The 57,671-nt window shown below is 39.9% G+C and carries 43 protein-coding genes (1 of these 43 running past the window's edge); 9 read left to right on the top strand and 34 right to left on the bottom strand.

Annotated elements, in window-relative coordinates; genetic code table 11:
- The 7 genes from BM107_RS18235 to BM107_RS18265 form a co-directional block, all read right to left on the bottom strand.
- Nucleotides 1–2,936 (bottom strand): beta strand repeat-containing protein (locus BM107_RS18235; protein ID WP_244278853.1); only part of this gene is annotated, 2,936 nt, incomplete at its 3' end.
- A gap of 113 nt (nucleotides 2,937–3,049) precedes the next feature.
- Nucleotides 3,050–3,670 carry a phage tail protein gene (locus tag BM107_RS18240; protein ID WP_090985942.1) on the bottom strand — a complete coding sequence of 207 codons (621 nt, stop codon included), beginning with the start codon at nucleotides 3,668–3,670 and terminating at the stop codon, nucleotides 3,050–3,052.
- Between the two features lie 33 nt (nucleotides 3,671–3,703).
- On the bottom strand, nucleotides 3,704–4,321 hold the full coding sequence (locus tag BM107_RS18245) for a phage tail protein (protein WP_090985944.1): 618 nt from the start codon (nucleotides 4,319–4,321) through the stop codon (nucleotides 3,704–3,706).
- A 24-nt stretch (nucleotides 4,322–4,345) separates the two neighbouring features.
- Nucleotides 4,346–4,951 carry a phage tail protein gene (locus BM107_RS18250; RefSeq protein ID WP_090985946.1) on the bottom strand — a complete coding sequence of 202 codons (606 nt, stop codon included), beginning with the start codon at nucleotides 4,949–4,951 and terminating at the stop codon, nucleotides 4,346–4,348.
- Between the two features lie 6 nt (nucleotides 4,952–4,957).
- Nucleotides 4,958–5,896, bottom strand: a complete 939-nt coding sequence (locus BM107_RS18255; protein WP_090985948.1) for a formyltransferase family protein — start codon at nucleotides 5,894–5,896, stop codon at nucleotides 4,958–4,960.
- 1 nt (nucleotide 5,897) lies between these two features.
- Nucleotides 5,898–7,022: an ABC transporter substrate-binding protein gene (locus tag BM107_RS18260; RefSeq protein ID WP_090985950.1), complete on the bottom strand. Its 1,125-nt coding sequence runs from the start codon at nucleotides 7,020–7,022 to the stop codon at nucleotides 5,898–5,900.
- A gap of 9 nt (nucleotides 7,023–7,031) precedes the next feature.
- On the bottom strand, nucleotides 7,032–7,748 hold the full coding sequence (locus tag BM107_RS18265; RefSeq protein WP_090985952.1) for a Fe2+-dependent dioxygenase: 717 nt from the start codon (nucleotides 7,746–7,748) through the stop codon (nucleotides 7,032–7,034).
- A gap of 207 nt (nucleotides 7,749–7,955) precedes the next feature.
- On the opposite strand from BM107_RS18265, the gene BM107_RS18270 reads away from it, so the two are divergent.
- The 5 genes from BM107_RS18270 to BM107_RS18290 all read left to right on the top strand — a co-directional run bounded on the left by BM107_RS18270 (nucleotide 7,956) and on the right by BM107_RS18290 (nucleotide 13,600).
- The gene (locus BM107_RS18270; RefSeq protein ID WP_159435278.1) at nucleotides 7,956–9,647 is read left to right on the top strand and encodes a carbamoyltransferase family protein; all 1,692 of its coding nucleotides are present in this window, start codon (nucleotides 7,956–7,958) and stop codon (nucleotides 9,645–9,647) included.
- Nucleotides 9,644–10,840 (top strand): aspartyl/asparaginyl beta-hydroxylase domain-containing protein, encoded by a 1,197-nt coding sequence (locus tag BM107_RS18275; protein ID WP_090985956.1) that lies wholly within the window; start codon nucleotides 9,644–9,646, stop codon nucleotides 10,838–10,840. The genes BM107_RS18270 and BM107_RS18275 overlap by 4 nt, the downstream gene beginning before the upstream one ends.
- A gap of 2 nt (nucleotides 10,841–10,842) precedes the next feature.
- On the top strand, nucleotides 10,843–11,856 hold the full coding sequence (locus BM107_RS18280) for a phytanoyl-CoA dioxygenase family protein (RefSeq protein WP_090985958.1): 1,014 nt from the start codon (nucleotides 10,843–10,845) through the stop codon (nucleotides 11,854–11,856).
- Between the two features lie 269 nt (nucleotides 11,857–12,125).
- Nucleotides 12,126–12,695 (top strand): glycoside hydrolase family 108 protein, encoded by a 570-nt coding sequence (locus tag BM107_RS18285; protein WP_090985959.1) that lies wholly within the window; start codon nucleotides 12,126–12,128, stop codon nucleotides 12,693–12,695.
- A gap of 32 nt (nucleotides 12,696–12,727) precedes the next feature.
- Complete coding sequence (locus BM107_RS18290) at nucleotides 12,728–13,600, top strand: hypothetical protein (RefSeq protein WP_134204813.1); 873 nt, start codon at nucleotides 12,728–12,730, stop codon at nucleotides 13,598–13,600.
- A gap of 81 nt (nucleotides 13,601–13,681) precedes the next feature.
- On the opposite strand, the gene BM107_RS18295 is transcribed toward BM107_RS18290, so the two are convergent.
- From BM107_RS18295 to BM107_RS18340, 9 genes are all read right to left on the bottom strand, one after another.
- Nucleotides 13,682–14,659: a methyltransferase domain-containing protein gene (locus BM107_RS18295; protein WP_090985963.1), complete on the bottom strand. Its 978-nt coding sequence runs from the start codon at nucleotides 14,657–14,659 to the stop codon at nucleotides 13,682–13,684.
- Nucleotides 14,660–14,769: 110 nt separating this feature from the next.
- Nucleotides 14,770–16,629 (bottom strand): clostripain-related cysteine peptidase, encoded by a 1,860-nt coding sequence (locus BM107_RS18300; RefSeq protein ID WP_090985965.1) that lies wholly within the window; start codon nucleotides 16,627–16,629, stop codon nucleotides 14,770–14,772.
- A complete protein-coding gene (locus tag BM107_RS18305; RefSeq protein ID WP_090985967.1) occupies nucleotides 16,629–19,781 on the bottom strand; it encodes a hypothetical protein in 3,153 nt (1,050 codons plus the stop codon). Before BM107_RS18305 ends, BM107_RS18300 begins: the two co-directional genes overlap by 1 nt.
- 99 nt (nucleotides 19,782–19,880) lie before the next feature.
- Nucleotides 19,881–20,387 (bottom strand): hypothetical protein, encoded by a 507-nt coding sequence (locus BM107_RS18310; RefSeq protein ID WP_134204812.1) that lies wholly within the window; start codon nucleotides 20,385–20,387, stop codon nucleotides 19,881–19,883.
- Nucleotides 20,388–21,061: 674 nt separating this feature from the next.
- Nucleotides 21,062–21,823 carry a LytR/AlgR family response regulator transcription factor gene (locus BM107_RS18320; protein WP_090985974.1) on the bottom strand — a complete coding sequence of 254 codons (762 nt, stop codon included), beginning with the start codon at nucleotides 21,821–21,823 and terminating at the stop codon, nucleotides 21,062–21,064.
- Nucleotides 21,820–22,917 carry a sensor histidine kinase gene (locus BM107_RS18325; RefSeq protein ID WP_159435279.1) on the bottom strand — a complete coding sequence of 366 codons (1,098 nt, stop codon included), beginning with the start codon at nucleotides 22,915–22,917 and terminating at the stop codon, nucleotides 21,820–21,822. The genes BM107_RS18320 and BM107_RS18325 overlap by 4 nt, the downstream gene beginning before the upstream one ends.
- A gap of 46 nt (nucleotides 22,918–22,963) precedes the next feature.
- Complete coding sequence (locus BM107_RS18330) at nucleotides 22,964–24,373, bottom strand: efflux transporter outer membrane subunit (protein WP_090985978.1); 1,410 nt, start codon at nucleotides 24,371–24,373, stop codon at nucleotides 22,964–22,966.
- A gap of 5 nt (nucleotides 24,374–24,378) precedes the next feature.
- Complete coding sequence (locus BM107_RS18335; protein WP_090985980.1) at nucleotides 24,379–27,516, bottom strand: efflux RND transporter permease subunit; 3,138 nt, start codon at nucleotides 27,514–27,516, stop codon at nucleotides 24,379–24,381.
- Between the two features lie 19 nt (nucleotides 27,517–27,535).
- Nucleotides 27,536–28,717, bottom strand: coding sequence for an efflux RND transporter periplasmic adaptor subunit (locus BM107_RS18340; RefSeq protein ID WP_208864412.1), 1,182 nt, complete (start codon nucleotides 28,715–28,717; stop codon nucleotides 27,536–27,538).
- Nucleotides 28,718–29,118: 401 nt separating this feature from the next.
- Here BM107_RS18340 and BM107_RS18345 point away from each other — a divergent pair, with 401 nt between their 5' ends.
- Nucleotides 29,119–29,679 (top strand): cyclic nucleotide-binding domain-containing protein, encoded by a 561-nt coding sequence (locus BM107_RS18345; protein ID WP_139222309.1) that lies wholly within the window; start codon nucleotides 29,119–29,121, stop codon nucleotides 29,677–29,679.
- 136 nt (nucleotides 29,680–29,815) lie between these two features.
- Here BM107_RS18345 and BM107_RS18350 read toward each other — a convergent pair whose 3' ends face one another.
- The 6 genes from BM107_RS18350 to BM107_RS18385 form a co-directional block, all read right to left on the bottom strand.
- Nucleotides 29,816–30,877, bottom strand: coding sequence for a cyclic nucleotide-binding domain-containing protein (locus BM107_RS18350; protein ID WP_159435280.1), 1,062 nt, complete (start codon nucleotides 30,875–30,877; stop codon nucleotides 29,816–29,818).
- A 1,126-nt stretch (nucleotides 30,878–32,003) separates the two neighbouring features.
- Entirely contained in the window at nucleotides 32,004–33,242 is a 1,239-nt protein-coding gene (locus BM107_RS18365) for a hypothetical protein (RefSeq protein ID WP_090985992.1), read from the bottom strand.
- Nucleotides 33,243–33,371: 129 nt separating this feature from the next.
- On the bottom strand, nucleotides 33,372–34,568 hold the full coding sequence (locus BM107_RS18370; RefSeq protein WP_090985994.1) for a DUF4998 domain-containing protein: 1,197 nt from the start codon (nucleotides 34,566–34,568) through the stop codon (nucleotides 33,372–33,374).
- A gap of 28 nt (nucleotides 34,569–34,596) precedes the next feature.
- Nucleotides 34,597–35,805, bottom strand: coding sequence for a DUF5000 domain-containing lipoprotein (locus BM107_RS18375; protein WP_159435281.1), 1,209 nt, complete (start codon nucleotides 35,803–35,805; stop codon nucleotides 34,597–34,599).
- A 24-nt stretch (nucleotides 35,806–35,829) separates the two neighbouring features.
- Entirely contained in the window at nucleotides 35,830–37,566 is a 1,737-nt protein-coding gene (locus tag BM107_RS18380; RefSeq protein WP_244278855.1) for a RagB/SusD family nutrient uptake outer membrane protein, read from the bottom strand.
- A 266-nt stretch (nucleotides 37,567–37,832) separates the two neighbouring features.
- Complete coding sequence (locus tag BM107_RS18385) at nucleotides 37,833–41,081, bottom strand: SusC/RagA family TonB-linked outer membrane protein (RefSeq protein WP_166672367.1); 3,249 nt, start codon at nucleotides 41,079–41,081, stop codon at nucleotides 37,833–37,835.
- An 825-nt stretch (nucleotides 41,082–41,906) separates the two neighbouring features.
- Between BM107_RS18385 and ettA the strand changes: the two genes are divergently transcribed.
- The gene (ettA, locus tag BM107_RS18395) at nucleotides 41,907–43,586 is read left to right on the top strand and encodes an energy-dependent translational throttle protein EttA (protein WP_090986002.1); all 1,680 of its coding nucleotides are present in this window, start codon (nucleotides 41,907–41,909) and stop codon (nucleotides 43,584–43,586) included.
- Nucleotides 43,587–44,293: 707 nt separating this feature from the next.
- Here ettA and BM107_RS18400 read toward each other — a convergent pair.
- The 5 genes from BM107_RS18400 to BM107_RS18420 form a co-directional block, all read right to left on the bottom strand.
- On the bottom strand, nucleotides 44,294–45,028 hold the full coding sequence (locus BM107_RS18400) for a GDSL-type esterase/lipase family protein (RefSeq protein ID WP_090986004.1): 735 nt from the start codon (nucleotides 45,026–45,028) through the stop codon (nucleotides 44,294–44,296).
- A gap of 59 nt (nucleotides 45,029–45,087) precedes the next feature.
- Complete coding sequence (locus BM107_RS18405) at nucleotides 45,088–47,778, bottom strand: TonB-dependent receptor (protein WP_159435282.1); 2,691 nt, start codon at nucleotides 47,776–47,778, stop codon at nucleotides 45,088–45,090.
- Entirely contained in the window at nucleotides 47,762–47,995 is a 234-nt protein-coding gene (locus BM107_RS18410) for a DUF1456 family protein (RefSeq protein WP_090986008.1), read from the bottom strand. The genes BM107_RS18405 and BM107_RS18410 overlap by 17 nt, the downstream gene beginning before the upstream one ends.
- 272 nt (nucleotides 47,996–48,267) lie before the next feature.
- Nucleotides 48,268–49,572 carry a DEAD/DEAH box helicase gene (locus tag BM107_RS18415; protein WP_090986010.1) on the bottom strand — a complete coding sequence of 435 codons (1,305 nt, stop codon included), beginning with the start codon at nucleotides 49,570–49,572 and terminating at the stop codon, nucleotides 48,268–48,270.
- 50 nt (nucleotides 49,573–49,622) lie between these two features.
- On the bottom strand, nucleotides 49,623–49,841 hold the full coding sequence (locus BM107_RS18420) for a hypothetical protein (protein ID WP_090986012.1): 219 nt from the start codon (nucleotides 49,839–49,841) through the stop codon (nucleotides 49,623–49,625).
- A 214-nt stretch (nucleotides 49,842–50,055) separates the two neighbouring features.
- Between BM107_RS18420 and BM107_RS18425 the strand changes: the two genes are divergently transcribed.
- Complete coding sequence (locus BM107_RS18425; RefSeq protein WP_090986015.1) at nucleotides 50,056–50,529, top strand: ribonuclease H-like YkuK family protein; 474 nt, start codon at nucleotides 50,056–50,058, stop codon at nucleotides 50,527–50,529.
- Between the two features lie 242 nt (nucleotides 50,530–50,771).
- Nucleotides 50,772–51,239, top strand: coding sequence for an SRPBCC family protein (locus BM107_RS18430; RefSeq protein ID WP_244278856.1), 468 nt, complete (start codon nucleotides 50,772–50,774; stop codon nucleotides 51,237–51,239).
- 6 nt (nucleotides 51,240–51,245) lie between these two features.
- Here the strand turns inward: BM107_RS18430 and BM107_RS18435 are convergent, their stop codons facing one another.
- The 7 genes from BM107_RS18435 to BM107_RS18465 all read right to left on the bottom strand — a co-directional run.
- The gene (locus tag BM107_RS18435) at nucleotides 51,246–51,824 is read right to left on the bottom strand and encodes a DUF4468 domain-containing protein (protein WP_090986017.1); all 579 of its coding nucleotides are present in this window, start codon (nucleotides 51,822–51,824) and stop codon (nucleotides 51,246–51,248) included.
- 92 nt (nucleotides 51,825–51,916) lie between these two features.
- The gene (locus tag BM107_RS18440; protein ID WP_090986019.1) at nucleotides 51,917–52,942 is read right to left on the bottom strand and encodes a porin; all 1,026 of its coding nucleotides are present in this window, start codon (nucleotides 52,940–52,942) and stop codon (nucleotides 51,917–51,919) included.
- 36 nt (nucleotides 52,943–52,978) lie between these two features.
- On the bottom strand, nucleotides 52,979–54,385 hold the full coding sequence (locus BM107_RS18445) for an ammonium transporter (protein WP_090986021.1): 1,407 nt from the start codon (nucleotides 54,383–54,385) through the stop codon (nucleotides 52,979–52,981).
- Between the two features lie 347 nt (nucleotides 54,386–54,732).
- A complete protein-coding gene (locus BM107_RS18450; protein WP_090986023.1) occupies nucleotides 54,733–55,680 on the bottom strand; it encodes a tRNA modification radical SAM protein MnmL/YtqA in 948 nt (315 codons plus the stop codon).
- A 235-nt stretch (nucleotides 55,681–55,915) separates the two neighbouring features.
- Complete coding sequence (locus tag BM107_RS18455) at nucleotides 55,916–56,494, bottom strand: DUF8188 family protein (protein WP_090986025.1); 579 nt, start codon at nucleotides 56,492–56,494, stop codon at nucleotides 55,916–55,918.
- Nucleotides 56,494–57,624: a DUF4280 domain-containing protein gene (locus tag BM107_RS18460; protein ID WP_090986027.1), complete on the bottom strand. Its 1,131-nt coding sequence runs from the start codon at nucleotides 57,622–57,624 to the stop codon at nucleotides 56,494–56,496. Before BM107_RS18460 ends, BM107_RS18455 begins: the two co-directional genes overlap by 1 nt.
- Nucleotides 57,621–57,671 carry the end of a hypothetical protein gene (locus BM107_RS18465; RefSeq protein ID WP_090986029.1) on the bottom strand. 888 nt of this gene lie beyond the right edge of the window, so only the last 51 of its 939 coding nucleotides appear in the window; the start codon falls outside the window, past its right edge; it ends in the stop codon at nucleotides 57,621–57,623. The genes BM107_RS18460 and BM107_RS18465 overlap by 4 nt, the downstream gene beginning before the upstream one ends.

Below are 57,671 nucleotides of genomic sequence, written 5' to 3' on the forward strand. Positions count from 1 at the left end.
CAATTGTTGGCATCAGTGATGGTACAGGTATAAGTTCCGGCAGACAATCCCGTTGCCGTAGCAGCAGTTCCCCCTGAAGGAGACCATGAATAAGTATATCCACCTGCACCTCCGGACGCAGTTACCGAAGCAGAACCATTGCTTGCGCCGTTGCAGGCCACGTTGGTCTGCGAAGTGGTGGCCGTAATGGCCGTTGGCTGGGTAATGGTAACATTTTGAGTTTTTGTTAAACCATTAGCATCCGTGATGGTACAGATATAAGTTCCGGCAGACAATCCCGTTGCCGTAGCAGCCGTACCTCCGGAAGGTGACCAAGAATAAGTATAGCCTGGAGTACCTCCCGAAACGGAAATAGTAGCTGATCCATTAGAACCACCATTACAAGCCACATTAGTTTGAGAGATAACAGACGATGTTAAGGCGGGCTGATTGCTAACTGTTACATTTTTGGTCGCCGTATTGCTATTTGAGATACCATCGTTTACCCTAAAACTTATCGTTCGGGTTGCTGTATTTGGCGTAGATGCGGAATTGGCGTAAGTAATTACCCTTAAAGCTGACTGCCATTGCGCAACCGTTGCGGTAGCCCCACTGGAGCTTAAGGTTAAGGTGCCGTTGTTGCTGTCAAAACTGCCAATAATATTACCGTAAAGAGTAGTGCTGGTATTACTAAAAGCTAAAACATCCTGCCCGGTTTGGAAATTCCCGGTAATGGTTACAGTGGCACTCGTAAGCGTTGTATTATCAGCATCTGTAACCGTTAGCCCGGCATCTATGGCAACTGCCGAACCAGAAAATGCTGTTGAACCGCCGGTTGTAGTAAGGACAGGAACAACATTCGAAGGCAGTGCTGTAAGTGTATAAGTTGCAGAGGCTGTATTACCATTACCTGCTGCATCCTGTGCCACGTTAGCTGCAATGTTGATCGTAACAGCGCCACTTGCTGTTGGCGTTGCGTTGAAAGTATAAGTGGTTCCACTTCCCGAAAATCCACTGATCGTGGCATTGCCTACACTTAAATCGCCAGCTACAAAGCCCGTTACGGATTCTGAGAAGGTAATGGTGAATGGAATTGGTGAAGTGCTGGTTGAGCCGCCTGATGCACCAGCCGTACTGCTGATCACCACTGTCGGTGCCACATTATCAACTGTGAAAGTATTGGTATTGCTGTTTGCACTTACCGCATTACCAGCAACCTGTGCAGTTGCATAAACCGTATGGGAACCTTGAGCCAATGCCGTAGGCTGCGTAAGTGACCAGTTTCCACCAGTTGCTGCTGTAGTGCCTGAAGATGTTCCATCTACGTAAACCGTGATGGTTGCACCTGCTGTTGCAGTACCTGAATATCCTGGAGTGGTGGTACTCACTAAGCTACCATTGGCAGGACTAACCACTACCGGAGCGGCGGTTACGGCCTGTGTATATGTAATAGAAAACTGACTTGCGGCTGTATTGCCATTGCCCGCAGCATCCTGAGCCACGTTAGCTGACACATTGATCGTAACGGCGCCGTTTGCTGTTGGCGTTGCGTTAAAAGTATAGGTGGTTCCACTTCCCGAAAATCCACTGATCGTAGCATTCCCTACAGTTAAATCTCCCGCTGTAAAGCCCGTTATCGATTCTGAGAAGGTAACGGTGAAAGGAATTGGTGAAGTGCCTGTCGAGCCACCCGATGCACCAGCCGTACTGCTGATCACCACTGTAGGTGCAACTCCATCTACAAGTACATTGGCTGTTGAGGCAACATTGTTTAACGTTAGGGTAGCATTATTATTTGACCCATCCATAATTGTACCTCCGTTTAAGCCCAAAGGGCCCACGGCAACGCCATCTGCATCCAGATCGCCACTTGCAACCGTATAACTAAATGTCAATGCCGAGGTACCAGAACCACTTACATAATTGGCCAGTTTACTGGCCGAACCCACAGTAAGTTCCAATTGAGGAGTGCCAGTTACTGTAACATTACCTGAAAAATTTACGGTAAAGGACAGTGTTTCTCCGATTTTATAGGTGTTGTTAGGCGGAACTGAGACACTTGTTACCGTTGGTGCCTGCACTCCGCTCGTTATAGTAAATTGTGTTAAACTATTACTGCCGAAGCCAAGCCCGAAGTTAAAGGGGGTACCCGCTGGGTTACCTGTCCATTTACCTGTATTAGTAATATCCGTTAACCAAGTGGCTTTTGTTCCACTTGATAAACCTGGCACGTAGCTCATGTTTGGATAACGCGGATCACTGGAACTATTTGTCAAAAAACCGATAGCATAATTAGTGCTTGCAAGCTCAGAAGGCAACTCGCTGTAGAGAATACTGGTTGTTGCCGTATTTGGGCTACCTGTAACACTGCTCGGATTAACAAACCAGCCACCGGAACTGTTATTTGTTCCTGTAGTCCTAACGTTATTAAAAGCAAAAATAAAAGATGGGTTACTGTCTGTTCCCTGATAAATCAACAATTGATCGCCACTGGCGTTGTTCCAAGGTAGTGATGTAACTACAGAATTGGTCCAACCTGAAAGGATCGATACATCCGCACCCGGAATTGCTGTACCATCTCCCTTTGTTGCAGATACCGTTTTATTTACGGAAGAAGCCATATTCAGTTTAAATATGATTACTGTACCCGCTGTTATGGTAGAAGACGTTGTCCATCGGATCGTTCCATCTAAGGTCGTATTAGCGGTAAAATTTCCGGGAGAGCCATTAATCCAGCCCCTATCCGTAATATAGATCGTCTCGTTGGCAGCAATTGTATTTAAAGCAACTATAGCAAAACTACGTACAGTAGATGACACGTCCACATCACCGTTCATACCGATAACCGCAAGATCACCCTTAGATAAAGAAGCCCTTACCTGCGATATGCCCATCAAAAGCAGTGGGATGATTAATAAAAAACGATATATCTTTTTTAAAGTGTAAAATTTCCTCATATAACAACTTTTTGTAAATCTTCAATACGGTATCTTGCGATAAGTAAAAGAGTATAACCGGGATTGAAGAACACCGGTTATACCCATAAAATAATTATACTGTGCTTTGATTTTTAATTTCTCGCCGGAAATATTCCGTTAATGCAAATCACATAATTAAGCGCCAATCCCGGCTGCCTGTTCTCATGTACCAAAATGGGACCTGAGCCCCCGGTGGATTGAACAGTAAGGCCCGTTAACTGAGGCCCGCTTACACTATTTACCTTGAGCGTACCCTGCCCCATAGCCACAGGTTGTTTTGGAGGAACCGGAGTGCTATATAAAGTCTCTGAAACCGCCGCTGGCGCACCCAAAAGATTGCCAGAAGGATTTGGTTCTCCGCTTTGATCTGCAGATGCCTTAATTGCTACGCTGGCGGAACCGGTTTGAGCATAATTTACCGCATGTGTATGCATTGGCATCTGAGTAGTGTCAATTGAAACACCCTCAACTCCTACACTAGTGCCAATATTATAAAGTGAAAGCCCTGCTCCCTGCCCTGCACCTACAATAGTACGTCCTTGCAAGTCTGGCAGCTTAAATGTGGATCTTCCATCACCGCCATAGTATGTTCCAATTACTGCATAAAGTGCAGTATATGCTTGTATAGCAAATGTCTGCCCGGCACAAAAGGCCCATTCATACGGTGCAAAATTCCCGGCAAACATTCTTATTTCGCCTATAGTTCCTTCCATTTTTGATAAAATTTAGTATGAATTAATCAATTATTAATCTCTAGATGGGAATAAACCCTCCACACAAATAACATAGTTTACGCCAAGTACCGGCTGAATATTAGTATGTGGCATACTTGAGCCCGTTACGCCTATGGTTACAACAGGTCTAGGTGGTGCCAGATTACCAAGCTGTACGGCCTGACTATTGAGACTCACCAGATTTGGTGAATTATTTGGATTGGCGTAAATACTATCATTTCCAGTTGATTCCTGCGCCAGATAGTTACCTTGAGGGGTTGATAAAGTACCAGCTACATCAACACCATTTAATGAAATATCAATGGCCGCTGCAGTTGCGGTATTTGTTTGCGTAGTTAAATGCGTATGATTAGGCATTTCAGTTTGAATGAGCGTATGCTGCTCTTCTCCGGTTACCTCCCCCAGGCCATAATAGCTAAGACCTGGCCCCTGGCCCGCCCCTACCACAATACGACTGGCGATATTTGGCAAATTAAAGGTATTAACCCCATCACCGCCATAATTGGTACCAAGTATCGCATAAAGCGCGGTATACATTGAAATAGATAGTGATTGTCCTGTACAAAACATCCAGGTGCGTGGTGCAAAATTACCTGCAAAAGCACGGATTTCGCCAAGTGTTCCTTCCATAATTTTTTTCTTAATGGTTTATAATTAATTTCTTGAGGGGAAAATGCCTTGTAAACAAATAATATAATTTAATGCGATACTCGGCATAATATTATTATGGGAATTGCTACCTCCCACATTGAGCAGGCTTACCGTTGGAACAGGTATGTTCAAATTAGTTACCTCAACAGATTTTGGACTTAAAGGTGTCAGCGCGCTGCCATCGTTACTATAACAGGCAACCTGTCCGGTGCCATCCTCACTAACGTATGCACCTGAACCATCCACCTGAATCCCAGGATCCGGACTGGCAAAAAATGTCGCAGCTGGATGACTTGAGGTCGGGGTTACTACGGCTTGGTGCGTGTGGGCTGGTATCTGGCTTACTGTAAGCGTTACCTTTTCTACCCCTACCTTCTGCCCCAGTGTGTAAGCCGACAAACCAACGCCGGTACCCGCACCGATCACGGTTTTGCTACGAAGATCAGGTAATCCGAATGTTGTCCGTCCATCACCACCGTATGTGGTACCTAACAAGGCGAATAATGCCTGGTTAGCGCTTAAACTTAACAGTTGTCCCTGACAAAAAGCCCAGGTTCTGGGCGAAAAGTTACCGGCAAAAATCCGGACTTCAGCTAGTGTTCCTTCCATTGTGTTTTAATTTAGATTTATAAATTTTTCTCCTGATTGTATGCCCATGTGAAAAAGCTTAGATCCGGAGAAGTAGCCTTCACGCATATGTACAGTATTGATCTTTAAAAAACGATTTTCTATGCATGCTACAATCAATCCATAAAGGGCATCGGCGTAAACGATTGTACCAGGCTCGGGTTTAAACTCCTCCTTCAATTGGATTTCAGCCGGTGAAACTTCCAGTATACGTAATTCGGTATTTTTAATGCAAGCCGTTGCACCGTCATACTTAGGGTTAGCAGCATTAACCAGACATTCTATCGCATCCGCAGACTGTAACTCCCAGTTGATAGCCAAATCGTTATTGCCGGGTTTCTGATCAAACAATGATGTAACAGCATTACTTCGATTCAAAGCAGATGGCATACCGGTTTCATTTAGCAACTGGGGGATTGCTTCAGTAGCCACAAAGCCCAAGCGCTGGCAAAGCAGCCCATAATTTTCACCTTTTATAATGGGCAGTTGCTTTGTGTACAACACAGGACCTGCATCGACATCCGTCGTCATCTGATGTATAGTTAGCGTTGCAACATCTTCATTGTTTTTAAGTTGCCAGAATATAGGGTCGGCACCCCGGTATTTTGGCAGTTCACCAAAGTGAAAGTTGATAAAACCACGGGGTACGGCCTGCAACAAATCATCAGGTATTAGCCAGGGAAAGCCAAATACCCAAACGGCGTCAGTACCTGTAGTTGCCAGCCCCCGCTGTAGCTGATGTTGCCATGTTGTTTTATTTAATTGCAGCACATTCTCCTTGGCTATTCCAATAGCCAGTAAAGGCTCGAGCAATACCTTTTTATTCCGCTCAAGAATAGCCACAGCAGCCAAAAGCCCTTGTGTATACAATGCCTGAATGGCAGGAAATGCCAGCGAATCTGAATTGCAAACAACCGTTATTTTCATATTAGATACCAAGATAAGGGTTCATCCAGCACGCTGCCGACTGTTTATTTACCCGCAGCACATCTGCGTGTTCTGTATCAATCGTTTCCAATTCAGCCACCAGCTGTCGCGATATTTCGCCGGTAACACCATTAAAAGTATTTTTAACTAAATAAACCCTGCTTTGTACCGCATTTGAGCGGGGCTCAACTTCAACCCTGCCCCGTTCCGTTTCAATTGCCGCTTCAGCAATGGCTTTTTGTAATGATTTTCCGCCCCGGCCTTTAACAGCCTGCGCAATGAGCAAACCTGTTTCAAAACCGAACTGTGTAAAGGGGTTTGCCATCACCTTACTTACCTCATCAAGCTGCTCTTGTTTTAGCGCCCTGTTTAATGAAAGTGTAGTATAAACTTCAATAGGCTCAGTAGCATTAAACGGCTCAAGCAAAAAAGGCAAACCAAGCAGTGGAGTGGTTTTATGCAAACCCTGCTCCACATATTGTTTCAGGAACATTTCTGCCTCTTTTCCACAAAATGTTGCCAGAATAAAATCAGGTTTATATTGATGTATATGCTCAAAAACAGCAGCAATATCGCCTGCTTCTTTAGGGTTTGGCGTAGGCGCAATAGCAAATGGCATGGATACTCCACTTGATGCCGATTCCATACCGGCACTTAACATGCTCTGAAATGAGTAACCACAGTCATACAAACCTGAAACATACATTCCTTTTTTGCCGAAATTCTTCACCCCCCATTGACCTACTGACCACAATTGCTGCCAGGTATGGATAGAATTAAGAAACATGTAATCGTTAAACTTTCCAGGATCGGGCAAGTGCTCGCCAATATTATTGATGATGAAGGGCCGCTTTACATTTGCGATTTTCTCTGAAAGATCGACTCCTACTTTGTTGGAAACGATACCAGTAATCACATCTGCACCGTCAAAACCAACCAGTTTGGTAATCGCATTCTCAGCCAGTTCCCTCGATCCCTGCCCGATAAATTCAGGCACAATCTCCAGTTCAACCTCCTGGCTTAACGCTTTTAATCCATTTTTTAGCCCTGCGCTAAAGTGCTTAGCCATGGGCAGTATACTTGAGTTAGAAAGCAAAACGCCTACCGTTAATTTTTTAGTTTCCATTCATTTTAATTAGTTTGCCCACATCCTCAACAGGTTACTATAGTGTTGCTGCAATAAAAGATATTCTTCCTCGCCCACTGCTTTGTTACGGAGATTTTCAGTAATCTGGAAAATTTCAAATAACATTTTCCGGTGTGCGGTTTCTTTAACCAGTGATTGTATCCAGCTAACCGCAACGTTCCGCTCGCCACGGGTAACTTCTCTTACCCGGTGAACCTGAGTACAGGGATAAAAGATGGCATCACCCTTATTGAGCTTATACAAAACATTTCCGTTCGCAGTCTGGAGTTCCAGCTCTCCCCCATCATAAGCTTCCGGATCATTCAGAAAAATGGTTAGCGCCACATCTGTACGGATCATATTCCCCATCACCGGACTATCTACATGCCAGCCATAATGCATACCAGGCTTATAATTGCTAATGATAAAGGGATGGATGCTTTGAGGTAACACAGCGTTTCGGAATACGGGATTCCGGTTAAGTGCGGCTAAAATGATTTGCTGGATAGCAGTATGCTCTTGAGTTTGATGATTAAGCTGCAGATTGCTTTTTACAGCTTTTGCGGCGCTGTGTGCCGTTAACCTGCCATCGTCAAATGTACCGGATTTGAAAAGAGCATGTATCTTGTTAACTTCACTATCGGTAAGTAAATCACGGACATGCAGATATGTACTATTTAAAATACAAGTATTTTTTATATCCGCGTTTAGTATTTGAGAGCTCATTAAGATATATCAGGTTAGATTAGTGTAAATCTATTAATTAATTTTAATATTACACATGGTATCAAATAAAATAATTTGACAAAAGTCAACAAATATTATTAACCACTTATCTATTTTAACAGACAAATGGTTTTAGGCTTTAGATCATTTCAAAATTCTTTATATGTTTATAGTGAAATTTCTACCAAATACATATCTATAGCGCTAATGGACACCTATATTCTAGGAACAGGCCTATCACACGATGGGTCAACAGTTTTACTGAAAAACGGCAAAATATTGGTTGCCATTGAAAAGGAAAGGCTCAGCAGGATCAAACATGATGGAGGTAATGATTTTGACACAGTCAAATACTGCCTTGATTTTGCGGGGATCAGCGCCAATGATTTAACATTAATTGTACAAGCTTCAAATTTCGAAAACCATATTCTGCCAAACCAATATGCCGGGCAAAGGTACTTTGACAAGCATATTCAGACACCCGTAATTACCCTGTCCCATCACCTGGCCCACGCCTGGAGTGCTGTAGGGATGTCTTCGTTTACATCATGCAACGTAATGGTTGTTGACGGTGCTGGCAGCCCCTATAGTCATTGTATCGACCTGGAAGACACCACAGTACCAACCTATCCATTTAGCAACGGTATGTATTGTGAGAAAGACAGTTTTTACTTTTTCGATGGCACAAACTTAACGCCTTTATTCAAAGATTTTTCTGAGGTTAAGTTATTTCAGCAAACCTCTTCCCTAAAATTGCCAACCAACTATCATTCCATAGGCGGCCTTTATCATGCAGCTAGCCAATACTGCTTTGGCAATCTGAATGACGTTGGAAAACTAATGGGTCTGGCGCCCTATGGCATGCTAAACGGCAAACCACCACTATTCAAATTGGATAATGGTATCATCGAAGTGCTCTACGAAAATGTTGACCGGTATTTTACCAAACCTTCATCCGGATATGACGCTTTTAAAAATGATTTTAACCATTATGCAGACATGGCACGCTGGGTACAGGATGAAACCGAAAAGGCCATCATTTACCTCTTCCAGGAACGGTCTAAACTGCAACCGCACGCTAATTTTGCCTATGCCGGTGGTGTGGCTTTAAATGCTGTGGCAAATTATAAGTTACGCCGTTCGGGCATTGTAAAAAATCTTTATACCCAACCTGCAGCAGGCGATAACGGACTGGCTATTGGCTGTGCCTATTACGGCTGGCACAAGATCCTGGGCCAGCCAAAAAAAAGCGTTCCCGACCATATTTTTTTCGGACGTCAATACTCCGATAATGATATCAGACAAGCCATATTGAATGCCGGCATTACCAACAATGCTGAATTTTCCATCAAACAAACGCCAGATTTTGTAGCGCTTACGGCAACCGAACTTGCCCGCGGTAAAGTGGTAGGCTGGTTTCAGGGTGGAGCCGAATTCGGGCCAAGGGCATTAGGCCACAGGAGTATACTGGCCGATCCGCGTATCAAGGATATCAAAAACCATATTAACAGCAATATCAAGTTCAGGGAAGATTTCAGACCCTTTGCTCCATCGGTAAGAATTGATGATGTACAGAAATACTTTGTTCATGGGTGGGAAAGCCCTTACATGATATTAATTGACGAAATAAAACCAGAATGGAAAGATCAGCTGGGTGGGATTGTTCATCAAGACGGCACCTGCCGGGTACAAACGGTAACCAGCGCTTTCAATCCTGAGTTTTATCAGCTTATCGGCGATTTTGAAGCAGAAACGGGAATTGGTGTTTTATTAAACACCTCACTCAATCGTAAAGGGATGCCTGTAGTGGAAACACCGGCAGAAGCTTTATCGCTTTTTTTATCTGGCTCAATTGATATATTGGTATTAAATAATTTTATAATTTACAAACAATCATGATCTGCTTCTCTAAATTAAACCTCAACATTAACATCCATTCGCTGCAAAAAGAGTTGAACGACCTGTTAAATGGCAATAAATGGATGCCCCACTACAATACTGCCGATTACACAGGGAACTGGCATGTTTTGCCTTTACGTACGCCAGGAGGAAATGCTGACAATGCCTTTGCCGATCTTTTTAGCCACAAAAATTTTGAAGATACCGCACTGTTAAATAAACTGCCGGAAACTGCCCGTTTTTTAACAGCACTGGATTGCGAAAAACTTTCCGTTCGCTTATTAAATCTCCGCAGAGGGTCAGTTATTAAGCCGCACCGCGACCTTGAATTGTCTTTCGAGCATGGAGAAGCACGTTTGCATGTCCCTATATTCACTAACCCGCAAGTTGAATTTTATGTGGATGAAGACCGTATTGCGATGAACGAAGGCGACTGCTGGTACATTAACGCAAATCAAAAACACCAGGTAGCAAATCATGGCAGTACAGACCGGATACACCTGGTTATTGACTGTGTAGTAAATGACTGGCTTACCAAACGGATTACCTCCGGTATAAAAAAAACAGTGTTTCTGAAAAAAGATCCGGAAACTGCCAAACAAGTAATTAAAAGCCTGAGACTTGCTAACACATCCGAGGCAGATGATCTTGCAGATCAAATGGAAAAGGACCTGCAAAACAATTTGTTAACAGCCAAAATGCTCAGTTTTATTTCTGAAATCGGGCTACAATACCAATTAGAACCCATCACTGATGAAACGTTCTTACCGGGGCTTAAACTAAGAGATGGCACATTGATTATAGATACCGAAAAACTATTGTATCCGGGCGATATTTTACACGAAGCGGGGCATCTGGCCTGTATGCCAGCCGAAATACGCATGGAGATGAGCGATTCGCTGCCGAATAATGACCTCAACAATGGTGGTGAAATGATGGCTATTGCCTGGTCGTACGCGGCATGTATACACCTGAATATCGATCCCCTTATCATTTTCCACGATAAAGGATATAAAGGTGGAGGCCAGAATCTTGTGGATAACTTTAAGAAAGGCAATTTTTTCGGTGTGCCATTGTTACAATGGAATGGGATGACTTATCCTTCAGGACAGGAAAACAACCTGTCCTTCCCACAAATGATCAGCTGGACCTGTAAACAAAATATGTACATCAACCATACTGAAGAAAAATAAAAATGACATCCGATTTTATTTTACCACCATCAACAGAAACCAGCGCTTTGGGCCTGATGCATCTAAAACGGTTTTGGAAAAAGATCATGCTCAAAAGATTGGGTGAGTTTGATGAAGAACAGTGGAAAAACGAATGGCAGCTGGATAAAACCCTGCTAAGCGTACTAGGGCTTGGCCTTGAACAAACACTCCAATATGTCTTCCAGTACGCCCCTGCATTTGAAGAGTTTGAACAATGGATTGTGAATATCGCTGGTATTCCTACAGGCGAACAGGTTGATAAATTTAATAGCATATTTGATGAAATGTCAGATATGGGTAGACCCATACCTTCAGTTCTAAGTGCTGAGGAGCTGGCATTTTGGGAAGAAAACGGCTATCTGATTCTTAAAAATGCTGTTCCGAAGGAAGATTGCCAAGCCACCGTTGATGTAATATGTGATTTTTTGAACATCAAACTCGATGATACTAACACCTGGTATGGCGATCATAATTCGCGGCAGGGTATTATGGTACAACTTTTTCAACACCCATTATTGCAGAAAAACCGGCAAACAGCGCGTATCAGGATGGCTTATGAACAACTATGGCAACGTAGCGATGTTTGGGTAACTACTGACCGCGTTGGTTTTAATCCCCCTGAAACGGAAACATGGAAATTTCCGGGGCCTGACCTGCATTGGGATTGCAGCCTTGAGCTGCCTATTCCATTTAATCTGCAAGGCTTACTTTACCTTGCCGATACGGCACCAAATCAGGGAGCCTTTACGTTGGTTCCCGGATTCCATAACCGCATTTCAGCATGGCTTCATTCCCTTCCTAATGGCACAGATCCCCGAACAGAGAACTTGCACATGCTGGGCAGTTTACCTATTGCTGCCCAGGCGGGAGATTTTATCATCTGGCATCAGGCTTTACCACATGGCAGCAGCCCCAATACCTCATCAAAGCCGCGCTTTGTACAATATATCAACTATCAGCCCGCAGATTTTACTGCTCAGAAGAAATGGATGTAGGTCATGATCACCTGTTGTAAAACTTTATCAGCTGTAAAATTTTTGATTAAACTTTCAGATAATTTTATACATCAGTTTGCTGATTAATAAAAAGGAAAAGGCTATATTTGAGATAACCTGTTTATAAGCAATATGATAATATCATTTAGCAGTTTAAAAACAGGCCGTTAATGCTCTCATCAATCTCAATTTAACCACGGTCAGCAGTGGGTTATACATGAATGCATTGACATATAGATAGTGAAGTTAAAAACTAATTATATCTACATATGGCAATTTTCAATTCTGCATTTAAAATTACAATGGGTAACGAAGGCGGTTATGCCAATAACCCAAATGACAGCGGTGGTGAAACCTACGCTGGTATCGCAAGAAATTTCTGGCCTAACTGGGGTGGTTGGCCCGCGGTAGACCAGGCTGTTTCAACACATCCTCAAAACATAAATACCACACTTGCTGCCGATAGCGCAGTACAGGCGGAAGTGCAATCATTTTACAAACAGAATTTCTGGGATGTGATCAGTCTGGACAACTTAAACAGCCAACAGCTAGCCAACCAGCTCTTTGATACGGCTGTAAATATGGGTACTGGTATCGCTTCCCGTTTTTTGCAGCAGGCCGTAAATAATATTACACCTGGCAAACTTGTAGTAGATGGTATAGTTGGGCCACAAACCATTGCGGCTGCCAACAGTATGCCGCTGGAAGCGCTGTATAACCAGGTTATTGCGCTTCGGAAACAGCGATATTTAAACATTATTAAACAAAATCCTTCGCAGGCGCAGTTTCAGAACTCCTGGTTCAGTCGTTTAACGCCATTTAATCCATCATTACCATAAACTCATCTATTATGAAAAAGAGCAGTTTAATAATGATGTTAGCATTAGTTGTTACAGGGATTGCAACAGGATGCAAAGGAAACGCACAAACTTATGATCTCCATAAAACATTGGCACTGGTTATCATCATAGGGATTGTTACCGCGTTTTTTGCTTTGGCCATGTTCACCAACATGCTTCGTGATGATGTAAATGATCCGGATGCGTTTAATGCCAATGCCGCGAAAATAAAACAGCAGAAACGGCTGCTGATGTTTAAAAGTAACAATCCCTTTAGCCTGTCTCGTGTGCAATTAGGGGTTTGGACAGTAGTGATCTCCTGCAGTTATGTTTATTTGCAACTTTGTATGGCCAACTGTAACGACACAGGATTAAATGAAACCGCGTTGGTGTTAATGGGAATAAGCGCCAGTGTAACTGCAGGTGGCTCCATAATTGATAAACGGGAAATACAAGATGGCCGTTTTCGCCATCAGAACAGCCCTTCTGAAGGCTTTTTTGTAGATATTCTTTCTGATGATAATGGCATCAGCGTACATCGTTTTCAAAAAGTTGTATGGACTTGCATTGCTATTATTATTTTTCTCAATAAAGTATACAGCATTAAAACAGGATGTGCCTTGCCTGAACTTAGCCAGACACTTTTATGGCTTACCGGCATAAGCAGCGCTGCCTATCTGGTTTTAAAAACCCAGGAAAACGCTCCCTCAATTGATTCTGCTGCAGCAAATAATCAATCGCCAGGTATTTTGCCAGGACAACAGCAGGCTGCGCCTTCCATTTCACAGGTAAATCCGTCGGTAACTAATCCCATACCGCAGCCAACGAACACGCCTCCTGCAAACGATACATCATCGTATCAAAACCCGGGAGCGGCATCGGAGGACACAAATCCATCATCGTAAAATGATCGTATTAAACCCTATTCTCAGCAAGTTTAATTTTAAAAGCACCGGCAGAAAATATATCTGCCGGTATTTCAATCTTTAAATGGTATAGGTAAAGCCAGGATGATCAGACATGATGTATTCAAATTTCACGGCTTTACCCTCATGTTGGTTTTCTAATTTACATACAGCCAAGGGCATGGTTAAGCTACAATTGTAGGTAGTTAGCATTTCTTCGCCGAATACGGTTATTTCCGTAAATAACTCAAGCCGGTTATGGGTTTCAGAAGCAGGTATATGTGTAATAATAGGCTTCGGAAGCTTAAATTGGCGGCTGGCAAGATATACCAATCCTGCTTTTATCCTTTTAGGTTGATAATCAGGGATTGTAAAATAGCGATATTCTTCTTCCCACCGCGTTAATACAGCCTCAACAGAAATTTTTTCCGGAATAAATATAGCTTCTGGACGCATTTGTGGTATTAAATTGTTCATAATGGCCAATTGTGGTTCCTTACGCAACGCATTTAACATGGTTTCAGAAATCACCATATCAATACGGATGGCATCAGGAAATGTGTAAATAGTTGCATCAGCGCAAACATAGTCGATTACGTAATCAGACAGGCCTAATTGCTCGTAAAGCACTTTTGCAGCATCCAACGAATCTGTATTGATGTCCAGTAAAATGAAGTTGATCTGCGCCGAGGTAAATTTTGAGGTTAAAGGTGTAAGCAACGTGGCATAAGGGCCGCAACCGGCATACAATATATTTATAGTTTGCCCGGGCATTGCATCTAATAAATGATTAACTGCCTGATGAATGCCTCTGATAAATTTAAGGGTACGTTCTAATTCTTTAAGGCAATGCGCAGCTTTAATGGTTGAAACAGCAGTGCCAAAGGCTAATTTTATATCCTGGTCTGTAATGTTGCCCGCTTTTACTCCGGTTACGCCCGCAAACAGCAAATGGAGTAGTTCAATTGCATTTTTAATGTGCAGATAGTCATTGTCGAAAAGTAAGCTATGCGTAGCTGCCGAAAGGCTTTCATTGCGCTGTTGAGTCGTTAATTCCATGTTTATTTCTGATATCTAGTGCTGAAAAATTAATGCTAAACTAAAAGTATAAAGTTAGTTGGTATGATGATCTGATCATCAATCTATTTAGGTCTATAGTAACGAGGTTTTTAATTAATGATATAATCTTCAAATTTGGTATAGTGTTTATTGCCATAAAAATCGACCATACAAAACCCTACCTGATAATTTCCTTTTGGCATGGTTGAAAGTTTGACGTCTAAAGCTAAAGGATCAGCGATAAGCAGTTTACCCAATGTGATACTCACTGATCCATCGATACTATTCTGACCCAGAAAAGTAATTTCATCATACGCCTGCAGGCTCTTAATTTTATCTGTAATCCCTTCAGCAGAAATCTCCCGATATCCGGTTACTTTAGCCAGATTCTTTCCTTCAACATTAAAATACTTTATTACCAGCTCTGCTTGTTCTCCATTCAAAAGTACAGGCACATTATATGATATCCCCGATTGGTTGGAGAGTCCCATAAATGCACAGACGTTGATATCGTTGATACTGATCCACCTGGCGTCCCATTTTTTATTCCCGCCATACAGGGTGATGTATCCGCGGTCATCTACATTAGTATCGTAAGCATCCAATCCGTACGACACCAACGTACTGTCTCCTGTTAACCTTCTGATATTTAAATAAATCTTATTGGTATTAACCAACATGGCTGCATTTAGCTTTCTTCCGGAATCTTTAACAAAAACGCTATCCGCATCTCCTCCAATCAGTTCGGCTACATAATTTTCGATAAATTTTTCAAATTCTATATTGAATGGCGTTAGCAGATAATCTTTTAGTTGACTGGCGGTTTTTCTATTATAATAGGGAAAATACACCGAAAGGCCTGAAATGGCGTCTTTATCTAAGTTTTTTGAATAAACATTGCATACAACTGCATCTTTCAGCTTTTTCTCAAAATCCCCAAACAATGTGTCAGTGCTTTTCGCTGCTATTTTAAAAAAGCTAGAAATATCAATCATATCTTCAGCCGCGAACGAAAAAGAAGGTAATCCGAATGATTTGGACCTGGCCCTGTAATTGGATTTCTGTTTAAAAGCTTCTTTAGCCGGGTACGTTGAATTTAGATTTGCAGAAATTTTACTGATCAGGTTTCCTACACTTGCATTTAAAGCAGCTACTTTATCAAGCGCGATTACTGATAAGGTTGCTTGCAAATAAGGTTGAGACGAATAGGCATCAATATATGATTTTGCAATTCCCTCCAGAAGATCAACTGTTTTTAGGTTTGGTTGAGCAGATAAGGCGTTGATGATATATTCATAATTCCAGCCATTGCCTGGTTCAAGTTCCTGAGAAGCTATCATATAATCAGCATAAGGTGCAAATACAGTGGCGGTTTCGATAGTTGCCATTAAACAGGCATCAAAACCTATAAAATCCAGATCCAAATCATTTTGGCTACGTTTCAAATCTGCGAAAGCCTCTCCCATTTCATGCAGGGAAAGGGAAATATCTTCAGGAAATAATTCATCGTAACCAAAACCATGCACACTGCCTCTTCCGTGATTCCAAAAAATCAGCCCATATCTTTCTGCCGGGAAGTTCTCTTTACTAAAAGAAATAAAATCAACCAGGGTTGATGGGTCTCCTATACTTTTGTTTGCTGTTACTTTTACTTTTTCAAACCCCTCTTTAGTCACCTTACTATAAGTAAGGCTATCGCCGGAGATCTGTTTAGAAAAATGCCACTTTTTAGTCCCACCATGCAAAATCACCGTTGCAAAATTATCCTCGGTGTTTTTATAGGAACGGATAATCTCATTAATGTCTTCACTGGCCAATTCATGCTTGCTTTCCAGGTCTGAACCATTCATATAGATCAGCAGTACAAAACTGCGTTTAGGCTCCAGGTTTTGGCCATGGCTGGTAACGGCGTAAAATACCAGTGCAGCCAGTATGAACAGTATACGGACATTTGTTTTAATAAGGCCCATTATCTTCTCGGGTTAACTTGTGGAGGGTTTCTAAATTGATAAATGGCTGCGGCAACAGATTCTTTAAATTCCTCGCTATATTCATTCGTATTATCCGGGAAGGTTTTTTTCAGCAATTCTGACAATCCATCTGCATAATTCTCATTGGCCTGATCGATGTCAAAATCGCTACTGGCCTTAAATGATCTTTTAACCTCGTTATTATCTTCAACAACATTTTCTACCCTTGAAAACAAAGAACGTCTTTCGCTCCTCAAACTTCTTGCAACTGTTTTCTGATTATTGATATCCCTAACAAGATTCAGAAGATCGGTCATTTGCTGATCCGCTTCATTAGAAATATTGGCTCTCACCTGGTTTTCCCGTACCAATGTAATTACCTCATCCAATGAATTTACAAACTCATCGTCAAAGGCTTCCACGCACTGGCGCTGGATCACGTCATTTTTGAGTTTTACTTCTTCCATTTCGCATATGTTTAGTTGCCAGTCGTCGGGTTGTTTTTCATACTCGGTCAGGTATTTCTTATTCGATTCGACCAGAAAATCTTCTATCATTTCATGAAATTCGAGCAAGTCATAATAGTCCTTTTTATTTTGGGCAATGCTTTGCAGCTTAGGTGTTAACATATGATAATCCGTTTCTGAACTTAAAGTTCTGAAAATGCCGTTATTGATATTTGAGGTCACTTCTTTCGTTTTAGCAGATAGTTTATCCTTTACAAAACCGGTAATCAAAGCACCCATATCATTCATTGCTTTATCGATATCCAACGAGCCTTTTAATGTGATATCATTTCCAAAAACGGTCAATTCAAGTTCAGCTTCTATTTTTTTGGCATCAGGGGTAAATTCCATGCCCAATGCAAAAGATTTGATCCAAAATAACCTGGTAATGGCGCCTAAAATATTAGCTACCGCTTCCAAAGCTCCTGATGCAATTTTACCGCCAAGCGTTAAAGCTGCCTTCGCTATCTCTAAAACACCATACGCTACTCCGATAGCCACATTTACACCTACTTTTAGGGTTTCATAGTATAAAATCTGAGCTGAATAATAAATTTTTTCATCCACCCGCCACCAAGAAGCATCTGCTCTTCTATTACCATAATCTCTGATGTAATTGTTATACTCATTTATTGTATTATTCAGATTTAAGATCTGCTGTTGGGCTTCAGTCAATTTTCGGTTTGCATTTTCTATAGAATTTTGCACGGTCCTGGCTGCATCCCGCACTGCATTCTGTGCTTCTTCCAAAAGCTTGATAAATCCACTGGTATCAAACACCACACGCGCATTAAATCCACTGCTCGAAAAATTGGCATAGTTTCCTTCTAAATGAAAAAGGATTTTAAAACCAACATATTGCAGTTCCAGATCAATAAATACCATCCTGTCTTTAAGGAGAATCAGGGCATCCAACTGAAAAATATTTAAGATATTGACATAAGCACTTAAATAAAATTCGAGTTTTTTTGTTGCCCTGTTAACATTTAAATACAATACCGGGCCTTGAGCATCTGCTTTTATCAGCGCGCTCGCCAGCCCACCCTTTACAGGTTCCATAGGCATTGTTTTTCGGGACCTCGTCAATTCAAATATTCCCTTGATATCAATCTTTGAAATTTCAATCAATGCTAAAATAGCGTTACCAGGTTCGATCAGGAAAAGTCCTCTTGCCTTTACATTAAAGATTTCGATGGTACCACAGAGAAAAAAGCCCACATTCATCTGGTAATTTCCAATTACGGTAGGCTGAGTACATATAAACAGCTGGCAGTTTAGAGATATGGCTCCCGAGGTATCAACCCGGTAATGGCGCATGGTTGAGGTATCGGTAACGATGCATTGGTGGTTGCCTCCTAAATCAGAAACCTGAAGATTTTCAACGGCAGGTATGGCGAGTTCAGTTGGCAGGCTTGAATTGAAGTTCTTTAAAATCTCCGCTTTATCGGTATTATCCGGATGAGATGGGTATGTCCATTGGGACATTTTAGCGTTATTGATTTCAAAATCAGCCAAGGCTACCACATCGAGGAACTCTATTCCAGGAAAATCAACTTCCGCAATATCAACAATAATATCCTTTAGGGAAGTCCTGCCCTTGGTAGAGGTAATTGCAGCGGTAATTAATCCAATATTAGCCTGGCTCACAATAAACCCTGCAAAAATGGATATATTATTGGTTGTTACCCTACCAGTCATGCCGAAAGTAACACCAGTTGCCCCAACGCCAATCATCAAACCTAAATCGCTCAGGCTAATCTTATTGTTTATCGGTATTTTATAGCTTGAAGAGGCAGACAGGTTAAAGGAAGAAACGGACAGGCTTCCGGCAAGAACAAAGGTTAACACATCTTCTTTCAATGGAAAATTGAGCTTCCCTCCTGCCGCTAAGTAGAATCCATTATGCTGTTTAATGCCGAAATACAAATTTTCAATTTCATAACCTTCTTTTTTGATATCGGAACTGATCAGCATTGCTTCAAATGCTGAAGCGTTTAACGCCGTTCCTATGATCAGATCAATATGATCCAGACCTGTTAATTGATAAAGTCCCTTTCCAAATGCACTATCACTATTTTTCAGATCAAACAATGAGTTAGCAACCAACTGCTGGCTAAAGCGGTCTGACATGACCATATCGGGAAAATGACCTGATGCGGTTCGCCTCAAATACTGGTTAATTGCATCGGAGGTTTTGTTCCTGACGATTAGCGCTACTTTTTTTATACTAAAAAAAGTCATTGTATCATAAATGAACTGCTCCAATGCATTTCCATTCCGAAAAAAACCGGTATCTATACTTAAAGCCAACTGTTTAGCATCGGTTAGCACTATTACGTTGACATAAAGAGAAGCTTTATCACCTGCCACATCTTTATCGTAATGAATCACCACAGACCAGATACCTGCAGCTTTCAGCACCTGTGCTTTAAAGGTCCCGGATAAGCTATTAAACAATGTAAATTGGCCAGCCAGCCCATCCACACCTAACTCATTGTTATTCAACAAATCTTTGATTTTAGCGCGACTGGTGTCAAGCTCTCCAAAAATCAATTTTTCATTGTTATTTACCATGATGGTTACCGAGGCATCTAACTCAAAAATCTTCCCGGTTGCCGAAAAAGCGATATTGGTCTGGTTGCTCATTTGAAATCAAAAATTATGCTTTGGCAGCGCTGCTTAACTGAAAATCAATCAACTTAGCTAAATACTTACCCCTTAATCTAAACTATCCAAAATCGCAGGTTATTCTCCTTTGACCAGTTGTTTTTCAGGTGCATTGAGCTTACTAACTAAATTTTCAATGGTATCTAAATTTAGCTGCTTCAATACGACATTCTTTTTCGTATTCCAGATTTTAAAAGCCAACTTCTCAATTGTTACGAATCCTAAATCAGGAACGGCATCTCCAAAATCTACATCAATGGCAAAAGCATATTCCTTCACATTTCCTTTTACATAAATGTAAGCGGTTTTCAAGCTAAATTTCAAGTTATCTACCTTAAATTGAGATTCAGGCTTATCAGCACTTAATGCTTGAAGATCAGATTTTATCTTTTCTGTATCTACACTATCACTAAAGGCAGTTGTTAAATCTTGCATCATTTCTCCTAAGGTAGCGCTACCTACTTCCTCCAAATTTGTTGGCATTAAAAGAAAAGAAGAATCGTTCCCGGCTTTTTCATAAACTGCTACTAATTTGGTTTTAAGTAATTGGAACTGTACGCCCAACTGAAGATTCATGTCACTCATTTTTTTTAAGTTCTTATTTTTTCCTACTCCTCTGGCTTTTCGGATGACGCCCCGTTTGCTTGGTGGTCTCTGGACTCCACTTAGTTTTTATAAGATGATTAGCCAGTCAAATCAAGATTGCTCAGCAATCTATCATCAATCGGCAATGGTTTCAAAAATCGACTTAGTTAAAAACGGTGATATGAGCCTACACAAGCTGGCTTATTATTTGATTTGTCTCTGGCATTTTTTGCCAAAGCCGGCATTAAGGTTATTATTGTTTGCATATCAACTATATTTGGTCGTTAAATCCATTTTTAGGCACAAAAAACATCAGCCCATTTATGGCGAATAGAAAATTGGCCTTGTGCAATACAGTTGCAACGAGAAAGAGTTGTGATCTGAGAGCGTTGCGTATCCGGATTGTTTCTTCAAAATTATTGTTAGATAATTCTGAACAGTTATTGCATCTTACAGATAACTGCTTTACGAATATAATATTTTTATTATTTTAAGTAAAAACTCTATGAAGAAAAAATATTAAGATGGTATCTGGAGTAGAAGATGGCAATAAAAGCCTTAATATGCGTGGAAATTGTTTTTACTTAGTGATTTCTAAAAGCGCACAAGAAAGAGGCCGTCAGTATAAGATCTATGAAACACTTGTATCTTTTGAGATGGCTACTGCAATATTGTCATTGATCTAACCAGGCTTTAAATAGCGGTGCCCGTTCCCTGCTTACAAATGCTTCGTATAGGGCATAATGACGAAAAGTAACTTTGAGTTTTGAATTGAAATGATTGTAGACCTTGTCTATGGCATTTACGTTTACGATATACTGTCTGTTGAGCCTGAAAAAAAATGTTGGATCCAATTGCTCTTCCAGTTCTTCCAGATTTTGGGGTACAACTTCGTTCTTGCCATTGGACAAATGTGCGTAAGTAACTTTATGTTCAGAATGAAAAAAGCTGACATCATTAGCGGCAAGAATTTTATAACCGTCTTTATGAGGGATTAGAAAACGTGTTCTGATCTTTTTGTTCTCTAGTGCATCAATTACGCCCTGCAACCGGTCGGTTATCATTGCAGATACATTTTCTGCCCGTTGACCGACTTTTTCAAGCGCTGCAGCAAGTTCCTCCTGCTCTATTGGTTTAAGCAGATAATCCACGCTGTTAAACTTGAACGCCCGTACAGCATACTCATCGTAGGCTGTTGTAAAAATAATAGGGCTTTTCACTTCTACCTGATTAAAAATCTCAAAACTAATTCCATCGGCAAGCCTGATATCCATCAAGATCAAATCAGGAACAGGATTTGATTTTAGCCAGTCAACACTGCCGGCAACGGTATCCAATACATCCAAAATCACCGCTTGCGGTTTTATGGCCAGCACCAACCTTTTGAGTCGTTCGGCATTAGGCTGTTCATCTTCTATAATTAATATATTGATCATTTTAGTAAGGGTAAAATTACCGTAAAATGCTTGTCCGTTTTGGTTATTATGATTTCAGGCGCATTGAGCAGGCGATAACGATCCCTGACATTACCCAGGCCAATTCCGGTTCCATCCAGATGGGTCAACAATGGTTTTAGTTCATTACACACTAAAATTTCGTCGCTTTTTGACGATTTAATTTCGATCAGCAAAGGATCTGATTTCACAGTACGGTTATGCTTGATGGCATTTTCTACCAAAAGCTGCAGTGACATAGGTGGTATCATGGCATCTTTACTGATGTGCGCAAGATCTATGGTAAAGGAGATCCCTGAGCCAATCCTAACCCTGGTCAAAAACAAATATGATTCTAAAAACCTAAGTTCTTCAGCAACCGAAATTTTATCTTTTTTTGAATTGACCAGCAAATAGCGGTATACCTTAGCGAAGTTTTCTGCATATTCAAAGCCTTTTTGCTGATCCTGTAAAATCTGCTCTGCCAGAACACTTAGGTTGTTGAAAACGAAATGCGGATCGATCTGCAGCCTTAAAGCATCGAGCTCGGCCTCACTGGCAGCCTGTTTATGCTGGGCTGCATTTACTTCCAGTTCAAGCGCCAGTGTGGCTGTTTTCTTCCAGTTGGTCAGAAAATAATAACCAATATTACCCGCCATGATCAATAAAGAAAGAATAACTGCTGAGGTTAGAAATTGCGAGAAAAGCCTGAGTTCCTCTCTAGAATAATTAGGTTCTTTCTCTAAAAAAACAGCAACATAGGCCTGGTCCATAAGGTGAACAGAGATAATGGCTATAATGGTCTGCAAAAGTGTCTGGACAAGTAGCCGTATGCCCGATTTTTTTTCCCAGGTTAACCAGCGATCGAGTTTACGATCTACCCAAAAACTAATCACCGTGAGCAGCAAAACATATATGTAAGTGTACAGGGTATCGCGAAAAGCAATCCAGCCCGGGCTAATATAATGCTCTTTCCAGTAGGGGTCGTATGGATCTACCAGATAAGAAAGCAGGGTGAGAATCAGCAGCGCGACTAAACTTACTATAATTACATGGCGTACAGGCATTTTCTCCCTTATATAGTTTGTTTTTCCCATAGTGTAAAAATAAGCTTTGCCAGCATCAGTAGCAAAGCTATTCATATCATTGCAGTCCTCCGCCCAGGCTACGGTACAAATCAACAGCAGCCTGAAGTTTTTCCAAACGTATATTGGCGCCTTCGAGTTCGGTCTGCAGTAAATTATTTTGCGCCGTGATAATTTCCAGGTAGGTTGCCATCCCGTTCTGGTAAAGTAACGAAGCATCTTTCGTTGCTTTTTTTAGGGCCACTACCTTCTCGTCAACCAATACCAGCCGTTCTGCAGCACGTTTCTGTTTTTCCAGTGCATCGCTCACCTCTCCCACGGCAGTCAGCACGCTCTGTTTAAACTGAAGTACAGCCTTTTCCTGTTCCAAAGAGGCTCGCTCATAAGCTGTTTTAAGTGCTCTCTTCTGAAATATCGGCTGGGTGAGATTCATTGCCAGGTTTTTAGCCAGCGACCCAGGCAAATTAAACCAGGAGTTCAGTTTAAATGAATTGGCGCCAATAGATGGTGTTAGGCTGAACGAAGGATACATGGCCACTTTTGCCAGCCCTAATTTGGCCTGTGCATTCATTACAACCCATTCTGCGGCTTTAACATCCGGCCTTCTGCTTAGCAACCTTACCGGCAATGCACTACCAAAACCCTGGTTAAGTGCAGCCAGACTAAAGTCCTGTTCTCTGTCAATAGAAGCTGGAAATTCACCACACAATATGCTCAATGCATTTTCCTGTATAGCGATGTTTTGTTTTACCAGCGGAACCAGTAATTCGGCCGTTTTCAATTGTGCTTTAGCCTGCTGAACAGCCAATGAATTTACCTGTCCGGCGTTGTACTGCAAAGCCGTCATCTTCAACGTACTGTCGCTTAAAACCTTATTTCGATCCGTAATTCTCAATTGTTCATCAAGAGACAGCAAATTATAATATGCCTGGGCTACCTGGGCAATAATTCTGGTTTGCAAAGCCCTGGCACTTTCCTTATTCGCCATTAAATCTGCATAAGCACCGTCTTGCTGCAGGGCGGCTTTCCCCCAGATATCGGCTTCCCATGATACCCTGAACTGTGCATTGTAATCATCTATATAGCTCGTTTTCGTAAACTGCTCGCTCAATGAACCGTTTAATGAGTTTTTAGACATCCAGTTTCTGGCCGCCGTTACATTCAGATCAAGGGTTGGCAGGAGCGCCTGTTTGGCTTCCTTTAATCCGGCCTCCAGCTGCTTTATAGTAAGTTTGGCTGCCGCCAGATCATTATTTCGTTTTAAGGACATGGAGATCAGATGCTGTAGTTTTTCACCACCGAAAAAAAATTTCCAGGGAAGGCTTAGGGAATCGCCGGTAAGTGATGAAGATTCCCTATAGCTTTTGGGCATTTGCATGGAGGGCTTAACCTGAGGCTTCCTCAACAAACAAGATGAATAAAACATGACGCAAAACGCCAATAATATCAAATTTTGTATCCGAATCATTTTATCTAAACTTTAATTTTTTGAACAGAAATTTTTTCCTGCAGATATTGAAACATTATAAATAGCAACGGAATAACAATTACGCCTAGCACTACACCGGAAAGCATGCCCATAGCAGAGCTTACACTGATGGAACGGTTACCTACTGCGGTCCCCCCGGTGGCCGTCATGAGCGGAATCATTCCAACGATAAAGGCAAAAGAGGTCATGATGATTGGCCTCAGCCTTGAACGGGCGCCTTCAATAGCTGCATCTACAATAGTTAAACCAGCCTGGCGTTTCTGAATGGCAAATTCTACAATCAGGATCGCATTTTTGGCTAGCAAACCCACCAGCATGATGAGGCCGATCTGCACGTAAATGTTATTGTCCAATCCAACTGCCTTGACACCTATAAAAGCGCCTATAACACCTGTAGGAATGGATAACAACACCGAAAGCGGTAATAGATAACTTTCGTATTTTGCAGCAAGAATAAAAAATACGAATAGCAGGCATAGCCCTAAAATTATAACTGTTTGGTTACCGCTGGCTTTTTCTTCCAGGCTTAAGCCCGTCCACTCATAACTATAATCAGCAGGCAGTTTTGATAGCGTTTCTTCAACCCGTTGCATAACCGCCCCATTGCTTACACCAGGCGCCCCGGTAACATTGATATTTAACGAGTTATATAGATTGTACCTCCCTACCGATTCTGGCCCGTATACTTTGTGCAGGGTTACCAGCGTAGATGCCGGAACCATTTGTCCGTCTTCGCTCTTTACATAGATTTCCTGAAAAGCATGAGCATCCATTCTGAATATTCCTTCGGCCTTGATATTTACCCGGTAAAATTTACCAAACCTGGAGAAGTTCAGCGACTGGTCTCCGGAAAAATAATTTTGTACAACCCCCAACAGGTTACTGACACCAACCCCCATTTGTTTTGCCTTATCTTCGTTCACTTGCAGTTCAAGCTGAGGATAATCGGCCCTGAAAGTGGTATATGCCATGGCTATTCCCGGCTTCTTTGAAAGTTCCCAGATAATCTGATCAGCCTTTTGTTTAAGCTGTTGTGGATTACGTCCCATACGATCCTGCAAGGCAAATTCAGCACCACCCGTAACGCCATAACCCTCTACAGGCGGCATCCGAAAAGCCATTACAGTTCCGCCCTTAACAGTAGTAATGGCCTGGTTAACCTGGTTCATGATCTGATTGATATCTTTTACTTTACCCCGCTCCCCGATAGGTTTTACGGTAACAAAACCCATTGCATAGGATGGTCCTGCTGCATTACTCAATAAATTAAAACCGGTAATGGAGGTATTTTCTCCCACAGCTTCGATTTTTGCAAGTTTGTCTCCAATTTCTTTAGTTACCTGGGTAGTTCTATTGAGTCCTGTCCCCGGCGGCATGGATAGCGCAAACATGAACATTCCATCATCTTCCTCTGGTACAAAACTTTTCGGGGTGGTGATCATCAACCAGGCCGCCACCCCAATCGTTAATGCGATAAGCCCTGCTGAAATCCATTTTTTTGAAATTAAAAACCGCAGCCCACTGATGTATCTATTCGTTAAATGATTAAAGCCAGCATTAAAGGCGTTAAAAAAGCGATCCTTAAGCCCAATCGGCTTACGGTGTGCTGTAGCTGTACCATCCTGGTGATTGTTTTTTAACAGGATTGCACACAAAGCAGGCGTAAGCGTAAGCGCATTAACAGCTGATATAACAATAGCGATGGCCAGGGTATAGGCAAACTGCTTGTAAAAAAGCCCAGCTGATCCGGACATAAATCCGATTGGAATAAATACCGCTGCCATTACAAGGGTTATCGATATTACGGCCGCGGTAATCTCACTCATTGCAGCTTTTGTGGCTGCACGACCGCTTAAATCTGAAGTTTCCATCTTGCTATGAACCGCTTCAACCACCACAATGGCATCATCCACTACAATTCCAATGGCCAGCACCAGGGCAAAAAGTGTAAGCACATTTATGGTAAATCCTAAAACTAACAAAAAGAAAAAAGTTCCAATAATAGCCACCGGTACTGCTATAGCAGGGATGATGGTTGATCTGATGTCCTGAAGAAACAGGAAAACAACAATAAATACCAGAATAAATGCTTCTATCAAGGTAGTTTTAACCTGGCTGATCGAAAGATCAAGTTTTTCTTTTGTACTTAAAATCTTGGAGAAATGAATTCCCGGCGGAAAAGTTTTTTCCAGCTTTTTAATTTCAACATCAACGCCCTTTTCAATTTCATTTGCATTCGATCCGGTTGTTTGGTTAATCGCAATAGTTACTGCATTACGGTTATTCGATTTATTCGCTCCTGAATAACTGGTCGACCCAAATTCCACTCTAGCCACATCCTTCAGACGGATGACACTTCCGCCGTTTCGTTTAACCACCATGCGTTCATAGTCCTGAACCAGGTTTTTCTTTCCTTTATAACGAATTACATATTCAAGGGCAGCATCAGAGTCCTCACCGAGTTTTCCCGGGGCAGCCTCAAGGCTTTGGTCTGCAATAGCATTAGAAACATCTGCCGGTACAAGTCCCAACGAAGCCATTTTACGTGGATTGAGCCAAATACGCATGGAATAATCTTTCGTACCAAATACCTGTGCCTGGCCTACGCCCGGAACACGTTTGATCTGTGGAATTAAATTGATATTGGCATAGTTTTGCAGAAAAAGCTCATCATATTTTTTATTGTCGTCAGTATACAGATTAAAAATCATGATCATACTATTCTGCTGCTTGGAAGTGGTTAGCCCGTTACGGACCACTTCCTGCGGAAGGATTGGTGTGGCCTGTTGTACCCGGTTCTGCACGTTAACGGCAGCCTGGTCTGCATTTACACCCTGCTTAAAAATGATGGATATAGAAAACGAACCATCATTTGATGCTGTTGATTTGATGTACTGCATGTCTTCAACACCATTAATCTGTTCTTCCAGCGGGGTAACTACCGAACGAATAACAGATTCACTGTTTCCTCCGGGATAGGCACCTGAAACCATTACCGTAGGCGGAGAAATGTCCGGAAACCGGGTTAGCGACAAGCGTGTTAAACCGATTACACCCAAAATCACGATGACAATGGAAATAACGGTTGCAAATACCGGCCTATCTATTATTTTTTGTAACATAAATTTCAATGAAAAAAGTTTAAGATTTTGTTTTGATCTTTGGTTTTACCTGAACGCCATCATAAAGCACATCCATACGGTTGATGGCAACCTTTTCCCCATTTTTTACACCCGATCTGATAATATAGTCATCACCACTTTCAGCTTTTATTTCAATAGGAATCAATCTCACCATATTGTTATCAGCCAGGCGATAAACAAAAAACTTATCCTGTATATCTTTAACAGCTGCTTTAGGAACTAATAGCACATTCGATAGAGATTCTTCTATTACCACATTGGCCGAGCCTCCAGAACGCAAAATCCTTTTTGGATTATTGAATACGGCTTTCATGCTCACTGTTCCGGTTATCCGGTCAACGTTTCCACTGGCAATCTGCAGCTTACCATTTTCGGGATAATCCTGCCCGTCGGCTGTAACCAGGCCAATTTTCATTTTGGCAGTGCTATCGGGATTTCCGGAATGCAGGCGCATAAATTCTGCCTCACTAACCGAGAAATAAACATATACTGTACTGATATCTGAAAGAGTGGTTAGTGGAGTAGCATCAGTTGCTGAGATCAGGTTGCCAACCCGGTTCGGAATCCTGCCTATATAGCCGCTTACGGGTGCTTTGATCAGTGCAAAACCAGCGTTTATTTTAGATGTCCCTACAGTGGCTTTCGCCTGGGCTACCTGCGCATTAGCTGCCTGCAGGTTAGCTTCAGCCGTCTTCAATTGTATTGGCGACACCACGCTTCCGCCAACAAGTGATTTCATTTTTTCTACTTCGATCCGAGCGTTAACCTGTGCTGCAATTGCAGCCTGCAAGGCGGCCAGGCTGTTGCTAACCTGTTCCTGAAAAACATCTGACTTGATTTTAAAAAGCAACTGTCCTTTCAGTACATAATCACCTTCTTTAACAAATATTTTCTCCAGGTAACCGCTCACCTGTGCTTTGATATCAACATTCACGAGCCCTTCTATATTGCCTGGGTACGTTTGTTTAACTGTTGCACGGCCAGGTTTTAAGGTAATAAAATCAGTCTCCAAAGCCTGCGACTGTACTGTAGAAGCATTTTGTGGTCCTTGGCTACACCCCACCCATAATAAAGAGATACAGAGCCAGCTCAAGGATTTTTTTGTTATGCCCATTTTCATGATAATCTTGAAAGTAGAAACAGGTCCTATTACCTGTTCGGCTACAAAATAAAGCCCCATGAGGAAAACCCTTATTTAACATGATACCCAGGTGTTGAAAATAGCAGCTCAAACGTAATATATACGCCCTGAAGCGAACACCCTCAAGGCCTTTTATCCTGAGAAATGGCCAATACACATCCATTATACTTTTGGTATCCGATTAAAATAGAGATTGAATGGAACATGAACTGGCAGGACTAATTTTAATATTTCCCTCTTAATTGAAATGAATCAAGTATCGCCTTGAGCAAAATCAATAGAATAGCAGTTTGTAAAGGAGAATTTAGTGCATAGACTTTATTAGTTAACAGCATGCGATAGCTAAACCACTCCATAACTTTCTAAAGTTATTGATAGTTTTATCTGTTTAGGGCATAAACAAGCTAAGCGTGCTGTGCAAAGCATCAAAAGAAACGGAAATGGAAATATTAGAAATTAAGCTTTTTTTGAAAATGTTCCTGCCATTAATCGATCGAACTAAAAGCCGGGCAGCACTAAGATGCCTGTTTAGGCATACCACAGCGTTAAACATACGTAAAGGGGAAACGCTCTTTCCGAAAAACACCTTCAGCACCGCTGGTCAGATTATTATGATATCCAGTGGCCTTGTTAACAGTTTTTTGCAAGATGACGAATTTGGCAAGATAAACTTATGGCTGGGACAGGAAGGTAGCATTTATATTTGTCAAGGTCAGAACAGTTCCAGGCCCGAAAATCTAAATTTAGAGGCCATAGAGGATGCCATCGTTTTTCTAATAGATTATGAAGACCTTGAAACCTGCTATAAATCACATCCCGAGTTAGCTGAATTATTCTATTCCCACCTTCTTCCCTGTGCCATGAACGATGTTAGCGAAAGAAATATAATTTTTCGTTTACCTGATGCAGGCTGCAGAATTACGCGTTTTCGAACATTTTATCCGGGGTTGTACGAACGCCTGCCAAAAGAACTACTCCTTTCTTATGCTTTATGTGGATAATCGCCGAAATTACCAGGATCAATCCTTTTAATTGTATCCAAATGAGCAAGATAAAGAGAATTGGTACGGTGCAAACACAATAGAGAACCAACCAGCAGAATAGCTACTCCAGCTCCGTCTGGCGTTTTTGCCTGCATTAGCTATATACATTTTTTAAACGTTCAACTTTTTTTAAAATGATATCGTTTCCATCCTTTTCAATAAGACCTTCTTTTGTAAAATCGCCGAGGATTCTGCTAAGGGTTTCTGATGCAATTCCAATAACATTCGCAAGGTCGGTTCTGGGAAGTGTAAGCCGGATGTTATCAGATACATTACTTTCCTTTTTCGCCAATTTAACAATGGATCTGGATACCCGTTCCCTTACAGTGGCATGAGCGAGTTCTAGTGTCTGTTCATCCCTTTCGTGTACCATTCTCGCTAATTTTTTAGCCAAAAAATTTGTTACTTCCGGGTGTTCCTGAATCAACTCGTTAATAATCCCTAAAGGAATAACCACCACCTGTGCATCATCAACAACCATTGCAGTATTTGACATGCGTGATCCGGCAGTAAAATCCTGAAAACCGAAATAATCACCTGCGTAATATAATGCTGTAATCAATACACGGCCTGAAGAATCTGCTATAAAAGTTTTTATTTTTCCTGAGAGTACGTAATAAATCCCCGTACAAGGTTCGCCTTTATAAAAAATTATCTGTTTTTTTTTAAAAATTCTTGGTACTAATGTTTGTCGCTTGGCATTCAACCAGAAAAGACCGTTATCCATGCCAGTAGGACTTTTTTGCTGAAACTGCTGTTGGAGAAAAAACTCATACTGAAGTCGTCTTTTTCTCAACCTTGCCTCCACCTGGTTAAGTAACTCCGCATCGTCAAAGTCGCCAATAAGAAAGCCATCGGCACCAATTTCCATCAATCTTCTTATCGCATACTGATCATCTCCCTTTACAATCATCACTACAGATATGCTCACCGTATCAATAAACTTGTTTACCATCCGCAGTACACCAAACCCATCAATCCCATTTAACTCCATGCCGCAAATGATCAGATCTATGGGGAGGTTTCTGATCAACTCCATAGCCTTTTTCCCATTATCTGTAAACTCAACCAGGTATTTACCTGTGACCAATATATCGGAAATCTTCGCCCTGAGCTTGGCGTCCTTTAATATAATCAATATCTTAGAGCCTTCCATTTGCTTGTAATTTTTCCAACAGAAAACCATTTGCCCCTGTTAGGTATCGAAGTTTGTTAATTGTTCCTTATCCGGCTGTTACAGAAAAAAGCATTACCTAGCCAAAGCATTTAATCGCTTTGAAACTGGGTATAACAGGGAATTCCTAGTAAAAGCATATCATCCCAAAAAGGGCTATCTCATTACCTTAGGTCAATAATTAATCATTAAAGCCACCAAACTGTGTGCATTTTGATAGCAATCTTGTATCAGAAGGAAAAACATAAAACAAAGCCCGGAAAAGCACCTGATAATCAAACGTATCGATTGAGACATTAAAAATCCATATCCGTTACATTTTTTTTTCTTTGTGATCGCGTTTATGGTAATCACATTTATTTCAAAAGGTTTGCATTGCATTAATGTTAAAGACTTAGGGTAGATATTCTCAAAGGTTGTTAAAAAAATAAAAAAACCTCTTGATCATCATCAACTAATGGGTTGAAAAAAATCAAACAGAAATATAAGCATAATACAATTTATTTTAATAAATCGTTTTTATTCGCGTATTTTTTCAGTTCTTTAAATTTTTTGCTGATTCAAAAGTTGAGCGCTGTAGAGATCAAATCCTTAGCTTTAAACGAGAATAACAAATTACATATAGCTGAAAATGAATATATTATACACAAAACCTAAAAAAAAGAATCTTCGTATTGCAGAAAATGATTAGAGGTAAAGAATAAAGATTTGGATGATTTTAGTTTTTGGGAAGGTTAGAGATTAAAAACCATCATCCTGAATAGCTTGACCGTAAAGAATACGCGATACTAAATTTAGATTTTATAAGATCTCCCTAATGTACCTGCTATGCGAGCGATCCAAAATCTGGAAACTGAAGCTATTTCAACCGTATGGAACCGTTTTGATGACCTTATCGAAATATTTGTCAGGATGTTTTTAAAACATATGGATCATTCGTTACACCCGACACAGGTTAAGTCAATAAGGCAACTTTTTAAAACTTATCATATACAAATAAAAACCCCAAAAGCTAAACTAAAGCCTTTGGGGTTTACTATTTTTGGAACAGCCTGTTTTCATTTCGTTATTGAAAACCGGCATATACTATTGCATTCAAATATAGCCATTATGGTGTATAGCTACCGCTGAATTCTGTTAAACCATCTTTACGCATGGCTTCGATAATTAAGCAGGTATAAGCAAAATCCCAGCTTGTTGTCACCTCTGAATTCTGATTAAGACCATAAGGCCAGTAATGCTGGCTATCGCCACTAAGCTGGGCAGTATTGTCATTTGTGATCAGCCTCAATATAGCCGTTACACTAGGCGCCTGAAGTTTACCATTGACCAACGTATTCCACCACCATGAAGAAGTTCCTGTACCTAAAGTGTGCGAGCCTTCATGAAGCATTGTGCGGAGATTTTGATAGGAAGAATTGGTTCCAAAACGCATCCAACCCTGATTGTTTGCGTCAGCTGTTGGTACACCATCAACATAATTAAGATATACGTGTTTAGTAACAGAAGTATAGTTATTAAAATACCAGGCTGCACTATCAATAGCAACCTGCAGCCTGCTATACGCAGCGAGCTCTTCCGCCCCAGGATTTTGGGATTTGTTAAAGGTATAGGTGAAATTACCTTTTGCAATGGTTTTAAACGTCACTTCACTACTGTAACTTACTCCTTTTGAATTAATGGCATAAGCCCGGGCGTAATAGGTGGTTTTTGGCGTCAGGTCTTTTAAACTCACCCTAAATTTACCAAGCCCTTTATTACTATGCTTCACTTTACTACTATTAATGGTAGGATTTGATGTGGAAGCATAGACAATTCCCCGTTCTGTTATGGCATCACCACCATCTGTTAACACTTCAATATCTGCTGCTGCCACAGTAGAACCTATAATATACATGGGAGAAAAACCAAAGGTAGCGCTGGCTATGCTGGCGGTAACAAGCTCGATTTCATTGCCATAAGCAACTCCGGCTTTATTCACAGCAAAGGCTCTTACGTAATATTTAGTTGAAGCCGTTAGTCCTTTAATTTCGCTGGTAAACGTGCCTGATCCACTCACACTTACTACTCCGGATTTATTGTTATCCACCGTTGGTTTTGGAGAGGTACTCCAGCAAACCCCCTGGTCGGTAACCGGCGACCCGCCTTTGTCTGTTACTACTCCCCCACTCATGGCAGAAGTGGTGGTAATATTTGTAAAAGTGCTAGTGGTAATAGTAGCAATGGAACCATTTGACTCCGTTTTAGGTGTTGTGGTTTCAGCTACTTTTTCATTCTTTTTACATCCACCCAAAAGGGCAAAAATAAAACATGCTGCAATAAGATATTTTTTTGATTGAGTCTTCATTGGTTTCGTTATTTAGTAATGACAATAGACTGACAGTTGAGCTTAGCAGAAAACCTTTTATTTCTATGCTCATCTGAACAGATTGTAAATAAAAACACCCTAAGTTGTTACGCTTAGGGTGTTGATAAATTATTTAGCCCATTTGAGCAACTTAACACTGCCAACCTTGATATATTGGCCTGTGTTGGCTATGGATACGGCAAAACCTATTGAAACAGTGGTTTGTTGCGTAAGTGAAAAATTTAATTCGCCACTAGAAATATTTGTATAAGCGATAGCAGCGGTTGGAACATTAGCTACATCAGGTAAGGTGTTACCAGCTGCAACAGCGATATACCTTGATCCCCCGCTGTTCTGATCAATGCCAGATAACCTAAAAGTATAATTACCGGCCGGCAATGTGATGGTTTGATAAATAAGTCCATTGGTAACAGGCGTATTGATTCCCCAGCCAGATTCAAAAGACAACACACCTGTACCACCTCTGAGCTCATATCCACCATACTGATTGTTGTTGATGTTTTTAGCACCGGCGCTTGTGGTCCATCCTGCTAGGGTACCCCATCTTGATCCATCCCAGGTAGCTCTGTTAAATGGTCCGGTATTCGATAACAAGGCCGTCATATCTTCATCTACGGCTAAATTAGCTGAATAAGCTACTTTGAAAGTATCTATGCAATTGGTATCAGGCAGAAATAAGGTACGGTACTTAAATGTTGAACCGCTTTTGTAATTTTTAAGAATTGTTTTGGTTGAATCGATTGGCGTTCTCACCGTAACCAAGCTATTGCTGGAATTGGTATACTGAAGTTCAGTTGTAAAAACGCCGGTTAATTTGTCCATGCCCAACCATTGAATGGTTGCGTTACCATCCGTTCCTTTAACTGCTGAAAATACCCCGCGGTTACTTAATGACGCCTTATAACGATCGCCATAAGAAATGCCAACCTTATTTACAGCTACAGAACGATTTCCAGCTTTATCATAAGTGTAAATGTTAAAGCTTTGAACTCCCTCTGAAACATTAGGAACAAATATCGACAGAGAATCAACCGTATTTTTTTTATTTACCGGAATAACTAAAGAATCCTTAAAATTATTCCAGAAAACTTTACACAATACCACTTTTGGGTCCGCCAGAAACAGACCTTTTAACAGCACTCTGTTATCACCTGACATTACATTTACAGAATCAAGTTTACCAGGATAAGATATTTCACCTCCTTCTACATATTTTTTGTAATCATCTGCCTTTCTGCAGGCGAAAATTGTACCTATCACAACTAACGTCAAGATAAGTTTTGATATTTTATGTTTGTTTAACATATTTCCTTCCTTTTAGCTAATGAATTAATTATCTAGGGTCACCATAGCATTGTAACTCTGCAATACTCATGAACGTTGTACCTTGCCAATTATTGATCGATTTGATACGTATGTACCTTACCTTTTGGTTTCCGCCAGCAGGAAATGTGTAACTTATACCATTATTGGCAAATGTGTAATCTTCTGCAGTTTGCACACCGTACGCACTTCCTGATGGTTTTTTTGAATCGAATGAACCTAAAAGCTTCCAATTGGTATAGCTTCCATCAGCAGCCGGATTATCACTTCCCCAGACTTCGAATTTTTTCAGGTTACCTCCATAATAATACATCCTTCCAGAATTTAGATATTCCGGATAGTTCCATATTACGATCCGACTTAATATAGCTGATTGCCCCATATCGAATGTTACCCATTGCGGACCAACCGTACCGGTACTTGTCAAGGAAATATTTGGCCAGTTTATAATGTCACCATCCCACATTTTAGACAAACTCGTTCCGGAATACTGTTGACCAACATCTGTAGGCAAGTTTACCGCGCGATAAAATGATTTAGATAATATGGTCTCATACAAAGGCTTTAGCGTTGTATAAAGAGTATCTGAGTAATTTAACCATCTGTCTCTCACGGTTACGGCAAATTTTTGGGCAGTGGTATCTGTTATACCTCTCAACGAATTATCGATATCCTGTGCTGAAGTATAGAGATTGTCTTTGGGGTTTCCTACATATTTACCGTTTTGATACTTGAGTACCTCAATAACTATATCTGTTTTTGATGCATTACTTGCCTTGAAATTTAAACCTGAAAAATCAGGTATAACTTTTAAACTTCTATACACTCCCCAAATAGGATTTTCAAGAGGTTTTACTTTAACAACTATCGGGTCAGACGCTATTTCGCTACGGCTAACAGAATATATCTTAACATCGTGTGTGTTCATGTCTCCAAATCCTTCCACCAATAATGAATTATTGTAATAAGAAGATTTGACTTCCATTTCCTGACCATTTGCTAAATTATATACCGCTTTAACATACAGCAGGTCCTTATCATTAGGTAACTTATAACTAATTGTAGCATTTCCAGGTCCATTTTCTACTGTTACACCGGATACCTGCCCAGGCTTGTTGGTATTATTTTCTAATGGACCAACTATATCTTCTTTACAAGAAGAAAATACTGTGGTAACACCACATATAAATAGAAAAAGTATTTTATTACGTACTTTCATATCATTAAATTTAATTGTCATTTATTACCATCCCGGGTTTTGTACCAATTTTGGATTAACCGTCAAGTCATATGCCTTTATAGGCCACAGATAATCTCTTGGGGAGATAAAGTATTGGTTATAAACTGTTCTAACTCTATAATATTCTTGTGCTGTAGGTTGATAAATGCTCCAACCTGTAACGGCCTGATTAAATAGTTCTGTGGCACGCTTCCATCGTTTAATATCCCAATATCTACTTCCTTCAAAAGCCAATTCAATCAGTCGCTCCTGTTGAATGATCTGACGCATTCCATCCTTTGTAGTGTATTTAGTTGGACTGGTAGAATAAGTTGACCACGATGACTCTACCGAATTTAATCCTGCTCGGGTACGTATTTTATTTATGTAATCGTATACTTCCTGTGTAGGTGCTCCAAGGCTTTCATTTAAAGCCTCTGCATACATTAAATATAAGTCAGCCAATCTGATTTCTGGCCAGGCATAAGTCCTGTAACTTACATTATTATCTGTATGGGCCATGTTCCAATCTACAACCTTTTTAACAAAATAACCAGTTTCATTATACCAGCCAAAGTTATTGGCACCAGATATTTGATTAGATTTTCCTTCAACGATGTAAGTATTTTCATCTGTATTTCCAGGACTGTCATACTTGAAAAATGTTCCGCCATCGAACGCTAAATCCGCATAAAAACGAGGCTCACGATCAAAGTTAAGTCTGGCGGTGGCGTATCCCTCTTTAATGTAAAAACGCTCTGCCTTAACAGCTGTTCTTAAACTGTATCGATTGGTAAAATCTAATGTTTTATCTTCATTAATTGGCACCCCATTTTTTGAATAAAACATCTCTGCAATTTTAATAGGTGGCGCTAACTGTTGTAAGGCTTGTCCAACGGCCACTGGTTTAGATGCGTCTAAACGTGGCATCGCAGCATATTGTAAAAAGCTGGCCACACTATTGGGATTTCCCCAAACTACTTCTGGGTTTTGTCCAAAACGCTCTGTTAATGCTCCTTTAATCGTTAACTGACGCTTAGTAGAATCAGAGATTTTTAAGGCTGTAGTACCAGGAAATGTATAAAGTCTAAAACCTGCAGCTTCAGCTGCATCAATTGCAACTTTTGCAGCATCAGAAGCCTTTTTCCATTTATTGCCATCGTAAGTTGTGTTAATCAACTGTATACCATCTTTATCTTTAAATCCGGCATAATCAGGGTTACCATTAAATAACGGGCTGGCAGCAGTTAATAAAATCTTTGCTTTGATAGCTAATGCGATTGGCTGTGTTATTCTTCCTAATTCATTTGTACGATCCCTAATTCTCTGAGGCAGATCAGCCAAAGACTCATCAAGCAAACCAACAACATAATTAACACATTCATCGAATGGAGCACGTTTAACCTGCACTTCGTTCTGATCGGCATTGATAGGTAGGCTTTTGTCAATTATAGGAATTGGTCCATACATTCTCATTAACAAAAAGTGGTAATAAGCTTTTAAAAATTTGGCTTCAGCTAACCATCTTTGACGCTCATCCAATTGTAAATCTGGCACTTTACTTGCGTCACTTACATTTTCAATAAAAATATTGCAGTTTCTGATCGCCTGAAAGAAATTCTTTCCATCCACTGCTTGATCTTTTCCACTCCATCTATTAAAAAGTGGCTCAGAAGCATTTTGATTGCCCCTTGCTATTCTCCATCCTTCTGAAATAAATCCACGTTCGTCCAAAGATGTCCAGATTTCATCTCCGGTCATATAACCGATATTAGCCAAAGGATCTCCATCTGATGGCAGAAAAGAGTAACACGTAAATAAATACTTCTCGGCCTCCGATCTAAGTGTAAAGGCATTATCTAATGTGGCTATGTTATCGGGAACGATGTCCAGATATTTTTTACATGAGGATATTGAGCCAATAGCCAGTAATGCTGTAAAGGCGTATTTCAATAACCTTAGTTTATAATTATTTATTTTGTTTGAATCACTTTTAATTTTCATAACTACTATTTCCTATACGTTTTCTAAAAAGAGACATTTACACCAATGTTATATACTACCTGAATTGGGTAACCAAGACCTTTTCCGCCCATTTCAGGGTCCCATAATTTAAATGCACTTATTGCAGTAAGGTTATTTGCGTTCAAGTATAGTCTAGTTGTTTTCAATCCAAGTCTTTTCTGTAGTTTATTCGGAAGGTTATAGCCTAATTCTACGCTCTTAATTCTTAAGAAAGCACCATTACGCATCCACCATGTTGATGTTTGTAAGTTGTTGTTAACAAACCTGTCGCTTAATCTAGGCCAAAACGCATAACTGTCTCTATTTTGTTCAGACCAGTGACTGTCTGCTATGGCTTTCAATAAACCATTTTGTGTGGCATTCGGCGATCTGTAAGCCATATTCGGATCCTCGTGGTTAATCACAAAAGGAGAAATATTTCCGGGATCTATAAAAAATGAAGAACGTGCTGAACCTTGTAGGAATACAGAAAAGTCAAAACCTTTAAACCCAAAAGTACCACCAAAGCCATAGATAATTTCCGGAGTTGTTGGAAGACCAATAGGAACCCGATCCGCTTCAGATATAATTCCATCACCATTAACATCCCTGTACTTGATATCACCGCCACCATAATTGATTCCTGGGATTCCATCAAATTGCTTTGGAGAATTTTTCGCCTCATTATCATCTACAAACAAACGCTCTGCAATTAAACCATATGTTTGATTTGTAGGCTGCCCTGTTAAATAACGATAGGATTCATTAGCTGCGTAAGTAGGTTCATCAGCAGTTAAAATTTTTCCTGTAGCATACGTAAAATTACCTCTTAGCTGCACAAACATACTATTTCCCAGAGACTTGTTATAGTTGGTATTAAAATCTATACCCTGACTCTGATATTTGTTGGTATTTGCCCGAATCTGAGCTTGTAGTCCCATTGTGCTGGGGATAAACGACCGGCTAGTTAAAATACTGCTTCGAGTTTGCTTGTAAACCTCAAATGTCATATTTAGATCTTTGAATAAAGTCATCTCTAAAGCAAGGTTAGTACTTTCAGAACGCTCCCAGGTAATTAAATTATTGGGATATCTTATGAACGAAACTCCAGGTCTGTAGTACAACCCATCTTCGCCGAATGCTGCACCAAAACGTCCATCGGCCATTGATACTTCGGAAAGATAAAAGAACCGGTCACCTGCTTGCCCAATCTGATCATTTCCGGCAAAACCATAGGTACCTCGCAATTTTAGCGTTGTAATGACATTTGTTAAGGGCTTAAAGAACTTTTCATTCGAAATGACATAGCCTAATCCAAATGATGGAAAAAATCCGAACCTGTTAAATTCTGCAAAACGTTCTGAACCATTATAACCAAAATTAAATTCTGCTAAGTACTTGCTATCATAACCATATGTTGCTCTACCAGAAACACCCTGATTTCTTGCAGGAAGAGATAATTGTAAACTTCCTGAGTTCCCTGCTAAATAATTTCTCATGGTACCGATTACCATTGCACTAACATCATGCTTTTTAAAAGTGCGACTGTAATTAGCTGCAAGTTCTGCGTAAAAAATCGAATTTACATCCTTACGACCTTCGGTATAATTTAAATATTCTTGGCCTAATAACCCCCTGCTACCTGCACCTCCGCCATTTAATACGGTTAAAACGGCGCTTCCATCCGGTTGCTCGGTTGCAGAATAGTAAAATGGATTGTAATACCTTGCGATATCAAAACTGGCATATCTTCTAGCGTAGCTCATTAAACGTAGGTTCAATCCAGGAGTAATGGATCTTAAATCTTGTTTAAGTTCTATTTGTGTCTGTAGCGTAGAAGAATTCTTATCCTGATAACCCTTAACCATTTCTGCATAAGGATTCATATATAAGCTTCCATCTGGAGCAAGTGCTCCACCAAACAATGGGTGTTTAGTATAAGGCTGAAAACTAGCTGGGTACACTGCAGGAAACATCACAGGATTTGACCACAATGCCCTGTTAAAAGCAGTAGATCCACCACCTACTGGTCCTGTATAATCGTCAAACTGTCCGTACACTTTAATATCAGCGGTAAGGCTGTTAGTAAAGTTCATAGTTACGTTAGAGCGCACACTGTAGTTCTTCAGTTTAATGTTACTGTTAAAGTTATTTAAGTCAGCAACTTTTAAAACACCGTTATCTATATTATAGGTACCAGAAATGTAATAAACTGCTTTGACACCACCCCCGGTAATATTCATATTAAATCGTTGGTTAAGAGTGTAATCTTTAATCAGTTCATCAATCCAATTATTGTTCGGATAAAGCAATGGATTTTCCCCAGCAGCTGTCGCATCAATTTTAGCACGCTGATAAGGTAGTTGCGCCAACCTATTGCGGGTAAGGGCGCCTTCATTTGCCAGCCTCATATAGGTGATATTATCAGCAAATTTAAAGTTCTGAGTATTGCCTGATACCGAATTTTCAGCTCTAAAAGTGAATTGGGTTTCACCAGACTTACCTAGTTTTGTAGTAATCAATAAAACACCATTTGCACCTCTTGCACCGTATACGGCTGAAGCGGCTGCATCTTTTAATACACTAAAGGTCGAGATATCGTCAGGTTGCAAACGGGCTAAATCAGTTTGGTTAACTTCTGCACCATCAACTAAAATTAAGGGATCTTGCTTTCCTGCCCCGAAACTTCCTAAACCTCTGATAAAAAAGTTGGCATTATCTGCGCCTGGCTCACCACTGCGTTGAAAGGCAATCATACCTGCCACACGTCCTGCCAACATGGTAGTTAAGTTACTGGTAGGGCCTTTTAATTCTTTGGGGTTAATTGTTGTAATAGAACTTACAACACTTTCTTTCTTTTGTGTACCAAACCCTACTACTGCCACGTCCTCAAGAGAATTGGCATCGGGTGTTAGTATCACGTTAATAGTATAAGTACCGTCAGCAGATTTTTGATAATCTGAAACGGCCTTAAGCTGAGCTTTGTAGCCTATTAAACTAAAAAGTAATTTACCTGACCGCGGGACTTTGATGGTATATCGACCAACCTCGTCAGTAGAAATACCCCGGGTTGTACCGGATATTTTAATATTAACCATTGGTAATCCGCCCATAGTATCCTTTACCACTCCTTTTACCGTTACTTCATTTTGAGCTGAGGCTGCAAAGCCCATACTCAAAAACAACAGCATACTGAGCAGCGTTCGGAATACGCCTCCACGGAAAAACAGGCAGCCCGAAATTTGAGCTTTCTTTTTGTAGATTTTTCTCATTTTTTGATTTTAGTTTGAAATTGTTTGTTTATTAGTTTATTCATGAGCGTACCAACCATCATACGGTAAAACCGTACAATGACAGATATTCTTACTTTGCAAAACTCGCCAGAAAGCTTTTCCTAGTTAAAAAAAAGCTTGATGATAATTTGGCAGCAATCACCTCAATAGAGATAATTGTAAGCAGAGGGTTAGTTGAATGTTCTTGATAGTCTGGTTTTCTTCATATGTTCAATAGTATATTTGGTTGTAACAAATTAACCACTAAAATCGGCATATGAGTGAGGGGCAATATGGTAATTTTTAGGGGCCAAATTAATAAGATAGCTGTTGAAGCACCTAAAAAACCCATATTATCGAATTATAACGATAATGTTAAACCAATTTGTCTTAAACATTATCACCAGCAGGTTTTGTTTATAGCAGACGTAAATCCGTTCCGTTGGCGGCTGTTGAATACTGGCATCGTACAGTTTATAGTATCCATGATGATTTAATATGATGCTTACGAACGCAAGATAAATACAGGCAAATAAACCATAGCCCCTGCGACGGTTTAGATCAATTCCGGTATACTTATTTTTTACCGTAGGGCAGAAAATTATTCGATCTAATTTGTCAAACGCGTATACTTCACTCCATCATGAAAAGTTACGATATACTTTGTAAACCATTTTGTAATGGTCCTGTTGTTTCTATCTTTGTAACCGGCGTCGCACTGCCGCTTTTGCAAACCGGATAATTTTGAAAAATAAAATTTCTGCTTATAAAAATTCGTTTTGGAAATAATAGTGCCTTTAAATAAGCTAAATACAAAAAATCAACATGTCTGACGAGAAAATAATATTTTCAATGGCAGGGGTAAACAAAATCTACCCGCCACAAAAACAGGTTTTAAAAAATATTTACCTTTCTTTCTTTTACGGCGCCAAAATCGGAGTAATCGGTTTAAATGGTTCTGGTAAATCATCTCTTCTAAAAATTATTGCCGGCCTGGATAAATCTTACCAGGGCGAAGTTGTTTTCTCTCCCGGTTATTCGGTTGGTTATCTGGCTCAGGAGCCGATCCTTGATCCGGAAAAAACCGTTCGTGAGGTAGTTGAAGAAGGTGTAGCCGAAGTTACGGCCATCTTAAAAGAATATGAAGAAGTGAATGAGGCCTTCGGTTTGGAGGAAAACTATTCTGATCCAGATAAAATGGATAAGTTAATGGCCAGACAGGGCGAACTGCAGGATAAAATCGATTCTTTAGGTGCCTGGGAAATTGATTCAAAACTGGAAAGGGCCATGGATGCCTTACGTTGCCCTGATCCGGATACTAAAATTAGTGTGTTATCTGGTGGTGAACGCCGCCGTGTGGCCATGTGCCGTCTATTGCTGCAACATCCTGATGTATTACTATTAGATGAGCCTACCAACCACTTAGATGCCGAAAGTATCGATTGGTTGGAGCAATTCCTGCAAAATTACGAAGGAACAGTTATTGCGGTTACCCACGACAGGTATTTCCTTGATAACGTGGCCGGATGGATTTTAGAGTTAGACCGTGGTGAAGGTATTCCATGGAAAGGGAACTACAGCAGCTGGTTAGATCAGAAAGCAAAGCGTTTGGCACAGGAAGAAAAAACCGAGAGCAAACGTCAGAAAACTTTAGAGCGAGAGCTCGAATGGGTACGTATGGCACCTAAGGCACGTCATGCAAAATCGAAAGCACGTATTGCCAACTATGATAAATTAGCTTCGGAAGATGGCAGGGAAAGAGAAGAGAAATTGGAACTCTTCATCCCTCCAGGGCCGCGATTAGGCAACGTGGTTATTGAAGCCACGAATGTTAGCAAAGCTTATGGCGATAAGGTACTGTTCGACAATTTGAACTTTTCCCTTCCTCCGGCAGGTATTGTTGGTATTATTGGGCCCAATGGTGCAGGTAAAACCACCTTATTCCGTTTAATTACCGGACAGGAAGAGGCAGATGCCGGCACTTTCCGCGTAGGTGAAACGGTTGAGCTGGGTTATGTAGATCAGATGCACAATGATTTAGATGCCGAGCAAACCGTTTACGAAAACATTACTGATGGATTAGACAATATACAATTAGGTACCAAAGCCGTTAACGGCCGTGCCTACGTTTCAAAGTTTAACTTTAATGGTGGTGATCAGCAGAAAAAAGTCGGCATTTTATCGGGTGGTGAACGTAACCGCGTGCATTTAGCCATTACCTTAAAAAAAGGAGCCAATGTATTGCTACTGGATGAGCCAACCAACGATATTGATGTAAATACTTTACGTGCGCTGGAGGAAGCTTTAGAAAACTTTGGCGGCTGTGCAGTTGTAATCAGTCACGACAGGTGGTTTTTGGACAGGATCTGTACCCATATCCTGGCTTTCGAAGGGAACTCTGAAGTTTATTTCTTTGAGGGAAACTATTCTGATTACGAGGAAAACCGTAAAAAACGTTTGGGCGATGTAGCTCCAAAACGCATCAGGTATAAAAAATTAGATTAATAAAAAGTCCCGACGAAATCGGGACTTTTTTTGTTTGAGATGATTGCCTTAATAAAAATCATCAGTCTTTTGACCGGAAATATTCTTTAGATTGATCCTAAAACAGTTAGGTACAATATATGCTATAATAAATCGAGCAATCATCGAAAACAAATTATCGTTTTTCACCGGAGGCTGTCTCAGAAATGATTTTGGAGATTTTTGGCAGAATAATATTTTGAAAGGGCGTCATTCCCGTGAAAACGGGAACCACGGAGTGCTCAGCGAAGCTAATCTTAATACGATAGAACGGCAACTAAATAAGTCCTTAACAGAGCATTAAGATGCCCAGTCAAGCTGAGCATGATGATATACCCAAATTTAATTCTCCTGCTATTATTTAATCTGTTATTTTGAGACAGGCTCATTTTCATGATTACGCAGACCGCACAAATGGCACAGGTCTTGATTTTCTTTTGTTTGCATTTGTCCGAAAAAAGAAATTCATGTTAATAAACAGCTAATGCCAGGGCAATGGTAAACCACCAATTTTAGCACTCAAAGCCTCAATTAAATTAAAATATCGAAGTCCAAAGGTTATACGTATTGTTTCAGCTTTATTAAAGATTACTCACTGCGTTGAGAATGACATAAAAGAAAGTAGTTTTGATCTGAAGCGCTCAAATTTTCGAATCATCAGCCAATGAACTAATGGCCCAATGATCTTTCTAGTGCCAGTTTTTGAAAGCCCTTTTTACCGCAGCGTCGGTTACCTCTTCCATTATTTTATAACCTGCAAGGTTAGGATGAACACCATCTACCGTTAGCTCAGCGCGCTGACCTTTTCGTTCGTCTACCAAAGGTGTCCAATAATCCAGAACAGTGTAATTCCGCTCTTTGGAGTAGGCTTCAATTTTTTCATTTAGATCCACAATACTATCGGCTGCTTTAATGCGCTTGTTCCATGGATATTCGTAAACCGGAAGATATTTACAAAGTATAACCTTAATATGATGTAACCTTGCCAGTTCTGCCATAGATTTAATATTATCCATAATCTTATCTATGGTAACGTGGCCAGTATTTCCTGCAATGTCATTACTACCTGCCAAAATAATCACCGCTTTTGGCTTCAGGTTAATTACATCCTGCCGAAAACGGATCAGCAATTGTGGCGAAAGCTGGCCACTTATTCCCCTATCCACATAATTATTCCTGTTAAAATATTCAGGATCTTTCTGTTTCCAGAATTCGAAAATAGAACTTCCCAAAAACACTACTCTTTTTTCTCTTTTGGTGGGCAGCGGTAAAATTTCATTTTCTTTCTGATATTTCGTTAAAGCAGCCCAATCGTCGCTAAAATTTTCCTTTTCAGCTTTGGTATTTAATGAGTCTGCTTGCTGATTTTGGGCAAACGCAACATGACCGGAAAGCAATAAAACAAAAAAGAGGAATTTATTCATAAGGTAAAATTGGATAAATGTAATCAAACTTTAAAACTAAATAATCTGGGTTTAAGTATTTATTCTTCAGCATTAATGTTACTGTTTAACCTGCTGTTTTTATTACCAAAATGCCTCAGGTTATAACTTAATGTTGCCTGTATAAAGCGGCTGATGAACCTCGTCCTGTTCTCTGAAATGGAATTATTGGTAATACTGGTACTAAACAGCGCCCCCTGGTTAAACAAATCATTCGCCTGAACAGAAAATAACAGCCTATTGTCTTTCAGAAAAGAAGTATTCAATCCCAAATTTACCAATAATGGATTCCCGGCATATAAGCTATATCCAAAATTTAAACTTTTAGACGCTGATGCATTTAACCTGAAGTGTTTACCGGGAATCCAGCTTGCACTTCCGCTTAGCGCCACAACCTGCACATTTTTAATGTTCTGGTTCATTACCGAATAAGTATTGGAACTGAAACTATAAGATGCACTTGTATTAAAATTATATTTTTTCTGGCTAAGGTTAAATTTTAGCGCATTGGAAACATTGATACCTTTGCTACGATTCAGCACATTATCCGTATAAAAAACATTGTGGTTGTAGGCAACATTACCATCGATAGATAGGGAAAGTCTGTTATCCAACAACCTTTTATTCACATCGTAATTTAGGCCAATATTGTAAATACCGTTTACATTTTCGTAGGTGGTCTGCTGTTTTAGACTGTTTAGTGTATCCCTGAGAAAAACCGTATTGCTCACCACACTGTTAATGGCAAAAGTACCCGATAAATTAGCCATCATGCTCAAACCAGATTTAAGTCCAAATTTATTATAACTTAAATCAGCCGTGTGGCTTGAGGTTGCCTTAAGATCAGGATTACCAATAATCAGGTTCTGTACATCATTATTGTTTCTGATGGGTTGCAGTTTATTAAAATCGGGTGAACTGGTATAGCCAAGGTAGTCAAAACTTAAACTTTCATTGTCTTTGATCTGGTAGCTTAAATTCGCCAAAGGCGAAAAATTTAACTGATAGTTTTTAAGTTTCTGCCCCGTGTCCCGGTACTGACCAATAATGATACTTGGTGAAAAATTAATCCCAAAATTATAACTAAGCTGGTTTTTGTTGGCATTATAGCCAATGCTGATATTCTGATTGATAAAACTCGAAACGTAATCCTGCCCAAGCGAATCGACTACAAAACTGTTTCCCAATGGATGGTTAACCGTAGTTGTTTGCTGGTTACGGCTCCTGCTTACCATAAATCGATAAGATACATTGATGAAATTGTATCCGGTACTATCAGTCGCCTTTTTTAAGGAATTTGAAAACTGAATATTACCGCCAAAATTGGAACTTGAAGCATTATGTTCCACCAACCGGTTTAAAATTGAATCTTTAAGCAATATATTGGTCGTTTCATTATAATACCGGATCATATCGTTAATGCTGCTGACGGTTTTCCCACCATTGGTACCAAAGTTAATGCCCATAGATAATGAGCGTTTATTATTGGATAGCCGTCGCGACCAGTTGATGCTTCCATTAAGATTGGGATTGTTGTTCCTTGATCCTGAATTAGAACTGAGGTCCTGCCTGATTATTCCGCTTTTATTTGAAGTGGAAGATGCTTCATTACGGGTATCAGCCAACGCGCCAGCAAGTGAAACATTGAAGTAATTTTTTGCAGTAGAGCCGTTTAAACCAAGGTTAATGTCGTTTGTTAATGAATTGGAATGGTTGACGCTTTCTCTTAAATCATAGATGGTTCCTTGCGGATTAAATGTTTCCAGGTAATTACTCTGAACAGATCTGTTGGTTCCATTGCTGAAATCGTAACTGCCATGAATACTAAATTCTTTCGAAATTCTGTCTCTGATATTGCCATTTAAAGCGCCATTGTTCAACGTAGAAAATTCATTATTGGTCAGACCATATCGGCCACCAAAACCTATTTGCTTATTGTTTTTCCATACGTTTCCCTTAGCGCCCAAATTATGTGCATTACTCGTTGCAGAATTTAGATCTACGCCACCAAAAATACCTTTGCCAAGTCCTGGCTTGGTAACCAGATTTAACATTTTTTGTGGTGTACCTGTTTTAATACCGGTAAAATTGGCTTCATCACCATAATCTTCAATAACCTGCACCTTCGCAATGATATCTGCGGGCAATTGCCTGATGTAATCTTCTACGTTATTGGTAAAAAAATCTTCGCCGTTTACCCGAAGTTTGGTCATTTTTTTCCCCATAGCGGTAACGGCCCCTTTTGTGTCAATCTCAATACCCTGCAGTTGTCTGAGCAGATCTTCTACCTTATCATTTTCTCTAACCGTATATGCTCCTGCATTATATTCAATGGTATCCTTCTTGATTTTGATGGGATCTATTTTTACTTTAACCTGCACATCCTCCAAACGAATTGTTTCCGTCTGGAGCATTATCGGGTCTAAAACAGCATTTTTTTTAAGCGATTCAATTTCGTAGATAGAATTAAAAGGCTTATAGCCCAATGCAGTAACGGAAAGGTAAAACTTTGTTTTAGGTGTTTTTACAAATGAAAAGCCCCCCTTCTCGTCAGAATTTGTACGGAGGGTGTCTTGATCAGTAATCAATCTAATGCTTACACCCTCAATAGGTTTCTTCAAAGAATCGATTACATGGCCACTTATTTTAAACTGAGACTGTGCGAGAGCGTTAAAGGAAAATATGATCAGTATAAAAAACAATAAAAAGCATAAACTATTGCTTTTTTTCATCCTTTGGACCTCTTTTGTAAATGACAAGACCATTTAAAAAATTACGCAAAATCTGATCGCCGCAGGGTTTAAAATTCTCGTGATCTTCATTTCTGAAAATATCGCCCAGCTCCGCCTTGGTTACCTTAAATCCAACAAGGTCACAAATAGTGATAATATCTTCTGTTTTAAGTGATAAGGCTACCCTTAGTTTTTTTAATATATCGTTGTTGCTCATGCAGTTTGATTTATTGAATGATTGCTTACTGGAATGTTAATGTTAGAACGTTTTAAAATTGAAATGTTGCAAAGTTGAAAAAATTTTAATTAAGAAAATTGAAATTCGACATAACGTCTGTCCAATGAACCAATGACCAATTAACTAATGACTAATGAACCAATGACCAATGATCAATTAACTAAGGACTAATAAACTAATACGAATAACTAATTAACCAATGACCAATGAACCAATGACTAACCAACAAACAGACTATAAAATCAAAAACCTCAACTCGCTATTTCTAATTTAAGCTTCTTCCCTTTTATTTTTTCGCCATTTAGTTTTTTTAACAATTGAGTAACCTTGCTCCTTTTTACCGCAACATAACTGGTGGTATCTTTTACTTCAATCAACCCTAAATCATCCTTTCCTAGATCCCCTTTTTGTAAAAACAGGCCTACAATGTCAATTTTATTAATTTTATCTTTTTTTCCGTGTGCCAGGTATAAGGTTACCCAGTCGCTTGCCTCAGGTAGTGCATAATGGTCGTCTAAAACCTCCTCTTCCACGTCGTCAGGCAGATACTTATAGTTTTCTTCAGTGGTTAAAATAGCGTATGCCGTTCCTTTGGCATACATACGGGCCGTGCGGCCATTGCGGTGAATATAAGCATCTTCAGTATAAGGCAATTGATAATGTACAATGTACTCTACTTCGGGGATATCCAGGCCACGAGCGGCCAGATCCGTCGTAATTAAAATCCGATGGCTGCCATTTCTGAATTTCAGCAATGCCTTTTCGCGATCCAACTGCTCCATTCCACCATGAAAAACATCATGTCCTAATCCATTCCCGAACAGTAGATCACTAATCCGGTCTACCGTTTCCCTGTGGTTGCAAAAAACCAATGTGTTTTTATTGCCGATTTTACTAAGTAACCTAAACAAATATTCTAATTTATCTGCTGCAGGTACTATTACTTTTTTGAGCTTTAAATCGGGTTTTGCTTCGATATTTTTTGAAAAATCAACCTCAACAGAAGCATTTAACTTTACAAAAACCGGAATTTCTTCCATTTTGGTAGCGGAAGTGAGTATGCGCTGTTTTAGTGATAGCAGTGCACCGATAATGTACGACATATCATTTTCAAAACCAAACTCCAGCGATTTATCAAATTCATCTAAAACCAAGGTTTCAATAAAAGATTCGTCAAAGTTCTGATGTTCCAAATGGTAAGCAATCCTGCCTGGTGTTCCAATCAAAACAGCCGGTGGATGTGCAAGGTTATTTTTCTCTACCCTTACCGCATGACCGCCGTAACAGCAATTTACTTTAAACTTTGTACCCATTTGTTTAAAAACCTGCTCAATCTGTAGGGCAAGCTCTCTTGATGGTACTAAAACCAGAGCTTGTACGCCATTTACCCCGGTTTTTAAATTGAAAAGCAATGGTAATAAAAAAGCCAACGTTTTCCCGGAACCCGTTGGCGCTATTAATATTACATCTTTTCCAGTCTTAGCAGCTTTTAAAGAAGCTTCCTGCATCTCGTTAAGTGCAGAAATATTCAGTTTTTTTAAGGCATTTTCCATCATTGCGCCATAAAGGTAATCATTTCTCCTCAGGGCAAAAATTGCATGCGTGGTTAGGCTCTTAAAAATTTTCTTCGCAGCTTACGGAGCGTAGAAAAATTAAGTCTCTTATCCAGCAACATTAACATTCTGCCGCGTTTAGACATTGAAGACACTACCTTTTCATTAACGGCATCAACTGAAGATAGAATTCTGTCAGTAAGTTCATCTACCAATTTATTCGCTCTGCTATTTTGTAATAACTGGAGCTCTTGAATTAATTCTGCTCTCATAATCAACAAATTTAAATGAATGTATAAATAATTAACGGGCCGGATAATGATTTGTTTCGATAATTTAGATTTGATTTGGATTATTATCACTAACTTGTTGATAACTAACTTTTTGTTAGCAAATAAACAACCATCACTTAACACTTATTTAATTTATAGCACTTATTTTTATAAAAACCTGATTACCATTCGTTAACCTCAAAAAAACCAGTATATGACGTGGAAAAAATTTAGTGGTGAAATCATTCAGTCTTCAATTCTAGAAGAAATAGAAAATGCGATTATCAGAGAAAGTGAAAAAGGTTATAAACTTAAAGTTTGCATCGGTACCGATTCGCAGGTTAAGGGCGCAATAACCGATTTCGCAACCGTAATTGTACTCTTAAGAGAACATCATGGCGGATTTATGTACATCCACCAAGAAAAAAGTACGCAGCAGGTGAGTATCAAAGAAAGAATGCTGATGGAAGTACAAAAATCTATAGAAACGGCATATTCCATTTGCGATTTACTTGATATCTACGATGTGGCGCTTGAAGTACATGCTGACATCAATACCAACCCATCATTTAAATCAAACAAAGCATTAAATGATGCTATGGGCTATATTTTAAGCATGGGTTTTATCTTTAAAGCTAAGCCGGAGGCATTTGCCAGTTCGACCTGTGCTGATAAAATGGTGCACTGAAAGGGAATGTGTGTGATGGAAAAGGGATAATAGGTTATTCCGGAAGTCCGGGCCAGTGTTCCGAAGTTTAAGGATTATCCGTTAAGGGTTATGAGAACTTATCGCTGCGGGTGATTTAAATATATGGTTATTTCTAAGGCAAGAAGAGTTCAAAACGCTCATCTTTGCGACTCACTTTGCTAACTTTGCGGTTGATCTCAACAAAATCGACACTTTGTTGTTGTGCTTTAAAATAAAAGAAATTGAAGACTTACAGACTAGAATTCACACAAAAACTGCCTATCAATCTGGATACAGCATGGGACTTTTTTTCTTCGCCAATGAATTTGGCCGAAATCACTCCACAGAACATGGCCTTTGATGTAACTTCGCCAAATATGGCCAGCACTAAAATGTATCCAGGACTAATTATAACCTATAAGGTTTCTCCTCTGTTCGGCATTAAATTGAGTTGGGTAACCGAAATTACACATGTTAACGACAAAGAATATTTTATAGACGAACAGCGTTTTGGTCCGTTTGCTTTTTGGCACCATCAGCATCATTTTGAAAAAATAGATGGCGGGGTATTGATGCGCGATGTTTTACATTACAGCATCGGCTGGGGACCAATCGGTGTGATTGCAAATGCCATGATCGTAAAAAACAGAATCAACGAAATTTTTAAGTTCCGTTATCAAAAGGTAGAGGACTTATTTGGCAGGTTTTAGCTTTAATTACCACTTTTTGGTTGAGATCGTTTCCGCTTTATTTTTGATTTTTTCCATCCTATTGGTAGCTAAATATTTTTTAAATTCATCACCGAATTTTTCGACTTTATTATAGGTACTGTTTAAAATGTCTTTCCAGGCACCGGCACCAAGTTTACCTGGTGTACGCTCTAACGGCACGCCTATTGTTGTGGCTGGCACAAAATTACCATACCGATCTCTTTGATAAGGAATAAACAGCATATCGGTTAACCAAAACCGGTATTTACCCTGGCGCACTTCAAAAACTAAGTTGTAACTGATCTCCCCGCTGGGATGACCTGCAACCAGAATAGTTTTATCAATTACCATATTTCCCTTGGCTAAAACAGAAGAATCTGTGCTGCTTTCCAGTTTCATTGATTTTTTATATGCCAAATCAACAAAAGACCTGGCCCGCTGAAGCAATATATTTTTGTCAACCAGTTGTGAATCTACCACTTGGTAATAGATGAATTTACCGTTATCACTTTTAGAAAACTGTTTTTGCTGCGCCGATAATTTAACTGTAAAAATGGTAAAAAGACCAAAGATGATGTATTTCATGGAATAAATAAAAGGATAAAACTAAATATTAAAGATAAAAAAAGCCATCCTGATTTGCACCAGGACGGCTCCATATTTTTCAACTTTATGATTTAGAAAGCGTAAACTGCTGCAAGTGAAAACTGACCACCATTTGGCGCAGCCGCTCCACTTTTATTAAAGAAAGGTTTATCTTTATTATGGTCTAATCTAACTTCAGGAATAAAAGTTAAGCCACCGGATTTGATATTGGCTGTAAGTGTAACTGCAGTGAAGGCCGTTTCCGGAACTGCTCCTGCTGCTTTAAATTTAAAATATTCGCCCCGCAAACCTAAAGTTACAGCATCTGATACCGCATACTGAGGATACAGTGCTGCACCAGCATAACTTCCCGGCACCGCATTATCCTTAATATCGTAATTAGCTGCATTTAAAGCCAATTTAAACTTCTCTGTAATCTGGTAAGCAGTTGTTAAGTCTACAATGGTTCCGTAACCACCAAAGCCAGCACCAGATAAAGCATTTATATAAGCTGTCCAGCCTTCAACCGGGGCAACCATTAACTGCCCACCAATGGCCGAAACACCTCGGGTAGCAGAATATACATTCCAATCGTTAAATAAGCCTGCCATTAAACTTGCCTTATCAGAGAATTTGTAAGTTGCTTTGATACCAGCATTCTGGAACGGACCATTTGTGAATAGATAAGAAGTAGAGTAGTTGAAATTTCCAACTGGTGAGATTACCTCATATCCGATAAATGTACCCATATAACCAGCGGTCATACTAAATTCATCAGTAAAATCGTAGTTAACATACAAATTCTGAATATTAAAAGACGAACCGCCAGCCGCAGCATCAGGTATAGATTGCGATTGTCCTCTAGGGCCAAATGAAAGCTCACCTACAAATGAAGCTTTGCCTGTTTTTTTCTTCAGTGCAATATCGATCATTCCAAGGGAAACGGAATTGTGATCGGTTACAAAAGAAGTTTTGGAGTTTAGCGGATTTTTCGCAAAATCATACTTGAAATAGGTATCTACCGATCCTGAAATTTCAAGTGGAGATGATGTGGTCTCTTGAGCCAGGGCACACGTAGTGCTGGCCATTGCAAAAATAGCGGTTAAAAATTTCTTCATGTTTGAGCTTGATTTGAGTTTAGATATATTAAATCTTTAAGAAATTGGTTCTGTTATTGGACTGTTTCTTTCGATATAGATGGCGCGTTCTTCTACCAGTAAAGTGCCTTGAGAGTATTTCTCATCATGTTGAGAAGCATCTAAACCAAGTTCTTCTTCTTCTTCAGAAACCCTGATCGGATTAATAAGATTTACGAGCTTAAAGATTACAAAGGACACGATAAAACTGAAAGCGATTACAATTACAGCACCTTTTAACTGGGTGATAAAAAAAGCAGGGTTTCCGTAAAACAAACCATCAGCGCCGGCAGCGTTTACGGTTTTGGTTGCAAAAACACCAGTTAACAGCATACCTACAATACCACCAACACCATGGCAAGGAAAAACATCTAATGTATCATCCAAGCTGGTTTTTTGTTTCCATGAAACTACAAGATTGGAGATAACAGCGGCAATAACACCGATAAATACACTGGATGGGATACTTACAAAACCTGCACCTGGAGTAATGGCTACCAAGCCAACAACTGCTCCGATACAGAAACCCAATACAGATGGCTTTTTGCCTCTTGCAACATCAAAAAACATCCACGATAAACCTGCAGCGCCCGCAGCGGTATTAGTTGTTAAAAATGCAGAAACAGCTAAACTACCTGCGCTTAATGCCGAGCCTGCGTTAAAACCGAACCAACCAAACCATAATAAACCAGTACCGATTAATACGTAAGGAATGTTAGCAGGCGGAACTTCTTTGTGTTCTAAATGCGATTTTCTACGCTTAAGCACCAATGCGCCTGCTAAGGCAGCCATACCGGCAGATATGTGCACTACCGTACCACCTGCAAAATCCAATACCCCCATCTTTAACAAGAAACCTTGAGGATGCCACGTCCAGTGTGCTAATGGCGAATAAACAAATATGGCAAATAAAACAATAAACAAAATATAAGAAGTAAAGCGTATACGCTCCGCAACTGCTCCAACAACCAAACCTGGTGTAATGATGGCGAACATTAACTGAAACACAGCAAATAAAGAAAGCGGAATAGTTAAGTCTGCTCCCCCCTGAAGATGTGGTGCTCCAGAATTTACACCTTTAAAGAACAAAAACGTGGATGGATTTCCGATAAAACCGCCAATAGTATCTCCGAAGGCTAAACTAAAACCTACTACCGTCCATAAAACGGTAATAACGCCTGCTGCCACTACGCTTTTAATCATGGTAGACAATACATTTTTACGATGAACCATTCCACCATAAAAAAATGCAAGGCCCGGAGTCATTAAAAACACAAGCGCTGCTGCGATTAATATAAACGCAATATCTGGTCCACTATACTTGCCTTCATCAAAATTTGGAAGAAGCGGGATAAATAGAGCGAAAATTGCGACAATCATCAATATCGCAAAAGGCGCATACTGTTTAAAGGATAATTTACTCATAGTTTTTAGGTTAATTTGTTTGTGATGTTTTAAATATTTAAAATATGCTTGATTTATTTTTATAAAAATACAAAATATTGCATTTTTTAAACCATTTAGTTCAATTTTTTTAATAAAAAATAGAAATTTTTATAAAACAACACAAAAAGAAAGGTTTAAAATAAAAATAACGAAAAATACATCTATTTTTAACATGCGTTTTTAATAAAAATAAAATCGAATATTAACCTAATCCGACATTATTTTAGCTAAAATACACTAAAAACAAACTGAAAAACCGCACTAAAACAGAAAAACCCATGAAAATTCATGGGTTTTAGCAAAAAAATACCTAAAGAATCTTAATTTCACAAACGATAAGCGGAACCCTGAACAACTCCTCGTTTTTCGATTTCTTTGTCCATATAAGTTTGAATTGCTGATTTATTGAGTCCCCAGTTAGGTGCAATTAATAAATCCCAATCTGAAATGCCAAAAAGGCGCTGAATCACAATATCCGGGCGCAATAAGGGTATTAACTCACAAAGTAAATCAGTATACTCTTCTAGCGAAAACAATTTGAAGGGTTCTTTCTTATACTTAGCGCCCATTATAGAACCTTCTACAACATGAAGATGGTGGAACTTTACAAACTTAATCTGGGGAAAACGGTTAATTTCGTGAATATAACCATACATCTGTTCTCTCGTCTCCCATGGGAAACCGAAAATGGTATGTACGCACAGGTCGAGTTTACTGTCTTTTAAAAGTTCTACCGCAGCCACGAATTCACCATGACTGCAGCCCCTGTTGATCTGATCAAGGGTTTCGTCATAGATAGATTCCATACCCATTTCTAAGTCTACATCGAAACGATCGGTATAACTTTCCAACAGTGCTACTTTTTCGGCATCGATACAATCAGGACGGGTACCTACTGCAAACCCCACAATATCTTCGGTATTAACGGATAAGGCTTCATCATACATCATCTTCAGATAATGCACCGGCGCGTAGGTGTTGGTATTCGGCTGAAAATAAACAATGTATTTATCTGCCTTATAAGAGGTTTTAGCCCTTAACATGCCTTCGGCCAGCTGATCTTTAATATTTGGGTTTTGACGCGAAGGCTCTGGTGTAAATGAATCTACATTACAATACGTGCAACCCCCAAACCCTTTACTCCCATCCCGGTTGGGGCAGGTAAAGCCGCCATCTACAATTACCTTAAATACACGCTGTCCCTTATACTTTTCACGCAAATAAGTCCCGTAATTCTTATAACCCTTTATCCCTGAATCTACTAGTGTTCCCATTGTTTACAAAAATACGCTTTTTGTTTGAGACGTGGAGTGAGTGTTGAGATTTGAGACATGAGATGTGAGATGTGAGAACGGTTAGCGGTGCAACAGACCTGAAGAAAGTTCTGTTTTAATTATTTGAAAGTAGGTTATATTTATTTTCACATCTCATTTTAGATCGGTATATAGCAGCAACCTATTTTTAATTGTTTAGTTTTCGTAAATACATCGATTTACAAAATATCGTTTATTAGTTTTTTTCAAAACGTTTTTTAAATTCTTCTTTGGGCATGATGTAGGTTAAATACTGTTCTACATTATACTTAAATTGTTTATCTGTAATATCAACATTCCAACCATTTTCTTCTCCTCTATTTATACCAGCTGAGGCTGGCAGAATCTCTCTTACTTTAAAAACAGGCAGTGGATTTTCTTGAGTACCGTAGCTGGGATCGTTTAAATCATCCTTATTGATAGTCATTAAGGTTTCTTTTCCCCTCAAAGAAGAAGGAAAAGCCATACCTTTATCTTCAGGGTAATTAAAAAAAGTTATTTCCATATATTTATTCATAGATAAATCTTTGAAAAAAATCTTATAAATCTTTAGTGGAGGAGACATTAATGAGATTGTGTATAGCGTATCTCTAAACTTCAATTGGTTTGGAAATTGAATTTTAAGTTCTATACACTTTTCAATATAACGGGGAATAGCCGTCTTTGCGTTATTTTCTTTCTTTTTAAAGAGATAGTTAATACCAAAAATAATTATTGGAAAAACTATTAAAACCCCGATTAGCCATCCCAAGGCTTGTGATATTTGTTTATTCATTATGACGGATTATCTGCTACGACATTAATATTGTTAGTATCATCATTAAAATTTGCCATTCGAGCCGCTTTTGCGGAATCATTAGCTTTTGCAGCTTCATAACTATCCGACCCTCTATCAATCAAATAGTTAGCAATGGCACCGGCAACCCCTTTTGCCAAGCCTTTAAAAAAATCCTTGCCTACCAGTGATGAGCGTGTTGAAGGATAAGATCTTGATGCAATATCGGCCGCTAATCTGGAGTTGGCAGCACCAGCCGCGTCACCAGCTGCTTCTCTCATCGCAGCCTGGGTATTAAATTCCATCATCTCGCGGGTAATTTGTTGATTGGTACGTGTTAAGTTTACTCCATTTTCGACAACAGCGCCAACAGCCCCTATAGGCTGATTAACTAAGCCCTCTGTCTTGGCACTCTCTCCAACATCGCTCCATCTCCATACGGGGAGATTTTTTTTTGCCGCTTCTTCCTTACTATTTTCGCCATCTACATAACCATACACGGCAATAGGAGCTGCCACCAATAAGCCTATGGGTGTAAAAGCTGTAGCAGCAGTAATTACACCGATTATTGCCTGAGAAGTAAAATGGGCGGCAACTTCAGCATTATTGTTACTGGTAATTTCTTTTGCGGCAGCCATTGCAATAACCGGATCTATGATAATAGAAACCACACCTCCTTTGGGGCAGTTCATCAATGATTGATTAAGTAAAGCTTGTTTTTTTTCAATTTCAACCCCTCCATGCGGCAACATCCATTTCCCTTCTAAAGTAGCATCACAATCGTGCGCCATCTTATACAAGCCAGTTACCCCAGCACCAATACTCGTTGCCGCAGCGGCAAACATTACTCCTGCGGCTACCAATGCCAACCCGCCGGTTGCTACTGTTGCGACGGCAAGCGCAGCTACAGCAATTACTGCGGTTAAAATTTGTAAACCGCCCCAAAATTTACCTGCTACTTTACATGAAAAAGTATCACTGATTTTTTTATCATCGATATTTAATAAAGGCGCCTTCTTGCTTGATAATATTACTGTAGAAACCCTCGTAATACCTATTTGAAGAGGCTTTCCATTAGTCATATTGGTACAAATAACATTAGCACCCTCATGTACATAAGAATAACTCATTCTATCCTCCTCAATTTATAATCTACAATTATTTCAACGTTATTTTT

It is taken from the genome of Pedobacter suwonensis (genome assembly GCF_900111825.1).
In the GTDB taxonomy this organism is placed as follows: Bacteria; Bacteroidota; Bacteroidia; order Sphingobacteriales; family Sphingobacteriaceae; genus Pedobacter; species Pedobacter suwonensis.

Coding starts and splice junctions, on each gene's coding strand:
- BM107_RS18240 (WP_090985942.1), bottom strand. CDS start 3,670: ATGGAAGGAACTATAGGCGAAATAAGAATGTTTGCCGGGAATTTTGCA.
- BM107_RS18245 (WP_090985944.1), bottom strand. CDS start 4,321: ATGGAAGGAACACTTGGCGAAATCCGTGCTTTTGCAGGTAATTTTGCA.
- BM107_RS18250 (WP_090985946.1), bottom strand. CDS start 4,951: ATGGAAGGAACACTAGCTGAAGTCCGGATTTTTGCCGGTAACTTTTCG.
- BM107_RS18255 (WP_090985948.1), bottom strand. CDS start 5,896: ATGAAAATAACGGTTGTTTGCAATTCAGATTCGCTGGCATTTCCTGCC.
- BM107_RS18260 (WP_090985950.1), bottom strand. CDS start 7,022: ATGGAAACTAAAAAATTAACGGTAGGCGTTTTGCTTTCTAACTCAAGT.
- BM107_RS18265 (WP_090985952.1), bottom strand. CDS start 7,748: ATGAGCTCTCAAATACTAAACGCGGATATAAAAAATACTTGTATTTTA.
- BM107_RS18270 (WP_159435278.1), top strand. CDS start 7,956: ATGGACACCTATATTCTAGGAACAGGCCTATCACACGATGGGTCAACA.
- BM107_RS18275 (WP_090985956.1), top strand. CDS start 9,644: ATGATCTGCTTCTCTAAATTAAACCTCAACATTAACATCCATTCGCTG.
- BM107_RS18280 (WP_090985958.1), top strand. CDS start 10,843: ATGACATCCGATTTTATTTTACCACCATCAACAGAAACCAGCGCTTTG.
- BM107_RS18285 (WP_090985959.1), top strand. CDS start 12,126: ATGGCAATTTTCAATTCTGCATTTAAAATTACAATGGGTAACGAAGGC.
- BM107_RS18290 (WP_134204813.1), top strand. CDS start 12,728: ATGATGTTAGCATTAGTTGTTACAGGGATTGCAACAGGATGCAAAGGA.
- BM107_RS18295 (WP_090985963.1), bottom strand. CDS start 14,659: ATGGAATTAACGACTCAACAGCGCAATGAAAGCCTTTCGGCAGCTACG.
- BM107_RS18300 (WP_090985965.1), bottom strand. CDS start 16,629: ATGGGCCTTATTAAAACAAATGTCCGTATACTGTTCATACTGGCTGCA.
- BM107_RS18305 (WP_090985967.1), bottom strand. CDS start 19,781: ATGAGCAACCAGACCAATATCGCTTTTTCGGCAACCGGGAAGATTTTT.
- BM107_RS18310 (WP_134204812.1), bottom strand. CDS start 20,387: ATGAGTGACATGAATCTTCAGTTGGGCGTACAGTTCCAATTACTTAAA.
- BM107_RS18320 (WP_090985974.1), bottom strand. CDS start 21,823: ATGATCAATATATTAATTATAGAAGATGAACAGCCTAATGCCGAACGA.
- BM107_RS18325 (WP_159435279.1), bottom strand. CDS start 22,917: ATGGGAAAAACAAACTATATAAGGGAGAAAATGCCTGTACGCCATGTA.
- BM107_RS18330 (WP_090985978.1), bottom strand. CDS start 24,373: ATGATTCGGATACAAAATTTGATATTATTGGCGTTTTGCGTCATGTTT.
- BM107_RS18335 (WP_090985980.1), bottom strand. CDS start 27,516: ATGTTACAAAAAATAATAGATAGGCCGGTATTTGCAACCGTTATTTCC.
- BM107_RS18340 (WP_208864412.1), bottom strand. CDS start 28,717: ATGGGGCTTTATTTTGTAGCCGAACAGGTAATAGGACCTGTTTCTACT.
- BM107_RS18345 (WP_139222309.1), top strand. CDS start 29,119: ATGGAAATATTAGAAATTAAGCTTTTTTTGAAAATGTTCCTGCCATTA.
- BM107_RS18350 (WP_159435280.1), bottom strand. CDS start 30,877: ATGGAAGGCTCTAAGATATTGATTATATTAAAGGACGCCAAGCTCAGG.
- BM107_RS18365 (WP_090985992.1), bottom strand. CDS start 33,242: ATGAAGACTCAATCAAAAAAATATCTTATTGCAGCATGTTTTATTTTT.
- BM107_RS18370 (WP_090985994.1), bottom strand. CDS start 34,568: ATGTTAAACAAACATAAAATATCAAAACTTATCTTGACGTTAGTTGTG.
- BM107_RS18375 (WP_159435281.1), bottom strand. CDS start 35,805: ATGAAAGTACGTAATAAAATACTTTTTCTATTTATATGTGGTGTTACC.
- BM107_RS18380 (WP_244278855.1), bottom strand. CDS start 37,566: ATGACCGGAGATGAAATCTGGACATCTTTGGACGAACGTGGATTTATT.
- BM107_RS18385 (WP_166672367.1), bottom strand. CDS start 41,081: ATGAGAAAAATCTACAAAAAGAAAGCTCAAATTTCGGGCTGCCTGTTT.
- ettA (WP_090986002.1), top strand. CDS start 41,907: ATGTCTGACGAGAAAATAATATTTTCAATGGCAGGGGTAAACAAAATC.
- BM107_RS18400 (WP_090986004.1), bottom strand. CDS start 45,028: ATGAATAAATTCCTCTTTTTTGTTTTATTGCTTTCCGGTCATGTTGCG.
- BM107_RS18405 (WP_159435282.1), bottom strand. CDS start 47,778: ATGAAAAAAAGCAATAGTTTATGCTTTTTATTGTTTTTTATACTGATC.
- BM107_RS18410 (WP_090986008.1), bottom strand. CDS start 47,995: ATGAGCAACAACGATATATTAAAAAAACTAAGGGTAGCCTTATCACTT.
- BM107_RS18415 (WP_090986010.1), bottom strand. CDS start 49,572: ATGATGGAAAATGCCTTAAAAAAACTGAATATTTCTGCACTTAACGAG.
- BM107_RS18420 (WP_090986012.1), bottom strand. CDS start 49,841: ATGAGAGCAGAATTAATTCAAGAGCTCCAGTTATTACAAAATAGCAGA.
- BM107_RS18425 (WP_090986015.1), top strand. CDS start 50,056: ATGACGTGGAAAAAATTTAGTGGTGAAATCATTCAGTCTTCAATTCTA.
- BM107_RS18435 (WP_090986017.1), bottom strand. CDS start 51,824: ATGAAATACATCATCTTTGGTCTTTTTACCATTTTTACAGTTAAATTA.
- BM107_RS18440 (WP_090986019.1), bottom strand. CDS start 52,942: ATGAAGAAATTTTTAACCGCTATTTTTGCAATGGCCAGCACTACGTGT.
- BM107_RS18445 (WP_090986021.1), bottom strand. CDS start 54,385: ATGAGTAAATTATCCTTTAAACAGTATGCGCCTTTTGCGATATTGATG.
- BM107_RS18450 (WP_090986023.1), bottom strand. CDS start 55,680: ATGGGAACACTAGTAGATTCAGGGATAAAGGGTTATAAGAATTACGGG.
- BM107_RS18455 (WP_090986025.1), bottom strand. CDS start 56,494: ATGAATAAACAAATATCACAAGCCTTGGGATGGCTAATCGGGGTTTTA.
- BM107_RS18460 (WP_090986027.1), bottom strand. CDS start 57,624: ATGAGTTATTCTTATGTACATGAGGGTGCTAATGTTATTTGTACCAAT.